This is a genomic window from Paenibacillus koleovorans NBRC 103111 (assembly GCF_004000845.1).
Taxonomy (GTDB): domain Bacteria; phylum Bacillota; class Bacilli; order Paenibacillales; family NBRC-103111; genus Paenibacillus_AA; species Paenibacillus_AA koleovorans.
Genome location: NZ_BIMA01000030.1, coordinates 1 through 57,671, shown reverse-complemented (window position 1 = coordinate 57,671; position 57,671 = coordinate 1). Strand labels below are relative to the sequence as shown.

Annotated in this window: 47 protein-coding genes, 1 tRNA gene and 1 other RNA gene (1 of these 49 running past the window's edge); 43 read left to right on the top strand and 6 right to left on the bottom strand. The window is 55.4% G+C overall.

Annotation, left to right across the window (positions count from 1 at the left end):
- The 13 genes from PKO02S_RS12490 to hisIE all read left to right on the top strand — a co-directional run.
- Positions 1–6,594, top strand: the 3' portion of a protein-coding gene (locus PKO02S_RS12490) for a hemoblobin-interacting domain-containing protein (protein ID WP_127583204.1). Its footprint begins 72 nt before the window's first position; only the last 6,594 of its 6,666 coding nucleotides appear in the window; its start codon lies beyond the left edge, outside the window; its stop codon occupies positions 6,592–6,594.
- 259 nt (positions 6,595–6,853) lie between these two features.
- Complete coding sequence (locus PKO02S_RS12485; protein WP_127583202.1) at positions 6,854–8,935, top strand: dihydroorotate dehydrogenase; 2,082 nt, start codon at positions 6,854–6,856, stop codon at positions 8,933–8,935.
- A 90-nt stretch (positions 8,936–9,025) separates the two neighbouring features.
- On the top strand, positions 9,026–9,967 hold the full coding sequence (hprK, locus tag PKO02S_RS12480) for an HPr(Ser) kinase/phosphatase (RefSeq protein ID WP_127583200.1): 942 nt from the start codon (positions 9,026–9,028) through the stop codon (positions 9,965–9,967).
- 73 nt (positions 9,968–10,040) lie between these two features.
- Positions 10,041–10,991 (top strand): prolipoprotein diacylglyceryl transferase, encoded by a 951-nt coding sequence (lgt, locus tag PKO02S_RS12475; RefSeq protein WP_127583198.1) that lies wholly within the window; start codon positions 10,041–10,043, stop codon positions 10,989–10,991.
- A gap of 18 nt (positions 10,992–11,009) precedes the next feature.
- Positions 11,010–11,663 (top strand): pyrophosphatase PpaX, encoded by a 654-nt coding sequence (gene ppaX, locus PKO02S_RS12470; RefSeq protein WP_127583196.1) that lies wholly within the window; start codon positions 11,010–11,012, stop codon positions 11,661–11,663.
- Complete coding sequence (locus PKO02S_RS12465; protein WP_127583194.1) at positions 11,660–12,151, top strand: acyltransferase; 492 nt, start codon at positions 11,660–11,662, stop codon at positions 12,149–12,151. The genes ppaX and PKO02S_RS12465 overlap by 4 nt, the downstream gene beginning before the upstream one ends.
- 180 nt (positions 12,152–12,331) lie before the next feature.
- Positions 12,332–13,549, top strand: a complete 1,218-nt coding sequence (locus tag PKO02S_RS12460; RefSeq protein ID WP_127583192.1) for an ATP phosphoribosyltransferase regulatory subunit — start codon at positions 12,332–12,334, stop codon at positions 13,547–13,549.
- A 15-nt stretch (positions 13,550–13,564) separates the two neighbouring features.
- Positions 13,565–14,188, top strand: a complete 624-nt coding sequence (gene hisG, locus PKO02S_RS12455) for an ATP phosphoribosyltransferase (RefSeq protein ID WP_127583190.1) — start codon at positions 13,565–13,567, stop codon at positions 14,186–14,188.
- Positions 14,189–14,283: 95 nt separating this feature from the next.
- The gene (gene hisD, locus PKO02S_RS12450; protein WP_127583188.1) at positions 14,284–15,576 is read left to right on the top strand and encodes a histidinol dehydrogenase; all 1,293 of its coding nucleotides are present in this window, start codon (positions 14,284–14,286) and stop codon (positions 15,574–15,576) included.
- Positions 15,573–16,187 (top strand): imidazoleglycerol-phosphate dehydratase HisB, encoded by a 615-nt coding sequence (hisB, locus tag PKO02S_RS12445; protein ID WP_127583186.1) that lies wholly within the window; start codon positions 15,573–15,575, stop codon positions 16,185–16,187. Before hisD ends, hisB begins: the two co-directional genes overlap by 4 nt.
- Positions 16,188–16,189: 2 nt before the next feature.
- Positions 16,190–16,813 carry an imidazole glycerol phosphate synthase subunit HisH gene (gene hisH / locus PKO02S_RS12440; RefSeq protein WP_127583184.1) on the top strand — a complete coding sequence of 208 codons (624 nt, stop codon included), beginning with the start codon at positions 16,190–16,192 and terminating at the stop codon, positions 16,811–16,813.
- Between the two features lie 46 nt (positions 16,814–16,859).
- A complete protein-coding gene (gene hisF / locus PKO02S_RS12435; protein ID WP_127583182.1) occupies positions 16,860–17,618 on the top strand; it encodes an imidazole glycerol phosphate synthase subunit HisF in 759 nt (252 codons plus the stop codon).
- The gene (gene hisIE / locus PKO02S_RS12430) at positions 17,615–18,376 is read left to right on the top strand and encodes a bifunctional phosphoribosyl-AMP cyclohydrolase/phosphoribosyl-ATP diphosphatase HisIE (RefSeq protein WP_127583180.1); all 762 of its coding nucleotides are present in this window, start codon (positions 17,615–17,617) and stop codon (positions 18,374–18,376) included. The genes hisF and hisIE overlap by 4 nt, the downstream gene beginning before the upstream one ends.
- Before the next feature lie 338 nt (positions 18,377–18,714).
- On the opposite strand, the gene PKO02S_RS12425 is transcribed toward hisIE, so the two are convergent.
- Positions 18,715–20,322: a type 2 periplasmic-binding domain-containing protein gene (locus PKO02S_RS12425; protein WP_127583178.1), complete on the bottom strand. Its 1,608-nt coding sequence runs from the start codon at positions 20,320–20,322 to the stop codon at positions 18,715–18,717.
- 199 nt (positions 20,323–20,521) lie between these two features.
- Here PKO02S_RS12425 and PKO02S_RS12420 point away from each other — a divergent pair, with 199 nt between their 5' ends.
- The 11 genes from PKO02S_RS12420 (at position 20,522) to PKO02S_RS12370 (ending at position 34,923) form a co-directional block, all read left to right on the top strand.
- On the top strand, positions 20,522–22,783 hold the full coding sequence (locus tag PKO02S_RS12420) for a helix-turn-helix domain-containing protein (protein WP_127583176.1): 2,262 nt from the start codon (positions 20,522–20,524) through the stop codon (positions 22,781–22,783).
- Between the two features lie 149 nt (positions 22,784–22,932).
- The gene (locus PKO02S_RS12415) at positions 22,933–24,054 is read left to right on the top strand and encodes a Gfo/Idh/MocA family protein (protein WP_164821416.1); all 1,122 of its coding nucleotides are present in this window, start codon (positions 22,933–22,935) and stop codon (positions 24,052–24,054) included.
- 264 nt (positions 24,055–24,318) lie between these two features.
- A complete protein-coding gene (locus PKO02S_RS12410) occupies positions 24,319–25,269 on the top strand; it encodes a ribose-phosphate diphosphokinase (protein WP_127583172.1) in 951 nt (316 codons plus the stop codon).
- Positions 25,270–25,359: 90 nt separating this feature from the next.
- On the top strand, positions 25,360–27,102 hold the full coding sequence (locus PKO02S_RS12405; RefSeq protein WP_373865208.1) for a tetratricopeptide repeat protein: 1,743 nt from the start codon (positions 25,360–25,362) through the stop codon (positions 27,100–27,102).
- 28 nt (positions 27,103–27,130) lie between these two features.
- Entirely contained in the window at positions 27,131–28,096 is a 966-nt protein-coding gene (trxB, locus tag PKO02S_RS12400) for a thioredoxin-disulfide reductase (protein ID WP_127583170.1), read from the top strand.
- A 189-nt stretch (positions 28,097–28,285) separates the two neighbouring features.
- Positions 28,286–29,233: an ROK family glucokinase gene (locus PKO02S_RS12395; RefSeq protein WP_127583168.1), complete on the top strand. Its 948-nt coding sequence runs from the start codon at positions 28,286–28,288 to the stop codon at positions 29,231–29,233.
- A 25-nt stretch (positions 29,234–29,258) separates the two neighbouring features.
- The gene (gene rapZ / locus PKO02S_RS12390; protein ID WP_127583166.1) at positions 29,259–30,170 is read left to right on the top strand and encodes an RNase adapter RapZ; all 912 of its coding nucleotides are present in this window, start codon (positions 29,259–29,261) and stop codon (positions 30,168–30,170) included.
- Entirely contained in the window at positions 30,167–31,150 is a 984-nt protein-coding gene (mgfK, locus tag PKO02S_RS12385; protein WP_127583164.1) for a gluconeogenesis morphogenetic factor MgfK, read from the top strand. The genes rapZ and mgfK overlap by 4 nt, the downstream gene beginning before the upstream one ends.
- A gap of 6 nt (positions 31,151–31,156) precedes the next feature.
- Positions 31,157–32,128 (top strand): DNA-binding protein WhiA, encoded by a 972-nt coding sequence (whiA, locus tag PKO02S_RS12380; RefSeq protein WP_127583162.1) that lies wholly within the window; start codon positions 31,157–31,159, stop codon positions 32,126–32,128.
- A gap of 112 nt (positions 32,129–32,240) precedes the next feature.
- Complete coding sequence (locus PKO02S_RS12375) at positions 32,241–32,510, top strand: HPr family phosphocarrier protein (RefSeq protein ID WP_127583159.1); 270 nt, start codon at positions 32,241–32,243, stop codon at positions 32,508–32,510.
- A gap of 631 nt (positions 32,511–33,141) precedes the next feature.
- The gene (locus PKO02S_RS12370; RefSeq protein ID WP_246066955.1) at positions 33,142–34,923 is read left to right on the top strand and encodes a stalk domain-containing protein; all 1,782 of its coding nucleotides are present in this window, start codon (positions 33,142–33,144) and stop codon (positions 34,921–34,923) included.
- 116 nt (positions 34,924–35,039) lie between these two features.
- Here the strand turns inward: PKO02S_RS12370 and clpP are convergent, their stop codons facing one another.
- Together clpP and PKO02S_RS12360 are read right to left on the bottom strand one after the other, a co-directional pair.
- The gene (clpP, locus tag PKO02S_RS12365; RefSeq protein WP_127583157.1) at positions 35,040–35,621 is read right to left on the bottom strand and encodes an ATP-dependent Clp endopeptidase proteolytic subunit ClpP; all 582 of its coding nucleotides are present in this window, start codon (positions 35,619–35,621) and stop codon (positions 35,040–35,042) included.
- 166 nt (positions 35,622–35,787) lie between these two features.
- Positions 35,788–35,862, bottom strand: a tRNA-Arg gene (locus tag PKO02S_RS12360).
- A gap of 231 nt (positions 35,863–36,093) precedes the next feature.
- On the opposite strand from PKO02S_RS12360, the gene PKO02S_RS12355 reads away from it, so the two are divergent.
- The 15 genes from PKO02S_RS12355 (at position 36,094) to PKO02S_RS12285 (ending at position 52,311) form a co-directional block, all read left to right on the top strand.
- Positions 36,094–37,113 (top strand): sugar-binding transcriptional regulator, encoded by a 1,020-nt coding sequence (locus PKO02S_RS12355; protein WP_127583155.1) that lies wholly within the window; start codon positions 36,094–36,096, stop codon positions 37,111–37,113.
- A 98-nt stretch (positions 37,114–37,211) separates the two neighbouring features.
- Positions 37,212–38,216 carry a type I glyceraldehyde-3-phosphate dehydrogenase gene (gene gap, locus PKO02S_RS12350; protein WP_127583153.1) on the top strand — a complete coding sequence of 335 codons (1,005 nt, stop codon included), beginning with the start codon at positions 37,212–37,214 and terminating at the stop codon, positions 38,214–38,216.
- A gap of 127 nt (positions 38,217–38,343) precedes the next feature.
- The gene (locus tag PKO02S_RS12345) at positions 38,344–39,525 is read left to right on the top strand and encodes a phosphoglycerate kinase (RefSeq protein WP_127583151.1); all 1,182 of its coding nucleotides are present in this window, start codon (positions 38,344–38,346) and stop codon (positions 39,523–39,525) included.
- 38 nt (positions 39,526–39,563) lie between these two features.
- Positions 39,564–40,316 (top strand): triose-phosphate isomerase, encoded by a 753-nt coding sequence (gene tpiA / locus PKO02S_RS12340; RefSeq protein WP_127583148.1) that lies wholly within the window; start codon positions 39,564–39,566, stop codon positions 40,314–40,316.
- A 1-nt stretch (position 40,317) separates the two neighbouring features.
- On the top strand, positions 40,318–41,874 hold the full coding sequence (gene gpmI / locus PKO02S_RS12335; RefSeq protein ID WP_127583146.1) for a 2,3-bisphosphoglycerate-independent phosphoglycerate mutase: 1,557 nt from the start codon (positions 40,318–40,320) through the stop codon (positions 41,872–41,874).
- A gap of 36 nt (positions 41,875–41,910) precedes the next feature.
- Positions 41,911–43,200 carry a phosphopyruvate hydratase gene (gene eno, locus PKO02S_RS12330; RefSeq protein WP_127583143.1) on the top strand — a complete coding sequence of 430 codons (1,290 nt, stop codon included), beginning with the start codon at positions 41,911–41,913 and terminating at the stop codon, positions 43,198–43,200.
- Between the two features lie 51 nt (positions 43,201–43,251).
- Positions 43,252–43,992 (top strand): M50 family metallopeptidase, encoded by a 741-nt coding sequence (locus tag PKO02S_RS12325; protein WP_127583141.1) that lies wholly within the window; start codon positions 43,252–43,254, stop codon positions 43,990–43,992.
- Positions 43,993–44,178: 186 nt separating this feature from the next.
- Complete coding sequence (gene secG / locus PKO02S_RS12320) at positions 44,179–44,415, top strand: preprotein translocase subunit SecG (protein WP_127583139.1); 237 nt, start codon at positions 44,179–44,181, stop codon at positions 44,413–44,415.
- Positions 44,416–44,562: 147 nt separating this feature from the next.
- Complete coding sequence (gene rnr / locus PKO02S_RS12315; RefSeq protein ID WP_174819907.1) at positions 44,563–47,259, top strand: ribonuclease R; 2,697 nt, start codon at positions 44,563–44,565, stop codon at positions 47,257–47,259.
- Between the two features lie 115 nt (positions 47,260–47,374).
- Positions 47,375–47,854 (top strand): SsrA-binding protein SmpB, encoded by a 480-nt coding sequence (smpB, locus tag PKO02S_RS12310; RefSeq protein ID WP_127583135.1) that lies wholly within the window; start codon positions 47,375–47,377, stop codon positions 47,852–47,854.
- Between the two features lie 253 nt (positions 47,855–48,107).
- Positions 48,108–48,472, top strand: a transfer-messenger RNA (tmRNA) gene (gene ssrA, locus PKO02S_RS12305).
- An 80-nt stretch (positions 48,473–48,552) separates the two neighbouring features.
- The gene (locus PKO02S_RS12300) at positions 48,553–48,750 is read left to right on the top strand and encodes a hypothetical protein (protein ID WP_127583133.1); all 198 of its coding nucleotides are present in this window, start codon (positions 48,553–48,555) and stop codon (positions 48,748–48,750) included.
- Positions 48,743–49,318, top strand: a complete 576-nt coding sequence (locus PKO02S_RS12295) for an ATPase (RefSeq protein ID WP_246066953.1) — start codon at positions 48,743–48,745, stop codon at positions 49,316–49,318. Before PKO02S_RS12300 ends, PKO02S_RS12295 begins: the two co-directional genes overlap by 8 nt.
- A 114-nt stretch (positions 49,319–49,432) precedes the next feature.
- On the top strand, positions 49,433–50,335 hold the full coding sequence (locus tag PKO02S_RS12290) for an IS1595 family transposase (protein ID WP_127583131.1): 903 nt from the start codon (positions 49,433–49,435) through the stop codon (positions 50,333–50,335).
- Positions 50,336–50,709: 374 nt separating this feature from the next.
- Positions 50,710–52,311, top strand: coding sequence for a hypothetical protein (locus PKO02S_RS12285; protein WP_127583129.1), 1,602 nt, complete (start codon positions 50,710–50,712; stop codon positions 52,309–52,311).
- 62 nt (positions 52,312–52,373) lie between these two features.
- Here the strand turns inward: PKO02S_RS12285 and PKO02S_RS12280 are convergent, their stop codons facing one another.
- Positions 52,374–52,613 carry a hypothetical protein gene (locus PKO02S_RS12280; protein WP_127583127.1) on the bottom strand — a complete coding sequence of 80 codons (240 nt, stop codon included), beginning with the start codon at positions 52,611–52,613 and terminating at the stop codon, positions 52,374–52,376.
- Between the two features lie 496 nt (positions 52,614–53,109).
- On the opposite strand from PKO02S_RS12280, the gene PKO02S_RS12275 reads away from it, so the two are divergent.
- The 4 genes from PKO02S_RS12275 to PKO02S_RS12260 all read left to right on the top strand — a co-directional run bounded on the left by PKO02S_RS12275 (position 53,110) and on the right by PKO02S_RS12260 (position 55,586).
- The gene (locus PKO02S_RS12275; RefSeq protein ID WP_127583125.1) at positions 53,110–53,517 is read left to right on the top strand and encodes a hypothetical protein; all 408 of its coding nucleotides are present in this window, start codon (positions 53,110–53,112) and stop codon (positions 53,515–53,517) included.
- Positions 53,518–53,884: 367 nt separating this feature from the next.
- Complete coding sequence (locus tag PKO02S_RS12270) at positions 53,885–54,280, top strand: hypothetical protein (protein WP_127583123.1); 396 nt, start codon at positions 53,885–53,887, stop codon at positions 54,278–54,280.
- A 24-nt stretch (positions 54,281–54,304) separates the two neighbouring features.
- Positions 54,305–55,342 carry a ParB/RepB/Spo0J family partition protein gene (locus PKO02S_RS12265; protein WP_127583121.1) on the top strand — a complete coding sequence of 346 codons (1,038 nt, stop codon included), beginning with the start codon at positions 54,305–54,307 and terminating at the stop codon, positions 55,340–55,342.
- A 19-nt stretch (positions 55,343–55,361) separates the two neighbouring features.
- On the top strand, positions 55,362–55,586 hold the full coding sequence (locus PKO02S_RS12260; protein ID WP_127583119.1) for a DUF2188 domain-containing protein: 225 nt from the start codon (positions 55,362–55,364) through the stop codon (positions 55,584–55,586).
- Positions 55,587–55,676: 90 nt separating this feature from the next.
- Here PKO02S_RS12260 and PKO02S_RS33220 read toward each other — a convergent pair whose 3' ends face one another.
- Both PKO02S_RS33220 and PKO02S_RS12255 read right to left on the bottom strand, forming a co-directional pair.
- Complete coding sequence (locus PKO02S_RS33220; RefSeq protein WP_246066951.1) at positions 55,677–56,198, bottom strand: hypothetical protein; 522 nt, start codon at positions 56,196–56,198, stop codon at positions 55,677–55,679.
- Positions 56,153–57,412: a recombinase family protein gene (locus tag PKO02S_RS12255; RefSeq protein ID WP_246066949.1), complete on the bottom strand. Its 1,260-nt coding sequence runs from the start codon at positions 57,410–57,412 to the stop codon at positions 56,153–56,155. Before PKO02S_RS12255 ends, PKO02S_RS33220 begins: the two co-directional genes overlap by 46 nt.
- Between the last annotated feature and the right edge of the window lie 259 nt (positions 57,413–57,671).

Below are 57,671 nucleotides of genomic sequence, written 5' to 3'. Positions count from 1 at the left end.
GCGGGGATTCCGGGACTAATGGCATCCAATGGAGCTAAGGCAAAAGCGGACGATGCGGCTGCGCAGGGTTGGCTGGAAGTAGGCGAGACCGGGTTTTCTGGGGCGGCACGGTTATATGTATACAATGGCACACCGTATGTGGCTTATTCGGACAAGGGGAATGACAACAAGGCCACGGTGAAAAGGCATGACGGCAGTGGCTGGGTGACCGTAGGAAGCGCCGGATTTAGCGCAGGTGCGGCGAGCGGCATTGCACTGCAGGTGTATGGCGGCACCCCCTATGTGGCATTTTCGGATGGCGGGAACGGCTATAAAGCGACCGTGATGAAGTATGACGGAAGCAAGTGGGTGACCGTGGGAAATGCCGGATCTATAGCGGACCAGTCAGCGATCTTTTCATTCAGTGTGTATAACGGTTCTCCTTATGTGGCCTATTCGAGTGACGGAAACGATTGGAAAGCCGTCGTGATGAAGTATGACGGGAGCGATTGGAGCCCTTTGGGCGGCGCCGCATCGGCGAATTCGGTGGATACGGCAACCTTTTTTGTGAATGAAGGCAAACCCTATGTGGCTTATTCGGATAACAACGGTGCGGCCGTGGTCAAAACATTCGACGGCTCCGATTGGGTAACCGTGGGAAGAGATACCAACGTCTCGGATGGTCGCCAGGCGAACGGGATTTCCTTGTATATGTATAAAGGCACTCCTTATGTAGCCTATGGGGATTACGATGATGTGGCGGAGGTCACGAAAGCGGTTGTGAAGAAGTATGACAGCACCAGCGACAGCTGGGTAAGTGTCGGCGATGCTGGAGCCGATTCGTCGTCGGAGATGGGCACCTCCTTGTTTATCTATAATGGAACTCCCTATGTAGCCTATACGGAAGACGGGAGAACAAGAAGAGGGAGGAGCGGCCCGAAAGCCGTTGTGAGGATGTACGACGGCGACGAATGGACGACCTTGAGCAGCAACGGTTTAACAGCGGGGAGGATTTCGTCGTTTTATGTATCGAACGGCACCCCGTATGCAGCAATATGGGATTCGGAGAACGGCGTCGCAACCGTAATGAGCTATGGAAATGTTCTACCCGCGCCAACATTGATTGCCGACGATGCTGCGGACGCCGATTTGACGCACGATATCAAGCTTACATTCGCGGACGACGCAGCGTGGCGCGGCGCAATCAAGACGGTGACAGCTGGAACGGCGAAGCTCAGAGCAGGGACGGATTACACGGTCGGCGCCGGCACGATCACGATAAAAGCAGGCGTGCTGTCCGAGGGCGACAATGATGTCACGGTCAAGGCGGCCGGCTATAGTAACGTTAATCTGGTTCAGCCAGTAAGGGGATTCAGCCAAACGGGCACCGAGCAAGATCCCTTCCTCATCGCAACCGCCGGCCAGCTTCATTCGGTCAGAAACCATCTGGCCTCCGGAACCTATTTCAAGCTCACGGCAGATATCGATTTGGGCTTGTATCAGGCAGGAGGGGGTTGGTTGCCGATCGGGGACAACGATTCGCCGTTTGAAGGCGTTTTTGAAGGAGACGGGCATACCATCACCAATTTGACAATCAGTCGCAACTCAAGCTATGCCGGATTGTTCGGTTCTATTTCCTTGAACGGCACCGTTTCGAATATACACATGGACCATGTAACAATTAGCGGGGAAAGTTATGTAGGCGGGTTGGCCGGGCAAAATGACGGAACGATCGTGGACAGCCATGTTGCGGGGAGTGTAAAAGGAACCTCCGGTTATTTAGGCGGTTTGGTAGGCTATAGCAAGGGACAGCTCAGCGGCAGCTCCGCTACGGGAACGGTAACCGTAACAGCAGGCGGAGGTTATGCAGGCGGCTTGGTTGGCAAGAGCGAAGGATCGATCAGCGGCAGCTACTCCACGGCAACCGTCATCGGGACCGGCTCAATCGGCGGATTGGTCGGAATGAGCCAAGGGCCAATCAGCGGCAGCTACGCAACCGGAGATGTAACGAGCAGCTCTAACGGGGTAGGGGGCTTGGTCGGTTACAGCCAAGGGGCAATCAGCGGCAGCTACGCGACAGGAAGCGTAAGAGGCTACGAAAATGTCGGCGGACTTGTCGGTATTCATGAAAGCAACATTAGCGATAGCTTCTCCACGGGGAGTGTTGCAGGGAGCGACTATGTCGGTGGCTTGGTCGGCTCGGCCGCTAGTTTCCAAATCAATCGCGCTTACGCCACGGGGAGTGTGACAGGAAGCGGCAGTTATATCGGCGGCTTGCTTGGTTCGAAAGGCGGGGGCTGGTCTCTGTATAGCGTCTTCTATGATATAGAAACAACGGGGCAAACGGCATCGGCAGGCAATTATGGTTATGGTCAAGATCAACCTACGGCCAACATGAAAACCTTGCAGCTTTATACTGAAGATGGACATTCATGGGATTTTAACGGGGTATGGGGAATAGACTCCTCCCGGAATAACGGGTATCCGTACCTGCAGGCGCTTGTTCACGACGCGGTCGCCCCGGTCATCGGAACGCAGCCGGAGGGGGGGACTGTGTTTCAGTACTCCGGCGGCCCGACGCTCAACACGCAAGCCAGTGTATCCGATGGCGGGACGCTAAGCTACCAGTGGTTCAGCCATACGAGCGACAGCAATTCGGGAGGTACGCCGATTGATGCAGCAACCGGCGCCTTCTATAGGGTACCCACTGAGACGGCAGGTACAGCTTACTATTATGTGGCTGTGACCAATACGAGCAGCCGCGCAACGGGAAGCCAAACGGCGACAACCAAGAGCAACGCGGTCGCGGTCACGGTGAACGCGTCGGCTTCTTCGCCTACAGTGACGGCCGATTCGACGAATGCCGATTTGTCCCATACAATCGAGCTCACGTTCGCCGACGATGCGGCTTGGCGCGGAGCGATCACATCGATCACAATCGAGACGCCGTCGACGATGACCGGAACGCTAGTGGCAGGGCGAGATTACACGTTCAGCCCCGGCATGCTAACGTTGGCAGCAGGTGTTCTGTCGCAGGGCAACAATACCGTTCGAGTCAAGGCAACCGGTTACGCGGATGCGACGTCGCTTCAGGCAGTAGCGGGCTTTAGCCAGACGGGTACCGAGCAGGATCCGTATCTAATCGCTACGGCAGGCCAGTTGGACTCGATTCGGAATAATTTGAATCCTGGGAAATATTTTAAACTGACGGCCGATATTGATTTGAGTGTCTACGAGAGCGGGAGCGGTTGGATGCCGATTGGGGACGGAATTTTAGAATTTTTTAATGGAACCTTCAAAGGCAACGGCTATAAAATATCGAATCTCAACATAAACAGGCCGTATCTGGAATATGTCGGGCTCCTCGCCTTTAACTCCTGGCAAGGTACGGTTGCGAATGTGGGCCTGGAAAATGTGAATGTAACGGGTAAACAATATGTAGGAGGTTTAGCCGGTCATAATGCAGGTACAGTCGAGACCTCTTACGCCGAAGGAAAAGTATCGGGAACCAGCAACGTAGGGGGCTTGACCGGCAGCAATGGTGGCCAGATCAGAGGAAGCTATGCAGCAGGAGAAGTAGTAGGAACACTCGAATTTGTCGGCGGCTTGGTTGGACGAAATTACAGTACGATCGCTAAAAGCTTTGCGTTAAGCAATGTGACGGGGAATCAATTCGTAGGCGGACTTGCGGGAAGCAGTCATGATATCTTCGATACCTTTGCCAAGGGAAGTGTGAAAGGAACCAGCTATGTAGGCGGGCTTGTTGGATATTTTATGGGTGATATGATGATGAGCTTCAGCGCCAGCAACAGTTATGCGGTTGGGCGTGTAACGGGAACTACCTTCGTAGGAGGGTTGGTCGGTCATCAAGGGTCCGGAAAGGCCTTCCAAAACAGCTTCTATGATACGGAGACGACTGGACAAGCGAGTTCGGCGGGCAGCAACGCGAACGGTCAAGCACCTCAGAAACAAACCAGTACAAGCATGAGGACGTCGGCGCTTTATACGGCTGGTGGGTGGGACTTCGGCAATGTATGGATGATCGATCCTAGGCGCAATAACGGATATCCTTATTTGCCAGCTTGGCAGACGGATACAGCTGCGCCGAGCATCGATACGCAGCCGCAGGATGCGACCGTATTGGTAGGTGCGACTAGTCCGGTCTTGCAAGTAACGGCTAGTGTAAGCGAGGGAGGAGCATTGTCGTATCAGTGGTACAAAAATACGACATCCGGCACGAGCGGGGGCACTCTGATCGAAGATGCCATAAGCTCCGTGTACGAAGCACCGACCACCCACACGGGAACGACTTATTATTATGCGGTTGTAACGAGTACGAACAACCTCGTTACAGGACTCAATCGGGCGACTGCAACGAGCCAAGCGGCAGCGGTAACGGTGAACGCGCTGAGCCATGCCGAAATACCGACGATCCTGGCGCAGCCGGTGAATCGGATCGTGAGCCAGAACAGTCCGAATCCGTCCTTAAGCGTGACGGCGACGGTCTACGACGGGGGAGTGCTGAGCTACCAGTGGTATAGCAACAGCGTAGACAGCGCGAGCGAGGGCACCGCTATCGAAGGGGCTTCCCTGGCAACGTATGAAGCGCCGGCCACCGTAGTTGGAGCGACCTATTATTATGCAGTCGTCACGAATACCAACAACAACGCAACGGGCCTTAAGACGGCGAAGGCAACAAGCAGCGTGGCGTCCGTGGTCGTGAACCCGGCTCCGATAGCGCCTACCGCACCGCAAGCACCTACAGGTCTTGCAGCGTTCCCGGGCGATGGTATAGTTTCCTTAGTGTGGACCGCTGTTTCTGGGACCGTCACTTACAACGTCTATCAGGGGACATCAGCCGGAGCTTATGGATCCAGTCCGGCGGCGACGGTAAGCGGAGCAACCTATTACACGGCAACAGGGCTGACGAACGGAGTGACCTATTACTTCGCCGTTACTGCGAGCGACGCTGGCGGAACGAGCGCCTTCTCCTCAGATGTTAGCGCAACGCCGCAAGCCCCGGCACCTGGAGCGCCGACGCTGTACTCGCCAATAGTCGGGAATGGCACCGCGACTCTGAACTGGAGTGCAGTAAGCGGCGCTTCGGGTTACAAGATTTATAGGAGCACGAGTTCTGGAAGCTATGGAGCGGCAGTGGCGACAGTCAGCGGTTCGGTTTATAGCTACTTAGCGACAGGGCTCACGAACGGTGTCACCTATTATTTGGCGGTAAAAGCGACGAATGACGGGGGTGACAGTCCAGCATCCAATGAAGTCGTTGCTATGCCTATAGCCCCATCTCCACCGATTACGACTCCGACTGATCCGGAGCCGCAGCCGCAGCCACCGCAGCAGACGGACAACAAGAGCAGTGAAATTTATGTCAACGGCAAGCCGGAATCGGCTGGAACGGCAACGACGACTAAAGTGAACGACCAGACCGTAACAACCGTAACGCTGGACCAGAAGAAGCTGCTAGAGAAGCTTGCGGCTGAGAGTGATCGGGCGATCATTACCGTTCCTGTGAATACGAAGTCCGACGTGGTCATCGCGGAATTGAACGGACAAATTGTGAAGAGCTTGGAAGACAAACAGGCGGTGCTGGAAATCAAAACCGAGCAAGCTACTTATACGCTGCCTGCGCTGCAGATCAACATCCAAGCGGTGTCCGAGCAACTCGGCCAAGGCATTGCCTTGCAAGACATCAAGGTGACGATCGAAATCGCGGTCCCGCCTGCGGATACCGTGAAGATCGCGACCAACTCGGCGGAAAAGGGAGGCTTCTCGATTGAGGTCCCGCCGCTCAACTTCTCCGTTAAGGGCACATATGGCGATAAAACAATTGAAATCGCAAAGTTCAACACCTATGTGGAGCGAACCATTGCGATTCCGGACGGTGTAGATCCGAAAAAGATTACGACAGGGATCGTGGTCGAGCCGGATGGAACCGTTCGTCATGTTCCGACCCAAATCGTGGTGATCGACGGCAAGTACTACGCCAAAATCAACAGCTTGACCAACAGCACGTACTCCTTGGTTTCGCACACCCGCACATTCAGCGACGTGAAGAGCCATTGGGCGGAGCGTGCGGTGAACGATATGGGCTCGCGTATGATCATTGAAGGCGTTGGCCCGGATGTATTCAAGCCAGACCAAGACATTACCCGCGCCGAATTCGCGGCTATTGTGGTCAGGGGATTGGGACTCAAGCTGGAGAGCGGAGCGGTTCCGTTCTCGGACGTGAAGGCATCAGACTGGTACAACGGTGCGGTCAGAACCGCTTATGAGTATCGTCTTATCAGCGGGTTTGAGGACGGTACCTTCCGTCCGAACGACAAGATCACGCGCGAGCAAGCGATGGTCGTGATCGCCAGAGCTATGGCGCTCACTAAGCTGAGCGAGAAGCTGCCTTCTGGGACGTTGCTAGAGGTGTTGCGTCCGTTCGCGGATGCGAATCAGGCCTCGAATTGGGCGCAGGCCAGCATCGCCGCTAGCTTGCAAGCGGGCCTCATCTCCGGCCGAAGCGCCACGGAGCTGGCGCCAAAAGCCAACATCACGCGGGCTGAGGTTGCGGCGATCATCCAGCGGCTGTTGCAGAAGTCGAATCTGATTTAGTCATAGGGGTTAGGGAAAGCCAACTACCGGGTTCTCGTAAGAGAATAGGTGGTTGGCTTTTTTTAATATACCGGGTTGGGGCCACTCCGGTGGTGGGAGATGAAGTTGACTTGTTTGCGGAGTGGCCGGTTTGGTGGAAGAGCACTCCGCGCCCGGATAAACTTAGAAAATTATTCATCCAAATCCAAGGTACCCCTCGCTGGCGAAATCCGGTAAAATATGATCAGGATAGAAGCGGAGAAAAGGAGGGGAACGTCCCATGCCGGATTGGTCGTATCAGACATTGTTCAAACCGTTGCTGTTCCGGCTGCCGCCGGAGAAGGCGCGGGATTTGACGTTGGGAGCGATGGGCGCGCTCAGCCGGTTGCCGTTCGGGACGCTCACGATCCGCACGCTGGGGCATATGGAGCTGTCGCCGATTTTGGACGAGACGCGATGGGGGGTCCGCCTGCGGTACCCGGTCGGGCTAAGCGGGGGCCTGGATGTGCACGGTACGGCGCGCAAGGCTTTGTCGCAGTTCGGCTTCGGCTTTATGGAGATCGGACCGATTACGATAGAGCCGATCCGGAGCGCGGGCGGGATTCAGCGGATCGCGGAGGAGGAGGCAATCGTTTATCCGAGTCTCCTAGTGAACGATGGCGTCGATAAGATAGTGGAACAGCTCGAACGCGAACGGGCGGAATCGAAGTCGGAATTGATGTCTGAATCGAAGTCTGAATCGAAGTCTAAGGCAAAAGCAAAGGCGACAACTGGCAGGGATATGCCGCTGTTCCTGCGGCTTCGCCATATGCCGGGAGCCGCGCCGGAGCAGGCGCTCGAGCAGATCCTGAGCATGCTCGGCAAGGTGGCGCCGTATGCGGCGGGGTTCTACATCGATGCGACGGAGACCGCTTGGAGCGAAGAGGAACTGCTCGTTTATGTGGAGCAAGCAGCACAACTGTTGAAGGAACGAGACGAGAGCAAACCTCTCTTCTTATATATACAGCTGGATGAATCTCAGGATCGGTTGATCCAATTGTTGGCTGTTGTGGAAGAGCTGGAACTGGCCGGCGTGGTGCTGGGAGACGCAAACCGGATTTCGGGCGAAGGCGAGGGGTACCTGGTAGGCAAAGCCAGCTTGGCGTGGACGCTCGAGCTAATCCGTTTTATTCGCGGCAGACTCTCGCACGACAAAAGCATTACGGCATCCGGCGGCATCCACGAGCCGGAGGACGCGCTTGAAGCTAGACGCTGCGGCGCCGACTACGTCCAGCTGCATAGCGGATTGGTCTATGCGGGGCCGGGGCTGCCCAAACGCATCAATGAAGGGATGATCCATGAGAAGCTTCAGCATAAGGAGCAGGAGCAGCAGAAGAAGGAGCAGCAGAAAGAGCAGCGAAATGCCGGGATAAAGAAGTCTTCGGCTTCGCTGCAGAGGCCGACATCGTTCTGGCAAGGCTGGGGCTGGATGTGGCTGCTCGGGCTTGGGATGATCATTGGCGGCGTGATCGCTTGGATCATAGCGGCAACCACCGTACTGCTTCCTTACGATGAATCATACTTGGGCATGGACGGAGAAGGGCTGCATCATCACAACGAGCGCATCCTCCCGTTCATGTCGCATGACCGGATCACGCTGGCCGGTACGATGCTGTCGATCGGCATCCTGTACGTGCAGCTCACCTATTATGGCTTGCGGCTAGGCCAGCATTGGGCCAAGACGGCGCTGCTGGCTTCCGCCACCGTCGGCTTCTGCAGCTTCTTCTTATATTTGGGCTACGGCTACTTCGATCCGTTGCATGCCGCGGCTGCGGCGATCCTGCTGCCGATGTTCGTGCTGGGCATGCGGGGAAAGGCGGATGCGCCGTTGCCCTTCCAGCCGAATAGGCGCAACGATCGGCTATGGAGAAGAGCGCTATGGGGACAGCTGATGTTCGTCAGCCTGGGAGCGGCGCTGGCGGTAGGGGGACTGACGATCGCCGGAGTGGGGATTACGCATGTGTTCGTGCCGCAGGATTTGACGTTCATGAGCACCGCGCCTGAGATTCTGAACGAGGCGAACGAGAGGCTGCTTCCGCTGATCGCCCACGACCGGGCCGGCTTCGGCGGCGCGCTGCTGTCCGACGCCATCGCCATTCTCGCCGCCTCCCTGTGGGGCATCCAACAGGGGCAGCGCTGGCTCTGGTGGACACTGCTGATCGGCGGCTTGCCCGGTTTCGTCGCCGGCTTCGGCGTACATGCCGCGATCGGCTACTTGGACTTCATCCACTTGCTTCCCGCGTTTGTGGCGGTGGGGCTCTACATCGTCGGATTGGTGCTTCTGTACCCCTACATGCATGCCAAAAGTAACCAACCGGCCTAACGTTTGGTTGCTTTCACCGTTTATTTTCGTTACGATAATGACATTGAGACGATGTTCTTGAATTTGCCAATGACATAAGGGGACATGGAGATGCGCAAAAAGACGAAGGTGTCCGATCTCGTTCAAGCATTCCAACTGGAAGTGCTGGCGGGAGAAGCGGGAATCGGCCGGCTGATCCACGTAGCCGAACTATACAGGCCCGGGCTTGAGATGGCCGGGTATTTCGCCTACCATCCGAGAGAGCGGGTGCAGATTCTAGGAAAGACGGAGCTGACGTTCTTCGAGACGCTGACGGCGGAGGAGCGGACGGACCGGATGCAGCGGATGTGCTCGGAGGCGGAGACGCCGTGTTTCTGCATCACCCGCGGAATGGCGGCGCCGGCGGAGCTGCTGGAGCAGGGCGAGAAGTACGGCATGCCGGTGCTCCGCACCAACCTGGCGACAACGACCTTGGTGAGCCGCATCACCGGCTTCCTGGAGAACAAGCTCGCGCCGACGACTACGATCCACGGGGTCTTGGTCGATGTGTACGGCATCGGAATGCTGATCACCGGGACAAGCGGCATCGGGAAGAGCGAGACGGCGCTCGAGCTCGTGAAGCGAGGCCATCGCCTTATTGCGGACGACGCGGTGGAGATCAAGCAAGTGGCCGAGAACATCTTAGTCGGCAATGCGCCGGAGCTGATCAAGCATCTCCTCGAAATCCGAGGAGTCGGCATCATCAACGTCATGACTTTGTTCGGGGCGGGCGCGATTCGCAACGTGAAGAAGATTACGCTGGTCATCCGTCTCGAGACTTGGCAGCAGGACAAGGAGTACGACCGCCTAGGGCTCGACGAAGAGACGACGCGCGTGATCGACACCGATCTGCCGCTCGTGACGATTCCGGTTCGTCCCGGACGGAACTTGGCCGTCATTATCGAGGTGGCGGCGATGAACTTCCGCTTGAAGCGGATGGGGTACAACGCGGCGCTGCAGTTCACGAACAAGTTGACCGAGACGCTTGCGGGAGACTTGGACGACGCAGATTGATCGAAGCTAGATCAGATACAGGATGTTCTAAAGGTTACGGCCGCAGATGCCGGACCAAGAAAGGAGCTAGGGCATGCACGCGTTGTTAAACCCCGTCGCTTTCTCGTTAGGGCCGATCGATGTTCATTGGTACGGAATCATTCTGGGCTCCGCCGCCTTGATCGGCTTGCTGCTCGCCGTTCAGGAGGGCAAGCGGTTCGGCATAGCGCCGGAATTTTTCATGGATCTGCTGTTGATCGGTGTGCCGTCGGCCATTATCGGAGCGCGGATTTATTATGTTGCGTTCAAGTGGGATTCGTACAAGGACAATTTATGGGAAATATTCGCCATTTGGCACGGAGGTATTGCGATATACGGTGCCCTCATCGGGGCGATCATCGGAGCGGTCATATTCGTCAGGCGACGGGGCTACAACTTCTGGCGAATCGCCGACATCGCAGCGCCTTCGCTTATCGCGGGGCAGTTGATCGGCCGCTGGGGCAACTTCGTCAATCAGGAAGCTCACGGAGGCCCGGTGGTGCAGTCGTTCCTGACGGACAAGCTGCATTTGCCGAACTTCATTGTGGACCAGATGTACATCTACGGCGAGTTCTATCACCCGACGTTCCTATACGAATCGCTTTGGAACCTGTTGGGGATTATCGTGCTGTTCGTACTGCGGAGACAATCTTTTCTGCGCGCGGGAGAGCTGTTCCTGAGCTACTTCATCTGGTACTCGATCGGCCGGTTCTATATTGAAGCGCTGCGCACGGACAGTCTGGCGATTACCGCTCCTGAGTGGTTGAGAGGGTTGATGGACGCGCTCTGGCTGCCGATGACGGCGGTGTTCGAGCAGGGGGCGATGGATTACGGCAACGTGCGGATTTCGCAGCTGCTGGCTGTGCTTCTCATCTTGACCGCCATCGTCCTGATCATCGTGCGGCGCAAGAAAGGGTTGGCGAACGAGCGGTATTCGGACCCGATCGTGTCGACCAAAAAGCAGGATCCAAAGGCGGACGTGCCGGCCAATACGGTGGAAGAGTAGCTGCGAGGAGAGACAACGATGATTAAGACTATTATTTTCGACCTGGACGGAACGATCGTCGATACGAACGAACTGATCATCCAGTCCTTCATGCATACATTGAACGGAATAACGGAGAAGACGTACGCACGGGAAGACATCATTCCCCATATGGGTTACGCGCTCACCGAGCAGATCAAATTTTTCACAGGGCTTGAGCAGATCGACGACTTGGTGGTGAAATACCGGCAGTTCAATCTGGCCAAACATGACGAGCTGGTTCGAGAGTTTCCGCATGTGCGGGAAGTGCTGGCTGCGCTTCAAGCGGGCGGCATCCGGATGGGTGTTGCGACGAACAAGATGCGGATGACGACGGAGCTGGGGCTGAAGCTGTGCGGACTGGATCCTTTTATCGATGTAATCATGACGGTAGAGGACGTGGCGCAGGGGAAACCGAATCCGGAGATGATTCTGAAGGCATTGGAGCAGCTAGGCGCCAATCCTTCCGAGACGTTGATGGTGGGCGACAGCCAGTACGACATTATAGCCGGACGCGAAGCGGGCGTTGGCACGGTAGGGGTCGCGTGGTCGTTGAAAGGCGAAGTGCATCTGCGGAAGTTTGAGCCGACGTATATGATACACGATATGCGGGAGCTGCTGGACATGGCGGGGATAAAGAGGGAGCGCGCGTGAGAAACACGGAACGGTTTCCGGTGGAGGGACCGAACGCCCTGTGGCAAATGTACAAGACCGTCAGCCGGTTCAAGGCGGTTCGCAATTTTGTGTTCATCCAGATCGCTCGTTACTGCCCGTCCTTGCCTGTGAAAAACTGGATTTACCGCCGCGTCCTCGGGATGAAGGTGGGGAATCACACATCGTTCGCCCTCATGGTGATGGTGGATGTGTTTTTTCCGGAAAAGATTCATGTGGGGGACAACTCCATTATCGGCTACAACGCCACCTTGCTGACGCATGAGTACTTGATCAAGGAGTATCGGCTCGGAGAAATCCGAATCGGTTCGCATGTGATGATCGGGGCGAATGTGACGGTGCTGCCGGGGGTCACGATCGGGGATCACGCGGTAGTGGGGGCGGGGTCAGTCGTACATAAGGATGTTGCGCCGGGCAGCTTCGTAGCGGGCAATCCGCTGCAGGTCATTCGCGAGGGACAATCGGGATAGCTGTGTGGGAACCGTCCGGGTCGGGCGGTTTTTTGCTGTAAGAGGAGACGAGTTGTAAACAGGGATGCATTGACGGTGGGCGGCTCGCATGGTAAGATAACACATATCTTTACTTTGGTAGCATGGTAGCATGTTAGCGCGATAAAGCGTTTGAATAGATTCTAATGAGGTGGAACGGTCATGTCAAAACCGAAAGCGTTCGAGAAGCCGCCGGGCGTAAAAGATTATTTGCCGGAAGCGGTAGCGAAGCTGAGACGCATCGAGTCGCGCGTCCTGGACTGCATGCAGCGATGGGGCTACAGGCAGATCATAACGCCGACGCTGGAATATTACGATACGGTGGGGGCGGCGAGCTCCACATCGGATAAGAAGCTGTTCAAGCTGCTCGACAAACGCGGGACGACGGTCGTCATGCGGTCCGATATGACCGCGCCCATCGCCCGGGTGGCGGCATCGCTGCTCAAGAACCATCCGCTGCCGCTGCGGCTGTCGTACCACTCGAACGTGTTCCGCGCGTTCGAGGACGAGGCCGGTCGGGAGGCGGAGTTTTATCAGACCGGCGTCGAGCTGATCGGCGATCCTTCCGCCGAGGCGGATGCCGAAGTGGTGGCGTTGGCGATCGCCTGCCTGAAGGCGGCCGGCGTGAAGCAGTTCAAGATCGCGCTCGGCCATGTCGGCTTCTTGAACGGCTTGCTGCAAGAAGCGCTCAGCGACCGGACGGAGGAGCAGGAGGCGCTGAAGGAGCGGCTGCTCCAGCGCGATCATGTCGGCTATCGGGCACAGCTTAGGCGGTTGCAGCTGGAGGACGATGTGCGCGCCGAACTAGAGGGTGTGCTGCGGCTGCGCGGAGGGCAAGAGATTTGCGATCAGGCCAACCGGATGACGAACGATCGGACGGCGCAGGACGCCGTCCAACATCTGTGCCAGGTATGGGACGTGCTGAAGGCGTACGGCGTGAGCGAGCATGTGCTGATCGACTTGACGATGATCGGCGATTTCTCTTATTACACGGGGATGACGTTTGAAGGCTACTCCACGGATCTCGGCTTCCCGGTGTGCAACGGCGGTCGCTATGATAACCTGCTGCAGCAGTTCCAGCGACCGGCTCCGGCGACCGGATTCGCACTGAAGACGAACCGGATCATGGAAGTGACCGGCGGCGATCAGGCTGATGCGCCTTATCGGATCCTGATCCGCTATGCGCCGGAGCAGCTGCAGGAGGCGCTCCAGTGCGCGCAGGAGATGCGGGCGCGCGAAGGCGTGATGGTGGAGACGCTGCGGTATGTGACGGCGGCGGATGCAGCTGCGGCGGCGGAAGAGCGCGTGATTGCGGAGGCTGACGGGCGGTACTCGTACCGGGGCATCCGCTATGATGACGTGATCGATTTTATGGAATAGGAGGGGCGGCGCCTCATGGCAGATTTATTGAAGGTGGCGGTCCCCAAGGGACGGATCGTCAAACATATTAGCCGGCTGTTCCATCAAGCGGGCATTCCGATCCCCGAGGATCTGGACGAGACGCGCAAGTTTATTATTCCGGCTCATGACCTGGGCCTGGAATTCATCATAGCGAAGCCGGCCGACGTGCCGACTTATGTGGAATACGGCGTGGCGGACATCGGCGTCGTCGGCAAGGACGTGCTGATGGAGGAGAACCGCAACGTGTATGAGCTCCTGGATCTGGGCATCGCCAAGTGCCGGTTCTCGGTCATCGGGCTGCCGGATTGGGAGCCGGTGCTGAATCCGAGAGTGGCGAGCAAGTTCCCGAACGTGGCTTCGCAATACTTTCGCGAGAACGGGCAGCAGGTGGAAGTGATCAAGCTGAACGGCAACGTCGAGCTGGCGCCGCTCATCGGGCTGGCCGACCGGATCGTCGATCTCGTCGAGACGGGCAATACGATTCGCGAGAACGGGCTGGTCGAGATGGAGAAGATCGCGGACATTACGAGCCGGCTGATCGCCAATCGGGTAAGCTACCGGATGAAGAACGAAGCGATTCAACAGCTGTGCGATCGGTTGCAGCAAGTGCTGGCTTGATCGATGGAGCATAACCGGCTGTGCATAGAGGATAGAGCATAACAGATAGAGCATAACGGATAGAACATAGCGGATAGAGAGACGGAGGGATGGCCATGCGGATCATGGCGGCCAAGGCGTTCGCCTTGGAGCGGAAAGTGGAATATGGCACGCCCGAGCAGAATGAGACGGTGCGCGAGATACTGGCGGCGGTGCAAGCCGAGGGCGATGCTGCCGTCGCCCGGTTCTCGGAGCGGCTTGACCGCGTGCGTGTCGAGCCTTCCGAGCTCCGCGTCACGGAAGCGGAGATTCAGGAAGCATACAGCCGTGTAGACGAGTCGTTCGTCACGGCGCTCCGGCAGGCGGCGGTCAACATCCGCCGCTTCCACGAGAAGCAGGCGCGGCAGTCGTGGATGGACCTCCAACCCGACGGCAGCATGCTCGGGCAGATCATCCGGCCGCTGCAGCGCGTCGGGTTGTACGTGCCGGGCGGCAAGGCGGCGTATCCGTCGACGGTGCTCATGAACGCGATCCCGGCGCAGGTGGCCGGCGTGCCGGAGATCGTCATGGTGACGCCGCCGGCGACGAACGGCCAAGCGGGCATCGACCCGTACATTCTCGTGGCGGCGGCCGAGGCCGGCGTGCGCGAGATTTACCGGGTCGGGGGCGCGCAGGCCGTAGGCGCACTCGCCTACGGCACCGCCAGCATTCGCCCGGTCGACAAGATCGTCGGCCCGGGCAACATCTACGTCGCGTTGGCGAAGCGCGAGGTGTACGGAGTCGTCGCGATCGACTCGATCGCCGGGCCGAGCGAGATCGTCGTGCTCGCGGACGAGAGCGCCGATCCGGCGTACGTCGCCGCCGACCTGCTGTCGCAGGCGGAGCACGACGAGATGGCGTCGGCGATCTGCGTCACGACGTCGGCGGAGGTCGCCGAAGCGGTGCGCGTCGAGACCGAGCGCCAGCTCGCAGCCCTGCCGCGGCGCGACATCGCCGCCGCCTCGATCCGCGACCGCGGGGCGATCCTGCTCGCGGACAGCCTGGACGAGGCGCTCGACACGGTGAACCGGCTGGCGCCGGAGCACCTCGAGCTGCTCGTCGCCGAGCCGTTCGGCCTGCTCGGCCGCATCGAGACCGCGGGCGCCATCTTCCTCGGCGCCTACAGCTCGGAGCCCGTCGGCGACTACTTCGCCGGCCCGAACCACGTGCTGCCGACGAACGGCACCGCCCGGTTCTCGTCGCCGCTCAATGTCGACGACTTCACGAAGAAATCAAGCCTCATCTCATACAGCCGCGAGGCGTTGTTGGCTAATGGCGAGGCGATCATCACCCTCGCCAAACACGAAGGATTTGAAGCCCACGCCCGGGCGATCCAAATTCGCCTGGAAAAGGAAGGGAACCGACCATGAGTGAAACGAATCGCGAATCCCGCGCGCCGCGTCAAGGCGGAATCGACCGCAAGACGAACGAAACGAACATCAAGCTGCAATTCAATGTTGACGGGACGGGCATATCGGAGCTCTCCACAGACGTGCCGTTCCTGAACCATATGCTCGACCTGTTCACGAAGCACGGTCAATTCGACCTGAAGGTCGACGCGGAGGGCGACATCGACATCGACGACCACCACACGACCGAGGACATCGGCATCTGCCTAGGCCACGCGCTTAAGGAAGCGCTCGGTGACAAACGCGGCATCAAGCGCTACGCCAACGTTTTCATACCGATGGACGAAGCGCTGGCTCAAGTGGTGATCGACATCAGCAACCGGCCGCATTTCGAGTGCCGGGCGCAGTTCCCGTCGGCTCAAGTCGGCAGCTTCACGACCGAGCTCGTGCAGGAGTTCCTGTGGAAGTTCGCGCTCGAAGCCCGTATCACCTTGCACGTCATCGTCCATTATGGGCAGAATACGCACCATATGGTGGAAGCGATCTTCAAGGCGCTCGGCCGCGCGCTTGACGAGGCAACCACGATCGACCCTCGCGTCCAAGGGGTGCCTTCCACGAAGGGAGTGCTCTAATCGTGATCGCCATTATCGATTACGGCATGGGCAACCTGCATAGCGTCAGCAAGGCGGTCGAGCGGCTCGGCGTCACGAACGCTATCGTGACGTCCGACGAGAACGAGCTGCTACAGGCGGACGGAGCGATCCTGCCGGGCGTCGGCGCCTTCGGCGATGCGATGCACAATCTGCGGGAGACGGGACTCGGCGACGCCGTCCGCTACTACGCACAGTCCGGCAAGCCGCTGCTCGGCATCTGCCTCGGCATGCAGCTGCTGTTCTCCGAGAGCGAGGAGTATGGCCGCAACGAAGGGCTGAACCTGCTGCCCGGCCGAGTGGAACGGTTCCGCGGCGACTACAAGGTGCCGCATATGGGCTGGAACAAGCTCGAATTCCGCCAACCGAATCATCCGTTGTTCGAAGGGCTGGAAGAGGGCCATGTGTATTTCGTCCACTCGTACCATGCGAAGCCGGAGCAGCCTGCGGATCTGCTGGCCGTGACGGACTATTATCAGCCGGTGACGGCGATCGTCGGGCGCGGCAACGTGTTCGGCATGCAGTTCCATCCGGAGAAAAGCGGTCCGCTCGGCATGCAGCTGCTCAATCAATTTCTTAAGCTGGTGGACAATCGAGTGGCGCTATAAAGACGAACGGTCGGGGAAAACCGGACGGCGATGGGGAGAGATAACTATGTTGGCCAAACGAGTCATACCTTGCTTGGACGTGAAGGACGGCCGGGTGGTGAAAGGCGTCAACTTCGTGAACCTGCGCGATGCGGGCGATCCGGTGGAGCTGGCGGCGACCTATGACGGGGAAGGCGCGGATGAGCTGGTGTTCCTGGACATCTCCGCTTCCTTCGAGGGACGGGCGACGATGGTCGAGGTTGTGAGAAAAACGGCGGGCGAAATTACGATTCCGTTCACAGTCGGCGGCGGGATTGCGAGTGTGGACGATATGAAGCGGCTACTTCGCGCCGGAGCGGATAAGATCGGCATCAATACGGCGGCGGTTAAGAACCCTCGGCTCGTAGCGGATGGCGCATCGAAGTTCGGCTCGCAGTGCATTGTCGTCGCGATCGACGCTAGATTCAACCCATCGTGGGGCGAATGGGAAGTGTACACGCACGGGGGCCGCAACGCTACGGGCATCAAGGCGCTGGATTGGGTGAGCGAGGTCGAGCGGCTCGGCGCAGGGGAGCTGCTGCTCACCAGCATGGACGCCGACGGGACGAAGGACGGTTTCGACCTGCCGCTAACGCGTGCGGTGTCGGAGCGGGTTCGTATTCCGGTTATCGCCTCGGGCGGCGCCGGCAAAGTGTCCGACTTCTATGACGTCTTCGCCGAAGGCAAGGCGGATGCGGGGCTGGCGGCTACGATTTTCCACTACAAAGAAATGACGATAGACGATGTGAAAGCCGATTTGAGACGGAAAGGGGTTGAGGTTCGATGATAGCGGAAAGAGATACGAACTGGCGTTCCGCCATTAAATGGGACGGGAACGGCCTCGTACCGACCGTGGTACAGGATGCGGTCAGCAAGGAAGTGCTGATGCTCGCGTATATGAACGAAGATTCGCTTGGACGGACGATCGAGACGGGGCAAACCTGGTTCTGGAGCCGCTCGCGGGGTGAGCTGTGGAACAAAGGAGCAACCTCGGGCCATATCCAGAAGGTGAAGTCGGTCCGTTACGATTGCGACGGCGATACTCTGCTCGTACTGGTTGATCAAGTGGGACCGGCTTGCCATACGGGCAAATACAGCTGCTTCTCGGCGGAAATCGCCGGTACCGGCCAAGCTGTTGCGGTATCCGCCTCACCTGCAGAAGCATCGGCCGCTGCGCCAACCGGCTTCATTACCCTCGGTTCGCCTGACGTAGACGTATGCGCGGTTCCGGGCCAACCGGGTCGCTTCGACATCCTGTCCAAGCTGGAGTCCGTCATTGCCCAGCGCGATGCGGAACGTCCGGAAGGCGCGTACACGACGTACCTGTTCGAGAAAGGTGTCGACAAAATTTTGAAGAAGGTCGGCGAAGAAGCCGCGGAAGTGATCATCGCCGCCAAAAACCGCGACAACGATGAACTGCGTTACGAAGCGAGCGACCTCATCTTCCACCTGCTCGTGTTGCTGCGCGAGCAGCGGCTATCGCTAGACGACATTATGGCCGAGCTGGACCGTCGTCATGTGAGCAAGAGCAAGTCGAAAGAGTAATAGCTTCCTAAATAGTGACCCACGAAAAACCACCCCAAACCCTAATCAGGGCTTGGGGTGGTTTTCTATCGCATCTGCACCGACAAACCTCTGCCATAGTTCAAGCTCTGGTCTGTCGATAGGAAACGGTCAATGCCCGGGTCCTGGGCCGCAACTAGCTAAAGGAGCAGTCCGACGGTAAGCAGCAGGCAGAGAACGAACACTGTGAAGCGCTTGCATTTCATTACATCGAGCCTCCTACGGATTGGTGTAAATGGGATATGTATATGAAAAGCACCCTTGACCTTCTTCATCAAGATGGAGGAGTCAAGGGTGCTTATTGGTGCTGCTATGAGATGTTATTTCGCCAATCCTGCCGCTTTGATCTGCTCCGCATACGCGTCGAAGAGCGCTTTCCCGTTGTACTTGGTTATGAGCTCTTCGCGGTAGGCCGGCCAGTTTTTGCCCGATTTATCCTCGAAGATCGCTTTCGCTTGCAGCTCGCGCTGACGCTTGCGGAAGGTGGCCAAGTCGAACCCGGTCGGAGCAATCAAGCTCGTGCCCAGGTAAGGGGCGGACGGAATGCTGTTGATCGTCTTCTCGATCGAGCGGTCCCGGTCGGTCTGCTTCGGATCGACGATCGTGAGTCCGAATACGTTAGGCGTAGCCGGGGTGAAGAAGTCCCAGATGGACAGCCAGTCGCCCTTGCTCGTGATGTCGGCGGTGATGGCTTCCGGCTTGAGCGTCAGCGTAGACCCGCTGCGCGTATAATGTTTGTTTTCCTGCCCATAGTGCGTCAGGATGTAGCCTTCTTCACTCGAGAGCCAGTCCAGAATTTCCACCGACCGCGCCACTTTCTCAGGCGATTTCTCCGCTACCGTCTTGTAGAACAAGAACGGAGAGCCCGGGGCGATGCCCGATTGGATCGGGTGGCTGCCGAATGGAGTGAATGGAACCCAGTTCGCATTCGGGAACAACGCTTTGGTTTTCGTCTGGATGCTCTGCGGATTGGAGTCGTAAGCGAAATCTTTTGTCGCGCCTTGCACGACCCCGACCTTGCCTTGAGCGGCCTTGTCGGTATGCTGAGGGGCTTTGTTCAGGAACCAGTCCGGATCGACGACGCCTTCCGCGATAACCTTGGCTATATCGGTCAACACTTGCTCCACTCGAGCATCGGTCTGCATGTCGATAAATTTCCCGTTTTCCAGGAAGGTTGCGAAAATCAACCCGTTTTTCCAATATTCCGGCCATTCAAGCCCGATCCCGTCGCCGCCGGCCGCCGTCGTGAAGCCGTATGTGTCTTTTTTACCGTTGCCGTCAGGGTCGTTGTTCGTAAAGGCGCGCAAAACGTTCAAATACTCGTCATATGTTTTCGGAACGGACAGTCCAAGCTTGTCGAGCCAGTCCTTGCGGATGTACCAGGCGCGATACAGTTCTTTGCTGTAAGGGATCGGGGCGCGAACCGTCTTGCCTTGAATTTGATAACCGGCGAATGTCTTCTCATCGACCCAATATTTGAAATAGTTCGGCATCGTCTGAGGCGTTACGAATTTACTAATGTCGGCCAAGACGCCGTCAAGCGCATACTTTTGCCCGCCATCCCCGTTCGCGTCTCTCCACATATCCGGCGGATCGTTCGCGGTGAGCTGGGCGTTCACTTTGTTGATGTAGTCTTGCCCGAGCACCATGTAGTCGACGGTCAGCTTCACATTGAACTTCTCTTCGATTGTTTTCTTCACAAAATCGTCCTGTGCGCCAGGCAACTGCGAGCTCGCCGGTCCGTCGATAAACCATTTCAACTCCAGCTTCTCTTTCTGCGCCGGCTTGGCGGATGCCCCTGCTGACGGAGAGACGCTTGGACTGGCACTGCCGGATCCTTCGTTTGACCCGCATGCGCTGAGGACCGTTACGGCTAATGCCAGCGAAGTCCATACTTTCCATTTCGAGCGATTCGTCGTTGGATACATTCTTGATTCCCCCTGTATAAAGTTTGAAGTGCTCAGTGGCCATCTGGCTGTGTGCTTATCGTAAGGGAGGAGGAAGAGAGTTGCCTATAGCTCGTTTTTGCGGGATTCCGTATTTTTGAAAGCGCTATATTGGTCTTGACGCAACCTGGCGGACGCTTGATAATAAGTTCAAGTCTGATTGAGGAGGGACGAAGACGACATGAGAAGGAACTGGTTCTACCGAATGCTGTTTTCTTACATGCCTGTTTTTCTGGCCGTCTGTCTGACTTTGCTATTCATCCTGTTTCTTACTGTTCGACAGCTGTCCGAACGATCCTCCCTGCAATCGGGAGAGACGGTGGCCCAGAATGCCGCACGAAACCTGGATCAATCCCTCCTTGACATCGAGAACGGCATGTTCCAGCTCATTCAGAGCGATGCTCGCATAGCCGGTTATTATAATGGGCCTGATGATTTTTTCCAAGCAAGCGCTTACCAGGCGGCCACTGCGCTGACCGGCTTGCAAACCCGATTTCCGCTGATCCACTCGCTCTATCTGGTTAAGCCCGGGGAGAGGAAGGTGCTTGAGGCAACCTCGATTGTGGAGCTGGACCGCTATAAAGACCTGGCTTATATTGAAGCGAAAAGAAAAGAAGAGAAACGGTTCGTCTGGGGCGATCGCCGTACGATTGCAGCACCGGGCGCGTCCGAATCCGAGACGATCGATGTGATCTCGCTGGCCCGCTTGTCCGACCTGCGGACATCCGGCTTGCTTGTCGTTCAAGTGAGTACCGCTTCCTTGCAGAGGATGCTGGGTCAGACGGTGAATCCGAGCTCCGGTTATTTGAGGGTAGTGGATGCACAGGGAATTGAGATCAGCTCCACGCTTCTCCCGGGAATGTATGGCAAGGAGACGAAGAAGCTGGCTGCCGTGCCGATGAGCTACACAGAGTGGACCATAGAAAGCGGTGTGCTGCAGCCAGGATTGCTGAGCTGGGCGGAACCGGTGCTGTATTTGGCGATCTCGATCGGCGGCGGGTGCATCCTGCTCGGACTGGTATGGATGGTGTTCGCGACCCGCAGGCACTACCGGCCCGTGCAGCGGCTCGTTCAGCAGATCGGGTCGCTGGCTTTGAAGAAGTCCGGCGGCGACGATGCTCCCACCGGCGACGACGCTCCCGCCGGCGGCAAGCGCGATGAATTCCATGCGATCGGCAAGGCGCTGGATCAGCTGTGGAGCCATTCCCACCAATTGGAGCAAGAAAACGAGCGCAATCTGAAGTTCAAGCGGGAGCATCATTTCCGCCGGCTGGCGGAAGGGCGCTTCGAGCGGTCCTCTTTCTATGGTGTCCTGGAAGAGGAGCTGTTCGAGCTGCGGCTCGATAGCGGACGTCCGACGGCCGTGCTGGTTGAATTGGATCAGTACGAAGCCCGCTGGGTCGGCGGTTATAGCGACGCTGACCTCCAGGCAATGAAGGAGCGACTGCAGGCGGAATGGGACCGGTGTATGCTTGATCATGGTTTGTCGGCTTCGTCCGAATGGTTGTCCGACAGCTGGCTTGGCGCTATTGTCATTCAGCAGGATGGCCGCGACGGGGAAGAGCAGCTTATGCTCGTGATGGAGCAAGCGCGTCGCCGCTTGGCAGGCGAGCTGCCGTTGACTGTCACCATAGCTGTAGGTACGGCAGTCGAACGGATCGAGGCGATCTCGGTTTCGTTCCAGACCGCGCGTCAGGCGCTTTCCTATAAAGTGTCTCTTGGATTGAACCGAATTATTACGGAGCGGGACCTCCCGGTTATCGAGCAGCCGAATACGGTAAGGGAGCTGCAGCGGATTGAGGAGATCAGCCGATCTTTGCGGCTCGGTGAGATTTGGGAGGACGATCTCGGCCGTTTGTTTGCCGCGCTGCAGGCCGGCTCGTTCAACGGCGAGCAGGTGCGCAGCCTGCTGTCCGTCCTGCTGTTCCACATCCAGCACAAGATGGCTGATCTGCCGCAGGAGCTGGAGCCGGTTTGGCTCAGCGAGAGCGTTCGGTTGGAGCAGGCTCTGAATCAAGGGGAGACGTTGACCGACATCGGCGAAAGGCTCTGCGAGTCGCTGCAGGTCGTGTCGGAGCGCATTCGCGGGTGGAGAGAATCGAAGTCCAACCGCGCCATCCTGCAGGATGTGAAGAAGTTTATAGACGAGCATTTCGCGAATCCGAATTTGTCCCAGGCTCTGTTAGCCGATGCGTTCCGACTTCACCCGAGCTCGATCAGCCGGTTGTTCAAGGAAGAATATGGAATTAAGTTCGTCGACTATGTCAACGGCGTACGCGTCGAGCAGGCTTCGAGGCTGATGAAGGAAACCGGTGCGACGGTGCAGGATGTGGCCGAGCGGGTAGGGTTTATGCAGAGCAAAACATTTATCAGCGCGTTCAAGAAAGTGACGGGCTATACGCCGGGCAATTACCAGAAAGGCCGGACGGGGACGGAAGAGTAGGAAGCAAGCAAGGGATGGCGAGTACTGGAAGGAGAACGGAAGAATAGAGGCATGCGGGAGAAAGGGTACAGGTGCGCGTGCGGGTACTGCGGGTAAGACGGGTACGGAGGATGCGGATATCAGAGTGGCGAGGAAAGGCTGCGATCAGGATGAGCGGTACGGATAGGATGAACGGTGGGAGCGGCGAGAAACGGGCGGTTTCCGTAGGGATAGTCGGCTGCGGCGTGATGGGGCGGGTTTACTTGAAAGCGGCGGCTTCACTGAAAGAGGACTTGGTCGTGCACGCGGTGGCCGACTTGAATCGGGAGGCGGCACAGGCAGCGGTCGAACAGTTTGGGGTACCCGCAAGCTACGGCTCCGCAGAGGAGATGGTGGCGGACGAGAACGTGGATGCGGTAGTGTTCGCGGTGCCGCCGTCTGCTTTTAAGACTGAGCTGGCGCTTCGGGCGATGGCGCTGGGCAAACATGTGCTGCTCGAGAAGCCGGTTGCGCTGACGCTGGCGGAAGCGGAGAAGCTGGTTGGCGCTGCGCACGCTTCCGGGGTTGTGGCGGCCGGCTGCTCGTCGCGCTTGCGGTTTATGGAGTCTGCCGCGGCTGTGAAGCGCGTGCTGGACGCCGGCACGCTGGGGCGGCTGCGCTCCGTCTCGGTTCGCTGGCTGTTGCCGGCCAAACCGAAGCCCGAACCCGGCAAGCTGCCGCCGCCTTGGCGGTTGAACCCCGCGCTGAACGGCGGCGGGAGTTTGACGAACCTGGGCACGTATATATTGGACTACGGGTTCGGGATGATGGACGGCTGGGGGCTGCGTCCCCGGTCGATTGCCGGCCACGCTTGGGGACTCAGCGGGCTGTTCGCCGATCATGTGGTGTCTGGTTCCGTCGGGGAGACCTACAGCACGGCCCATATACGATTCCGCGAGGCGGATGCGCCGGTGTTCCTGCTCGAGCAGGGCGAATATCTGGTAGGTCCGCAAGAGGCGGCTTGGCGGTTCATCGGGGAGCACGGCGGGTTGGTCGCCCCGATCGTGCCGGGTCCGCAAAATTCAGTCATCCTGTACCAGTATGGGGATGAAGGTGGCGTAGAGCCATCCGTCCTGTGGTCCGGCGCCGAGACGTTCGAGCAGCTGCAGGTGCGGCTGCTGGCAGACTTCGCCGGCGCGATCCGCGAGAGGCGGGCGCCGCGCACGACGCTGCAGCAGGCGCTTGAGCTGCAGCGGCTGATCGACGCGGTGTACCGCTCTTCGGCTAGCGGCGAACCGGTCGCGCTCGGCTAGTGTTGGCCGGCGTCGCCTCCATAACAAGCCCCGACTATGTCGTACGATTGCGACGGTCGAGGGCTTTTTTCATTGGTTTGCCGGCTGACTGGGCAATATTATGGAAGTGTGCCGTATAACCTTCGTTGAATGTTACAAAAATTCGACATCGTGATCGTTTCCTTTTGAAAATGATTGTCGAACCGTTATAATGAAACTGAACATTCAAGAAGCTGCAATTCATTGGCGGGGCCGGCGTTTCCCGCACAACTCTAGGGGGTTACCATGTACACGGACAATTGTAAAATTTTTAGCGGATCGTCCAATCCGAAACTTGCGGAGGCCATCTGTACCGAGCTGGGCGTACCTCTCGGCAAGATCAAGCTGTCGCGCTTCAAGAGCGGGGAAATTTACTGCCACTATGAAGAAACGATCCGCAATTGCGACGTGTTCCTGGTGCAGACATTCAACCATCCGGTCAATGACCACATGATGGAGCTGCTGATTATGATGGACGCCGCCCGGCGGGCATCGGCACGGACGATCAACTTGGTCGTGCCTTATTACGGTTACTCCCGACAAGAACGCAAAGCCGCTCCGCGAGAGCCGATCTCGGCCAAGCTGGTGGCGGACCTCCTCACAACCGCAGGGGCGACCCGCATCTTGACCGTGGACCTGCACGCGCCGGCCATCCAGGGCTTCTTCAACATACCGATGGACCATCTCACTGCAACGGATATGATCAGCGACTACATCCGCAGCAAGAACATCCCGAATTTGGTCGTCGTATCGCCGGATGCAGGGCGCGCTACGACAGCGGAGAATCTCGCCAACATCCTGAACGCGCCGTTCGCGATCATGATCAAGAAGCGTTACGCGCACAACGAAGCGACGATCACCCACGTCATCGGCGACGTCGAAGGCCGCACCCCGGTCATCATCGAGGACTTGATCGACACCGGCGGCACAATCGTCAAGGTTGTCGAAGGATTAAAGGAACGCGGAGCGGGAGATGCTTATGTAGCGGCGACCCACCCGGTCTTCACGGATCCGGCCATCAAGCGGCTCGACCACCCGAACATCCGCGAGGTCATCATCACCGATTCGATCGCGCTGCCGGATCACGCTCCGTCGCGGTTCAAGGTGCTGTCGCTCGCCCATCTGTTCTCCGATGCGATCCGCATCATCATACAAGGCGGCTCGATCAGCACGTTGTTCAAGTACGGCGGCGTCTAGGAGGCTGTCATAGGGTGCTTTCCCAGTAGGTTCTCGCAGGCAACTGTGGTATACTGAAGGGAAGTATGTCACTGGAGGTGTCACTAACCCTTGGCTAAGAAAAAGCTTGTGGCCGATAGAAAGCCGCGCAACGTCGTATCGATCCGGATGGACGCCACTTTCTTTTTCGAGAGAGCGGTACAGTCCTTGGATCGGCACCACTATGACAAAGCCTTGAAGTATTTTCGCAAGGCCGTGGACTACGAGCCCGACAATCCCGTCAATCACTGCAATTTAGCCGGCGTGCTCTCGGAGACTGGTAACTTCGAGGAGTCGAACCGGATTTTATCCCATATAGTGGAACAGATCGATCCGACCATGACGGAGTGTTATTTCTATTTGGCGAACAATTTCGCGAATATGGAAGACTACGAGCAGGCGGAGGAAATGTTGATCCGTTACTTGGAGCAGGACCCGAACGGCCATTACTTGGAGGAAGCCGAGGAGATGATGGAGCTGCTCAGCTATGAGCTGGGCCGTTCTACTCGGCTGACGTCGATCAAGAGCCGCGAGGGCATGATCGAGCACGATCGGGCGCGGGCGCTGCTCGAGGAGGGCAAGTTTTCCGAAGCCGTCCGACTGCTGGAGAAAATCGTGAAGCACGCCCCGGACTTCCTGGCGGCTCGCAACAACTTGGCGCTGGCGTATTACTACATGGGCTTGTTCGACAAGTCGATGGAGACGATCCGGCAAGTGTTGGAGCACGATCCGGGCAATTTGCATGCGCTGTGCAACGTCGCGATCTTCCATCAGCACAACGGGGAGAAGGAAGAGCTCCAGCGGTTGCTCGTGCAGCTGCGCAAGACATTCCCGATCCACCATGATCATGTGTTCAAGCTCGCTACGACGATGGGCATCTTGTCCGAGCATGAGACGGCCTATCGGCTGTTCCGCCGGCTGCTGAAGAGCAGCGAATCCGGGCTCGACCCGTGCTTATACCATTACACGGCGGTGGCCGCCTATCATATCGGCCGCAGCGGGGAAGCCGCGAAGCTGTGGCGGACGGTCGAGAAGCTCGATCCCGGCACGGACGTGGCGCCTTATTACCTCAACCAGCTGAAGGAAACGAAGCCGGGCGAGACGATGGCGGTCAGCTACCACTACCATCTGCCGTTCGAGGAGCAATTCCGCGTGCTGGAATCGTCGCAGGACGGCATTCCCGAACATCTGCGCCGCGATCCGCTCGTACGGTCCTCGTTCTTCTGGGCGCTTCGCCATGGCGATGCGGACACCAAACTGCAGGTCATCCAAGCGTTCGGCGTCATCGCCGACAGCGAAGTCGAGGATGCGCTGCGGGAGTTCGTGCTTGATCCGAAGGAAGACGAATATTTGAAGAAAGTAGCTGTGTTCGTGCTCCGCAGTATGCGAGCGGAAGAACCGATTCAAGTGCAGATGCAAGGCAAACGCACCGTGCTAGAATCGACCCCATGGTCGCCTAATCTTCCGGATTGGAAGGATCAATGGCAGGCGGTTATGGAGCGTGCGCTCCAGATGATGGAGAAGCGCTACGATATGATTCAGCAGCATGATCTCGAGACGCTGTGGGTGGAATTCCTCACCCGGATGTACCCGAGCGTGCCGAAGATTACGAAGATCGACGGCTGGGCGGCGGCGCTAGAATATTTGACCGCCAAGATGCATCGCCGTCAAATCTCATATCATGAGGTGGCGGCTCGCTATGGCATCTCGACGGCGACCGTGAGCAAACATGTGAAGACGATCGACGACGCTTGCGGCCTGAAGGCCAAGATGGATGAAATTTTGCCGAAGCTGAACCGTTCGGAATTGAGATAGATTTTCTATAGAAGGAGCCGTGAATCGCATGAGCAGCACCACCTACCATAGCATTGTAGTCGGTACCGGACCGGCCGGGCTTACCGCCGCCATCTACTTGGCGCGCGCGAACCTGAAGCCGCTCGTCATCGAAGGCCCGGAGCCGGGCGGTCAATTGACGACGACGACCGAGGTTGAGAATTTCCCGGGATTCCCGGAAGGGATCATGGGTCCTGAGTTGATGGACAACATGCGCAAGCAAGCGGAGCGCTTCGGCGCCGAATTCCGCACCGGCTGGATCAACGAAGTCGATCTGTCGCGGCGTCCGTTCACCCTGAAGCTCGAGGGCGGCCATGAGCTGAAGGCCGAGACGCTGATCATCTCGACCGGCGCCTCCGCCAAGCTGCTCGGCATCGAGGGCGAGCGCGTGAACATCGGCCGGGGCGTCAGCACCTGCGCGACATGCGACGGCTTCTTCTTCCGCGGGAAGAAGATCATCGTCGTAGGCGGCGGCGACTCCGCCATGGAGGAAGCGAACTTCCTGACGCGGTTCGCTTCGGAAGTGCGTCTCGTTCATCGTCGCGATGAGCTTCGCGCCTCGAAGATCATGCAAGACCGCGCGCGCGGCAACGCGAAGGTGGCGTGGAGCCTGAACCGGACGCCGCTGGAAGTCGTAGCGGGCGAGAAGGGCGTCACGGCGTTGAAGGTGCGCAACAACGCGACCGGCGAGGAAGAGCTGCTCGAGACCGACGGCATCTTCGTCGCGATCGGCCACACGCCGAACACGGCGTTCCTGGGCGGCCAGCTCGAGACGGACGAGAACGGCTACCTGGTCGTCAAGCCGGGTACGTGCGAGACGAACATTCCAGGCGTATTCGCCTGCGGCGACGTGCAGGATCACCGGTACCGCCAGGCGGTTACGGCGGCGGGAAGCGGCTGTATGGCGGCGCTCGATTGCGAGAAGTTTCTGGAAGGCCAAGCGGTTCACGATTGGAGCCAATCGCTGAACAAGTAAGACGTCGATCCCCGTACCAGCGGGGCTTGGGTCCGTCTTGCGGAGCAGATAGAATCCCCTTCGGCGCCATGCTGATGGGGATTCCTCTGCTTCTCCGGCGGCTCCGCTCGGCTTGACCTTCCGATAGGGTTGGCTTATAGTTGGAACAGAAGCATTGCATCCTATTATTATTTTAGAGGTGACAAGGGAATGTCGGGAAAGATTTATGTCGGCGTAGACTTGGGTGGAACGAGTATCAAGGTCGGTCTGTGCGATGAGCAGGGAACGCTGCTGCATACTTACGAGGGACCGACGGGAACGGAAGAGGGCCCTCAAGTTGTGCTCGATCGAATCGCGCAATATGTGAAGCAGATTGTGTCCGACTCCTCCTATACATGGGAACAAGTAGCCGGAGTTGGGGCCGGAATCGCCGGGTTCATCGACTTGGAGAGCGGCATCGTCATCCGTTCTGCGAATCTCGATTGGGATAACGTAGAGGTCAAGCGAGAGCTGGAAGAGCGCCTGGGCTGCCCGGTGCGGATCAACAACGACGCGAACGTGGCGGCACTCGGCGAAGCCTGGAGCGGCGCGGGCCGCGGCGTGGCGCATGTCGTCTGTCTGACGCTGGGGACCGGCGTTGGCGGCGGGGTTATTATCAACGGGAAAATAGTAGAAGGCTTCCGCGGCATGGCGGCGGAGCTCGGTCATATTAAAGTAGTGCCGGATCTGGAAGCGATTCAATGCGGCTGCGGGCAGATCGGTTGCGTGGAGACGGTGTCTTCCGCCACCGGCATTATCCGCATGGCCAAGGACGCCGTAGGACGCGGGGAAGCGACCTCGCTGTCCGAGCTGTCCACCCTCATGGCGAAGGATGTATTCGACGCCGCGAAGGAAGGCGACGAAGTGGCGCTTCGGATCGTCAAACGCGCCGCCCATTACTTGGCCAAGGCGATGGCGGCCGTAGCGGTCGTGCTGAACCCGCAGCGGTTCATCATCGGCGGAGGCGTCTCGCGGGCCGGCGACATCCTGTTCGACGAGATTCGCAAGGTATACAAGTTGAATGTGCCGCCCGCCTTCGCGGAAGGCGTCGATATCGTACCGGCTCAGCTCGGCAACGATGCCGGCATCGTCGGTGCGGCCGGCCTGAATCTCAACTAACCTCTTGGGAGAGGGGAGCTTAAGGATGATGCATGCTGAAGATATAAGCTCAGCGGCTAAGCTGGTCATTATTACCGGCATGTCGGGGGCGGGTAAGACGATTGCCGTACAGAGTCTCGAGGATTTGGGGTTTTTCTGCGTCGACAATTTGCCGCCTGTTCTCATTCCGAAGTTCGCCGAATTGATCGACCAGTCGCAGGGGCGCATCGGCAAGGTGGCGCTCGTGATCGACTTGCGCGGCCGCGAGTTTTTCACGGCTCTGTCCGAATCGCTCCGCACGATCCAAGAGAACTACACGATTACGTACGAAATCTTGTTCCTGGACGCGACCGATGCGCTGCTCGTCCAGCGGTACAAGGAGAGCCGCCGGCGCCACCCTCTGGCACCCGAAGGGCTTCCGCTCGACGGCATTCAGCTCGAGCGCAAGCTACTCGAGGAGCTGAAAGGGTTAGCGACGCAGGTCATCGACACGAGCAACCTGAAGCCAAGCGAGCTGAAAGAGCGGATTATCGATCGATTCACGAATATCGGTCGGTCGGGCATCTCCGTGAACGTCATTTCCTTCGGCTTCAAGTACGGCGTCCCGATTGACGCCGATCTGATCTTCGACGTTCGATTTCTGCCGAATCCGCACTATGTGGAGCATCTGCGCCCGAACACGGGTATGGATCCCGACGTGTACGATTATGTGATGAAATGGTCGGAGACGCAGCAGTTTCTCGTGAAGCTCGTCGACATGCTGCAGTTCCTCATTCCGCAGTATGCGAAGGAAGGCAAAAGTCAGGTCGTTGTCGGCATCGGCTGCACGGGAGGCAAACACCGCTCCGTGGCGATCGCCGAGTACTTGGGCAAACGTCTCGGCACCAGCGAGACGGAAGTCGTGCGGGTCAGCCATCGCGACGCCGAACGGGATCGCCGTCCGGAGGTGGGCCGATGACCCTCGAGCGTCACGAAGAGCTGCCCAAGATCGTCGTGATCGGCGGCGGGACCGGCCTCTCGGTGATGCTCCGCGGCTTGAAGGAGAAGCCGCTCGCCATTACGGCCATCGTCACGGTGGCTGACGATGGGGGCAGCTCCGGCATTCTGCGCACGGAGCTGCAGATGCCGCCTCCGGGCGATATTCGCAACGTGCTTATCTCCCTCGCCGATGTGGAGCCTCTGCTCGCGCAGATGCTCCAGCACCGCTTCAGCGCGGGCTCCGCGCTGGCCGGGCACAGCCTCGGCAATTTGATCCTCGCCGCGATGAAGGAGATCACCGGTGATTTCGTCACCGGGGTGAAGGAGATGAGCCGCGTCTTCGCCGTCCGCGGCCGTGTGCTGCCGGCGAGCGACCAGGAGATCGTGCTGAAGGCGGAGATGGCCGACGGCACGATCGTGGAGGGCGAGTCGAGCATCCCGAAGGCCGGCGGCAAGATCAAGCGCGTGTTCATTGAGCCGCCGGATGTGTCTCCGCTGGCGGAAGCGGTGGAGGCGATTCGCGAGGCCGATGCGATCCTGATCGGCCCGGGCAGCCTGTTCACGAGCATCCTGCCGAACCTGCTCGTCAAGGAGCTGGCCGATGCGATTATGGCCGCCGAAGCGGTCAAGATTTTCGTCTGCAACGTCATGACGCAGCCGGGGGAGACGGACGATTATTCCGTCGGGGATCATTTGCGAGCGATCTATGAGCATGTAGGGCATCATTTATTCGATTATGTCATAGTCAATAATGGGGAGATTCCTCCTCAGGTTCAGCATAAATACGCGGAGAAAGGCGCGAAGGCCGTCCATGTCGACATGGAGGAGCTGACTCGCCGCGGGTACAAGGTCGTTGCTGATCGACTTGTGCTGTTCCGCACTTATTTGCGGCATGACGCCGAACGACTCAGCCATCATATTTATCAACTGGTGGAAAGCTGGATGGTTAGAAAGAGGTGAATTCCGTTGTCCTTTGCAGCGCAAACGAAGAAAGAGCTGACTATGATCGAAGCTGAGCCGTGCTGCGAGCGGGCCGAGCTGGCGGCACTGATCCGTATGAACGGCACCGTGCAGCTGACCAATCAGCGTATCGTTCTCGACATCTCGACTGAGAATGCGGCGATCGCCCGACGGATTTACTCCTTGCTCAAGAAGATGTATGCGATCCACACCGAGCTGTTCGTCCGCAAGAAGATGCGTCTGAAGAAAAACAACGTGTACATCGTGCGGCTTCCCGGACAGGTGCAAGAAATTTTGTCCGATCTGTACATCGTGTCCGAAGGGTTTCAGTTTACGCCGGGCATCGACAAGCGGATCGTACGAGGCAGCTGTTGCCGCAAGGCTTACTTGCGCGGAGCTTTTATGGCCGGCGGGTCGGTCAACAATCCCGAAGGTACTTCGTACCATCTGGAGATCGCTTCGATGTATGAGGAGCATTGCCAGGCGCTGTGCCGGCTTGCGAACCGGTTCGACCTGAACGCTCGCTGCATCGAGCGCAAGAAAGGCTTTGTCCTTTATATGAAGGAAGGGGAGCGGATCATTCAGTTCCTCAACCTGATCGGGGCGCATCAGGCGCTGCTGCGGTTCGAGGACGTCCGGATCATGAAGGACATGCGCAACTCCGTCAATCGGATCGTCAACTGCGAGACGGCGAACCTGAACAAGACGATCGGGGCCGCCGTGCGCCAGATCGACAACATCCGGCTGCTGCAGAAGACGGTCGGGCTGGAGAGCTTGCCGGACAAATTGCGCGAGGTGGCCGAGATTCGGCTGCAGCATTCGGACATGAATCTGAAGGAAGTCGGCGAGATGCTCAAAGGCGGCGTCAGCAAATCCGGGGTCAACCATCGGTTGCGGAAGCTCGACGAATTGGCCGAGAAAGTAAGAAATTCTCAAGGCGATGCGAAATTGCCAACGTTTTCTTTTACAGATTCATGAAAAATGGTATAATAACATAATAAGAAACGTGAACCGTCACACGATGCGACTAGACACAGATTCCGACAGGGTACATTGAAACAAGTGATAGATGTAGGGGGTATAGGCGTCAATGACTAGACGACCAGCAGTCGTTAAGCTCAGAACGGGGCTCCACGCCAGACCGGCAGCTTTATTCGTACAAGAGGCGAACAAGTTCTCATCGGAAATTTTCGTGGAGAAGGACGACAAGAAGGTGAATGCCAAGAGCATCATGGGCATCATGAGCTTGGCGATCAGCTCCGGCACGGAAGTCCACATTAGTGCAGAGGGCTCGGATTCCGAGCAGGCTGTAACCGCTTTAGTCGCACTCGTCGGCAAGGAAGAACTCGAAAACCAATAAGAGCCGCGCTTCCTTGAGGGGAGCGCTGTTTTTGTTTGCTCCTGCGCGGGCGCGGGCGGGTTGGGACAATCCGATTCCTTGATGGTGTTGAGCCCGGTCCCGGTGTGGGACCGGGTTTTTGAATTGCGCGGGAGGCAAGGGCCATAGTAGGGCCTGCTGCTGCGGCTGAGGGTGATGCCAGCACCGGTCGGTCACTCGCCACGCACCCTCCACCACCGCCAATGCCCAACCAACTACCGCCGCCAACCATTCGCTGCTAATCCTCCACCACCGCCAATGCCCAGCCAACCACTCGCCGCTCGCTCTCCAGCACCAATAATGCCCAACCAACCACCGCCGCACAATGTTCGCAAACTATTCGCCGCCACCTGCCACCCGCCTCTCGCCGCTAACCTATCGCCACTCGCCTCCCGCCATCCGCCTCTCGCTGCTAACCTATCGCCACTCGCCTCCCGCCCAAGAGAGTAACCTAGCGCATTCGGGGCATACTACGCCTTTGGGCCGTGTAGACAATGCTGATGAAAAGCGGAGTTGTCGGGTTGGGGCAGATCGTGTCGAAGATGCAACCTTTTCCAATCTGGCGCGTCTAATAATTGGGACTATCTACATAGGAGAGAGTGGAGAGAAGACGGTGAACAAGCGGAAATGGATGAGAGTGGCGCCATGGCTGCTCGTAGCGGTATTGCTGCTGGGCTATGTGGCGGAACCGAGGGCGAATGCAGGCGTGTCGTCGACAACGATGTCGATCGTACTGAAGGAGAACGAGCAGGTCGCGACGGTCGATGGGCAAAAGTACAACCTGAACACGCCGGGTGCCATGAAGGATGGCAGCGACTGGTATGTGCCGGTGAAGTTTTTGGCCGATCATATGGGCTTCGAGTTCAAGACGAACGACAAGACGAAGAAGCTCGAGATCGGGACGGCGACAACGAAGATCGAGATCGACACAGTAGGCAAGACCGTACTGGTGAACGGCAAGGCGATTTTGTATGCATCAGCGGTCCGGTTGTACAAAGACAATTTGATGATGAACTACATGTGGCTGAACGACTACCTGGGCGCCAAATACTCGTATAACACGGCCAACAAGCAGATCGAAGTTACATATGTGAAACGACCGCAGACACTGACGAACGACCCGGGGAGCAACTCCAAGCCGGTGGCACGCTTTACGTTCGGCAAGGAAGTGTATCGCATCGGGGAAGAGATCAAGTATATCGACTTAAGCTACGATCCTGACGCCGAAGGCTTGAATCACATTTGGACAGGCAAGGCAGAGGCGTTTTATAAACCTGGCAAATATTTAGTCAGTCTGAAAGTAACGGACGGCTCCGGCAAAATGAGCGATACGTATTCGCGCTATGTCGAGGTGGAGAACCGCACGTTGTTCGCGACCGATCTGCAGCGCAAGCTGTATACCGCCCCGCTCAATTCGTTCATTCGCGCCGACTGGCCGACACTGTACGCGCATTTCCTCGAGCTGCCCGAGTTGACTAAGAAGGTGACGGAAGACAAGTCGCGCACAATGCTGGTGAGCAATAGCCCGGAGACGATTACCGAGAAGGGCATCCTGTATCAGGACAAGATCAACGGCAAGGGCAGACTGTACGCGGCGCATATGAATGGCATGAAGGAGAAAATGCAGTTCGTCATTATGGCGACGAATCCGGGCAAGACGCCGGTGACAATCCGCACGACGAACAAAGGCGAAGTGTATCCTTCCATCTATGCGCATCTGATCGGGCATGAAGCTTCGGTGGAGTTTCTGCTGAAGGACAAGTACGACGAGAAGCTGACGATTCCTCCGGGAGCTACACGCACATACGTACAGATGCCGGACTTCTGGCCCGGCCAAGGCGTGAACGTGATCTATGATGTGGAGACGGACGGGGAGATCCAGTTCTCGTTTATGGCGATGGACTCGGTCATCGAGACGCCGACCTCGCTGTATCCAACGCTGTACTACCCGTTGCCTTCGGACGGTCACGTGCGCGGGACGTTCCCTATGTCCGAGAAACGGTGGGATGTGGATGGCAGTCATTTCAGCAAGCCGTCGCGCCTCGTGTTCGGGGACAACATCAGCGATCCGTTCCAACCGGGGTATGACGTATTCCTGAAGAAAAACGTACAGGAAGACGGCAACTACGGGGTGAACTACCACATCCGCATCGAGAAGCCGCGCAAGATGGTGGTGCTGCTGATTGCGCGCGGTGGAGCGTTCAAAGGACCGTTCAAGTTCAACGGCGAGTTCGTGATGGCGCCGCCGTCCGGTGTCGTGGTTGCGTTCGAGCAGATCCAGATTATGCACCGCACGACGGGCGAGGAGCCGTATCTCGACATCGAGTTCACCCCGCCGGCCGGCTCGGCGTTCCCGATGGATTTGATCTTCTATCCGCTGGACGATATCAAGTAGCAAACGATCAAAGCTCCTTCTTGGGTCAGATGCTGCTCCCTATGCCCATAGACAACTAAACCCCCGACCTGAAGTTGAAGGTCGGGGGTTTCTTGTCGTCACACGCGCACTGCTGATTAGATCGAGGACACGACCTTGTCGATCAAGCCGTAGGCCTGTGCTTCGTCGGCGCTCATGAAGTAGTCGCGGTCGGTATCCTTGTCGATCCGAGCCAGCGGTTGACCCGAGCGTTCGGCGAGAATGCCGTTCAGCTTGTCGCGCAGCTTGATGATCCGCTTGGCGCGAATCTCGATGTCGCTCGCTTGGCCTTCGGCGCCGCCAAGCGGCTGGTGGATCATCACTTCGCTGTTCGGCAACGCGTAACGTTTGCCCTTGGCGCCTGCGGCGAGCAGGAATGCGCCCATGGAAGCCGCCATCCCTACGCAGATCGTGGAGACGTCGGGCTTGATGAACTGCATCGTATCGAAGATGGCCATGCCTGCCGTGATCGATCCGCCCGGGCTGTTGATGTACAGGTGGATATCTTTATCAGCATCCTGAGCGGCCAAGAACAGCAGCTGCGCGATAATGGCATTCGCCACAGCGTCGTTCACCGGCGTTCCCAGAAAAATAATGCGGTCCTTCAGCAAACGGGAATAGATGTCGTATCCGCGTTCCCCCCGTGCATCCTGCTCGACAACCATTGGAATGAAACTCATGGCCATGCCTCCTTTATGGAACAAGTATGCTCCAATTCGAATTGGAATTAAACTCATCATAACGAAAAAAACGCCAAAGGTCAAGAAAGGTCAAACGAGAGAAAAATAAAAACGCGTGTAACCGTTCGTGCGGCTCCAGGCGTTAGTTCGTCGTTGTGAATAAGGATGGCGCGCTCGCGAGGAATTGAACCTCGATCTCAGGCTCCGGAGGCCTACGTCATATCCATTGGACCACGAGCGCATTTTATAAGGGTGCATGTCGCCGCCCGATATTTTTCGGCAGCAAAAATTATTATAGAGCATGGTTTACAAAAAATCAAGCTCTTACCCGACTTGCATTTCATACAACGGAGGAATATAATTAAAAATGCAAGCGGGACGCAAAAAGATTATGCGGGACATTAAATGTCCCGAACCCTGATCCACAGCAAACAATCATGCTGCCAAGTCGAGAGCAGGAGTGACGGCGCCCATGAGGCAAATTCTTGATATACAGAAGCTGCTGCTGCCGGACTTGACCGAGGTGCTGAAGAAGCGGTACACCATTCTCCATCATATTCAGTTCTCCGGGATTATCGGCAGGCGGGCATTAGCCGCCAACTTGGACTTGACGGAACGAGTGCTGCGGGCCGAGGTCGATTTTCTCAAGGAACAAGGGTTGCTGGAGTCGGAGTCTACAGGCATGATGCTCACCGAGAGCGGGAAACGCCTGCTGGCCGATATGGAGCCGTTGATCAAGGATCTGCTGGGCTTGTCCGATCTGGAGGAGCAGCTCAAGGAGCGGTACGACCTCGATCAGGTTGTCGTCGTTCCGGGCGATTGGGACCATTCCTCCGTCACGAAGAAGGAGCTTGGCCGAGCCGGAGCCGCTGCATTGCGCAAGTTCGCGACCAAGGACGGCGTCATTGCCGTAACCGGAGGATCGACGCTGGCGGAGATTGCGGAGTTCATGACGGTCTCTTCGGCGCTGAAGGGGAGCCTATTCGTCCCGGCGCGAGGCGGACTCGGAGAGAGCGTGGAGCTTCAAGCCAACACGATCGCTTCGACGATGGCCAAGAAGACGGGCGGCCAATACCGGCTGCTGCACGTACCGGACCATCTCGGCGAGGAAGCTTATCAGACTCTGATGCAGGACTCGACTATTCGCGAGCTCGTGGACATCATCCGCCACGCCCGCATCGTCGTACACGGCATCGGGGACGCTATGGTGATGGCCCGCCGGCGCAAGGTCGATCCGCAGACGATCGAAGGGCTGCAGCAGGAAGGCGCGCTTGCGGAAGCGTTCGGCTACTATTTTGACCGGCAAGGGAAAGTCGTTCATAGAATGCCCACGGTCGGACTTAGAATCGAAGACATCCAGAACTCGCAGGTCGTCATCGCGGTAGCGGGTGGACGCAGCAAGGGCGAAGCGATCGCATCGGTCATGCGGTACGGCCACAACGACGTGCTCGTCACGGACGAGGCGGCGGCGCAAGAAATTTTGAAATATTGAAAATGCTCGAGATCGGCTCCAACCCATGTTGTCTTGACGCCTTTTTATGGGCAGTCTTGAAAATATATATCAACTTATTTTCCTAGGAGGAAGAACCCATGGTAAAAGTAGGTATTAACGGATTTGGCCGCATCGGCCGCAACGTATTCCGCGCAGCTCTGAACAACCCGAACGTCGAGATCGTAGCGATCAACGACCTGACCGACGTGAACATGCTCGCTCACTTGCTCAAGTACGACACGACGCATGGCCGTCTGGACGCAACTGTAGAAGCCGGTCAAGGCTCCCTCGTAGTCAACGGCCGCGAAGTGAAAGTATTCGCAGAGCGCGATCCCGGCAACCTGCCTTGGGCTCAATACGGCGTCGAGATCGTTGTAGAATCCACAGGGATTTTCACAGCGAAAGAGAAAGCCGAAGCTCACTTGAAGGGCGGCGCGAAGAAGGTTATCATCTCCGCTCCTGCCACTAACGAAGACATTACGATCGTAATCGGCGTTAACGAAGACAAATACGATCCGGCCGCTCACACGATCATCTCCAACGCTTCTTGTACAACCAACTGTCTGGCGCCTTTCGCCAAAGTATTGAACGACAAGTTCGGTATCGTGAAGGGCATGATGACGACGGTTCACTCCTACACGAACGACCAAAGCGTACTCGACCTGCCGCACAAAGACGCTCGCCGCGCCCGCGCAGCAGCCGAAAACATCATTCCTTCGTCTACAGGCGCAGCCAAAGCGGTATCCCTGGTACTGCCCGAGCTGAAAGGCAAGCTGAACGGCATGGCGTTCCGCGTACCGACTCCTAACGTATCCGTAACGGATCTGGTAGCCGAGCTGAAAGTGAACGTATCCGTAGAAGACGTGAACGCGGCACTCCGCGAAGCGGCTAACGGCGCGCTGAAGGGCATCATGAACTACAGCGACGAGCCTCTCGTATCGAGCGACTACAACGGCGACCCTGCTTCCTCCACGATCGACGCCCTGTCGACTATGGTAGTAGGCGACAATATGGTGAAGGTCGTTTCCTGGTACGACAACGAGTGGGGCTACTCGAACCGCGTAGTCGACCTCGCCGCTTTCATCGCATCCAAAGGGCTGTAAGAGCCTCTCATATTTAGTGGGTCAAGAGGAGAAGCGATTCTCCTCTTTGCCTGTTGACATGCACGCCTTCGTTTTACCTTCGGTTCGTTTCATTTCGCCCAATTCCGTATCAGGAGGATCCCCACCCATGAACAAGAAAAGTGTCCGCGACGCCGACGTAGCCGGCAAAAAAGTGTTCGTCCGCGTTGACTTCAACGTACCGCTCGAGAACGGCGCCATTACCGACGATACCCGCATCCGGGAAACGCTGCCTACGATTCAATATTTGATCGGCAAAGGCGCGAAGGTCATCCTGGCCAGCCATCTGGGCCGTCCGAAAGGACAAGTGGTCGAGGAGCTGCGGTTGACACCGGTCGCGGCCCGTTTGTCTGAGTTGCTTGGTAAGCCGGTCGTTAGCGCGAAGGAAGCTGTCGGCGACGCCGTGAAGGCGCAAATCGCCGAGCTCGCCGACGGCGGCGTGCTGCTGCTCGAGAATGTCCGCTTCTACCCGGGCGAAGAGAAGAATGATCCGGAGCTGGCGGCCGCTTTCGCCGAGCTGGCAGACCTGTATGTGAACGACGCGTTCGGCGCCGCTCACCGGGCTCATGCTTCGACGGAAGGCATCGCGCACAAGCTGCCTGCGGTGTCCGGCCTCTTGATGGAGAAGGAGCTCGACGTGCTGGGCAAAGCGCTCAGCAATCCGGAGCGTCCATTTACTGCTATCGTCGGCGGGTCCAAGGTGAAGGACAAAATCGGCGTCATCGAGAACTTGATGAAGATATCCGACACGATCCTCATCGGCGGCGGCCTGTCCTACACGTTCCTGAAGGCGCAAGGCTACGAGATCGGCAAGTCGCTCTGCGACAACGAGAAGCTCGATCTGGCTCTGGACTTCCTGAACAAAGCCAAGGAGCGCGGCGTGAACTTCCTGTTGCCGGTTGACGTCGTCATCGGAGACGCCTTCAGCGCGAGCGCGAACACCCGCATCGTGCCGATCAACGAGATTCCGGCGGACTGGGAAGGCTTCGACATCGGGCCTAAAACTCGCGAAATTTACAGCAAGGTGATCGCTGAGTCCAAGCTGGTTGTATGGAACGGCCCTGTCGGCGTGTTCGAGCTGGAGCCATACGCGAACGGTACGCGTGCGATTGCAGAAGCTTGTGCGGCAACTTCGGCTTACACCGTCATCGGTGGCGGCGATTCCGCTGCAGCGGCTGAGAAGTTCCACCTGGCCGACAAGATGGACCACATCTCCACGGGCGGTGGCGCTTCGCTGGAGTTCATGGAAGGCAAGGCATTGCCGGGCGTCGTAGCCCTGAACGATAAATAGGAGCCGCATCGCGCGGTCTTGAGGAGGTTCGATCGATCATGAGAAAACCGATTATTGCAGGCAACTGGAAAATGTTCAAAACGGTATCGGAGGCGTTGGCGTTCGTAGAAGCGGCTAAAGGCGCGGCGGAAGTGGACGGCGTGGAAAGCGTCATCTGCGCGCCATATATCGCGCTGCCGGCGCTTGTACAAGCCGTCCAAGGCACGACGCTGAAGATCGGCGCGCAGAATATGCACTTCGAAGACAGCGGCGCGTTCACGGGCGAGATCAGCGGCGGGATGCTGAAGGACCTCGGCGTCGACTACGTCATCATCGGCCACTCGGAGCGCCGCGCTTACTTCGCGGAAACCGACGAGACAGTGAACCGTAAGGTTGTTGCGGCGTTCAAGCACGGCTTGACACCGATCGTCTGCGTCGGCGAGAGTCTCGAAGAGCGCGAAGCCGGCAAGACGAAGGATGTGTGCCGCGTGCAGACGGAAGCGGCGCTGCAAGGGTTGACCGCTGCGCAGGCAGCGGAGGTTGTTGTCGCGTACGAGCCTATCTGGGCGATTGGTACGGGCAAGACTTCGACTGCGGATGACGCGAACGAAGTGATCGGCTACATCCGCGAGCGCATTGCCGCGCAGCATGGTGCAGCCGCGGCCGAAGCCGTACGCATCCAGTACGGCGGCAGCGTGAAGCCGAACAACGTGCGCGAGTTCATGGCGCAGTCGGACATCGACGGCGCATTGGTAGGCGGTGCCAGCTTGGAGCCGGCTTCGTACATCCAGCTCGTCGAGGGGGCGCGCTAAGATGGCAGCAGCGAATCGGCCGAAACCGGTCGCCCTCATCATCTTGGACGGCTTCGGCTTGCGCAGTGCGACGCACGGCAACGCCGTGGCGCAAGCGAACAAGCCGAACTACGACCGATACTTGGCAACTTACCCGCACACGACGCTGATAGCCTGCGGCGAAGCTGTAGGGCTGCCGGAAGGGCAGATGGGCAACTCCGAGGTCGGACACTTGAACATCGGCGCCGGCCGTATCGTGTACCAAGACTTGACCCGCATCACGAAGTCGATCCGGGACAAGGATTTTTACGACAATGAGACGCTGATCGGTGCGGTGCGGCATGCCAAGGATAACGGTAAGAAGCTGCACCTGTACGGCTTGCTGTCGGACGGCGGCGTACACAGCCATATCGACCACCTGCTTGCTTTGCTTGACTTGGCTAAGGCGCATGGTTTAACCGAGGTCTACATCCATGCTTTTCTGGACGGCCGCGACGTTTCGCCGGACAGCGCCATCGGTTACATCGAGAAGGTGCAGAAGCATATCGATGAGATCGGCGTTGGCCGTTTCGCGACGGTGCAAGGCCGCTACTACGCGATGGACCGCGACAAACGCTGGGAGCGGACGGAGAAGTCTTACCGCGCCATGGTGTACGGAGACGGACCTCGTTATACCGATCCCATCCAAGCCGTGAAAGAGTCCTACGAAAAGTCGGTGTTCGACGAGTTCGTCATGCCGACCGTTATCGTAGGCGCCGACGGGGAGCCGGTCGGCTTGGTGGAATCGGGCGACGCTGTCGTCTTCTTCAACTTCCGTCCGGACCGCGCGATCCAGCTGTCGCAAGTATTCACGAACGAAGATTTCCGCGGCTTCGACCGGGGCGACCGTTGCCCTGCCGGGCTGTACTTCGTCTGCTTGACGCTGTTCAGCGAAACCGTAGCCGGCTTCGTCGCGTATAAACCGAAGAACCTCGATAACACGCTCGGCGAAGTGCTAGTGCAGAACGGCTTGAAGCAGCTGCGAATCGCCGAGACGGAGAAATACCCGCACGTGACGTTTTTCTTCAGCGGCGGACGGGATGTGGAGCTGCCGGGCGAGACGCGCATCTTGATCAACTCGCCGAAGGTCGCCACTTACGACCTTAAGCCCGAGATGAGCGCCTATGAGGTGGCGGAAGCCGCTGTAACGGAGATCGAATCCGGCCGCCAGGACGTCATCATCCTGAACTTCGCCAACCCCGACATGGTCGGCCACTCCGGTATGCTGGAGCCGACGATCAAGGCTGTCGAAGCGACGGACGAATGTCTGGGCCGCGTTGTAGAAGCGGTACTCGCCGCCGGCGGGGTGGCGCTGATCACAGCCGACCACGGCAACGCCGATCTCGTGGTGGACGACAACGGCCGCCCGTTCACGGCGCATACGACGAACCCGGTGCCTTTCATTGTCACCTCGACTTCTGTTACACTAAGGGATGGCGGCATCTTGGCCGATATCGCGCCTACGATGCTCCAACTGCTAGGTGTGCAGCAGCCTGCCGAGATGACGGGCCACACGATCCTCGCTGAGGTAAAAGCTTAACCCTATACATTACTTTTAAAGGAGCTGTTCTGAATCATGACGATTATCTCTGACGTTTACGCACGCCAAGTACTGGACTCCCGCGGCAACCCTACAGTTGAAGTAGAAGTATACCTCGAGTCCGGCGGCAAAGGCCGCGCGATCGTGCCATCCGGCGCATCGACGGGCGCATACGAAGCGGTAGAGCTTCGCGACGGCGACAAGAGCAAGTACTTGGGCAAAGGGGTATTGAAAGCCGTTCAGAACGTGAACGAGATCATCGCTCCTGAAGTGATCGGTCTGGACGCCTTGGACCAAGTCGGCATCGACAACAAAATGATCCAGCTCGACGGCACGCCGAACAAAGCGAAGCTGGGCGCCAACGCCATCCTCGCGGTATCGATGGCTGTAGCTCGCGCAGCGGCCGACGCCCTCGACCTCCCGCTCTATACTTACCTCGGCGGCTTCAACGCCAAGCAATTGCCGGTGCCGATGATGAACATCATTAACGGCGGCGCGCATGCCGACAACAACGTAGACGTGCAAGAGTTCATGGTTCTGCCTGTAGGCGCAGAAGACTTCGCGGAAGCGCTCCGCATCGGCGCTGAGATTTTCCACAACCTGAAGGCGGTTCTGAAGGACAAGGGCCTGAACACGGCAGTAGGCGACGAAGGCGGCTTCGCTCCGAACCTGAGCTCCAACGAAGAAGCGATCACGACGATTATCTCTGCGATCGAGCGCGCAGGCTACAAGCCGGGCGTAGACGTGTTCCTGGGTATGGACGTAGCTTCCACCGAGTTCTTCAAGGACGGCAAGTACCACTTGGAGGGCGAAGGCAAGTCGCTGACGCCGGAAGAGTTCGTTGGTTTCCTGGCGGATTGGGTAGATAAATATCCGATCATCTCGATCGAAGACGGCTGCGCCGAGGACGACTGGGCGGGCTGGAAGCTGCTGACCGAGAAGCTGGGTAGCAAAGTGCAGCTCGTAGGCGACGACTTGTTCGTAACGAACACCGAGCGTCTGGGCGAAGGCATCGTGAAGGGCATCGGCAACTCGATCCTCGTGAAAGTGAACCAAATCGGTACGCTGACCGAGACTTTCGACGCTATCGAGATGGCTAAGCGCGCAGGTTACACCGCTGTAATCTCGCACCGTTCCGGTGAAAGCGAAGACAGCACGATCGCCGACATCGCGGTTGCTACAAACGCCGGCCAGATCAAGACGGGTGCACCTTCCCGTACAGACCGCGTTGCGAAATACAACCAATTGCTGCGCATCGAAGACGAGCTGTCCAGCTCCGCTCAATACGCCGGCAAGAAGGCTTTCTATAACCTGAAGAACCTGTAAGGTCTGTGAAACTGAAGCTGACCATTTCTCAATGAAGGGGATGGGGTCCAAATGAGTCGATGGATGATTACGGTAGCGATGCTGATCGGGTCCGCCATTTTGAGCCATTGGATCCCGTTCTCTTCTTTTTTCCGCAATCTCGATACGATGGTTCATGAGCTTGGACATGCGGCGACGACGCTGCTGCTCTCCGGCAAAGTGCTGTATATTCAGCTGTTCGCCGACCATAGCGGGGTCACTTATTCGTACATCAGCGCAGGGTGGCGGTTGATTCCGGTGTCGATGTCGGGTTATGTGACGGCTTCGTTGTTCTCGGTGTACTTGTTCTACTGCTATAGCCGCGGGCGGATCGGGCAAGGGCTGTTCGTCTGTACGCTGCTTGCCGGTATCGCCTTGGCTTTGTTCGTACGCAATGGGTTCGGAGTCGCTTGGCTCGCGGGCTACATGGTCGTGAATGCGGTTGTGATGCTCGTCCCAATTCGCTGGCTGCAGCATGGTTACTTCTTGTTGATCGCTTTTGTTTCGCTGGAAGAGTCGGTCGTCGGTCCTCTGGGTTTGCTGCTGATGAGCGTGAACAGACCCGGTGCCGCGGGAGATGCGACGGGGTTAGCCTCGGTGACGGGGGTGCCGGCTCCTGTGTGGGCTATCGTGTTTCTGATCGTGTCCTTGTTGTGCGCGCGGTCGGCGATCGGCTATTTTCTCGGGCGGGGTCGGTCGGGAGGACGTAGAGGCAGTGGCAGCGGTGATGGTAGCGGGCGTGTAGGCAGGCTGGGAACGGGGATGCGGGGTTGAATCGTTTTTCGACGGGAGGATGAGTGGCTGGTGACGGTCGTTGTTCGGTCGTTGTATGATCAGTTGTCTCGTCCGTCCGTTTATGCTATAATAAGTTTTGCTGTGAAATGGGCTTTATAGGCATATGCGGTCCTCGCGAGTGCGGACGAAGTGCGTTTCTTGCATTACGCTTTAGGAGGTGGGATTGTGGAAACTTTATTTAAGATTTTGCTGATCATTTCATCTCTCGGCTTGATCGCAGTCGTTTTGCTGCAGAAGGGCAAGAGTGCGGGTCTTTCGGGAGCCATCTCCGGCGGTGCGGAACACCTTTTCGGCAAGCAGAAGGCGCGCGGATTGGACTTGCTCCTGTCCCGAGTGACGATCGGTTTCGCTGTGTCTTTCTTTATCTTATCTTTGGTTGTGGCTTACGTTGTGGGCAACTAAATTTAATGACGATGCAAAAAAACACGCAGCAGGGGCGATCTCCTGCTGTTTTTTTTGTGGGTAAAACGGTGAATACTATAGTATATATGCGAGAAGGCCGTCTTTTGCAGAGTTGAAGAGGAGAGGCCATGGGGAAAGGTGATGACATTGATAACAAGCGATCAGCTGCTGCAGTTCGTTCGGGAAAAAGCTTACAAGCCGATGACGTACCAAGAGCTGGCCAAGCATTTCGAGGTGGAGGACGCGGAGGCGTTCAAGCAGTTTCTGAAAATGCTCAATCAGCTGGAGGAGGAAGGGGCGCTGGTGCGGACCCGGACGGAGCGTTACGGCGTGCCGGAGCGGATGAATTTGCTGCGGGGTAAGCTGCAGGCGCATGCTAAAGGGTTCGGGTTCCTGCTGCCCGAGGATAAGGAGCATCCGGACGTCTACATACATGCTAACGATTTGCACGGCGCGATGAATGGGGACATCCTTCTGGTTCGCATCACGTCGAAAAGTGCGGGCGGTGGCCGGTTGGAAGGGGAAGTGGCGCGGATCGTCACGCGGGCCAACACTCGCATCGTGGGGACTCTGCATGGCTTTGAGACGTACGCTTTCGTCATTCCGGACGATAAGCGGATCGTGAAGGATATTTTCGTGCCTCAGCCATCGTTCAACGGAGCGGTGGACGGACAGAAGGTCGTCATCGAGATCGTGCAATACCCTTCGGGGCGTGCGGCGGCGGAAGGCAAAGTCATTGAGATTCTGGGGCACAAGGACGATCCGGGCGTCGATATTTTGTCGATCATCCGCAAATACCAGCTGCCGGAGGCGTTCTCGGAGGACGTGCTGGCGGAAGCCGATGCGGTGCCGGAGACGATTCGGGAGTCGGATTTGGTTAGGCGGCGTGATCTGAGGGATCGTGTCATTGTGACCATCGACGGCGAGGATGCCAAGGATCTGGACGACGCGGTGAACGTGGAGCGGCTGCCGAACGGGAATTATTTGCTGGGCGTGCATATTGCAGACGTGAGCTATTATGTGCGGGAAAGCTCGGAGCTGGACAAGGAAGCTTACAATCGCGCGTGCAGCGTGTACTTGGTCGATCGCGTTATTCCGATGCTGCCTCACAGGCTGTCGAACGGAATTTGCAGCTTGAACCCGCAGGTGGACCGACTGACGATGTCGTGCGAAATGGAGTTAGATGCGAACGCGAACGTGGTGCGGCACGATATTTTCACCAGCGTGATCAAGACGAAGGAACGGATGACGTACACGAATGTGCGGAAGATTTTAGTGGATCGCGAGCCCGAGCTGCTGGAGCGGTATGCGGATTTGGTCGGCACGTTCGAGCTGATGGAAGAGCTGGCGACAAAGCTGCGGGGCCGTCGGATGAAGCGCGGGGCGATCGATTTTGACTTCCAGGAGTCGAAAGTGATTGTCGATGAGAACGGTAAACCGGTGGACATTATTAAGCGCGAGCGGTCGGTGGCGGAGCAGATTATCGAGGAGTTCATGCTGGCGGCGAACGAGACGGTGGCGGAGCATTTTTACTTCTTGAAGGTGCCGTTCCTGTATCGGATTCATGAGGACCCGGACGGCGAGAAGCTGCTGCATTTTATGGAGTTCATTACGAATTTCGGCTACGTGGTCAAAGGAAAGGGCAATTCCGTTCATCCGCGTGCCTTGCAGGATTTGCTGGAGCAGATTAAGGGGACGAAGGAGCAAACGGTTATCAGCACGGTGATGCTGCGGTCGATGAAGCAGGCGCGTTACGATGCTAACAGCTTGGGGCATTTCGGGCTGGCGGCAGAGTTCTACTCGCACTTTACGTCGCCGATTCGGCGGTACCCGGACTTGATCATTCATCGCGTTATCCGCGAGGTGTTGGAGAATGGCGGATCGCTGCCGGCGCAGCGGTACGAGTACCTGGCGAGTCGGATGGACGACTATGCGCAGCAATCGTCGGATCGCGAGCGGGTGGCGGTCGATGCGGAGCGGGATACGGATGCGCTGAAAAAAGCGGAGTTCATGCTGGATAAAGTCGGCGAGGAGTTCGAGGGCATCATCAGCAGCGTGACGAGCTTCGGGATGTTCATCGAGCTGGACAATACCGTCGAAGGTTTGATTCGGCTCAGCGATCTGACCGACGACTACTACCATCACCATGAGATGCAGCATGCTTTGATCGGCGAGCGGACGTCGAAAATTTATCGCATCGGCGATGAAGTGAAGGTTCGCGTGGCTCGCGTGAACATGGCGGAGCACACCATCGACTTCGAGATGGTGGATATGAAGCCGCGCCAGCAGAAGGTCAGCTTCGTCGGCGCGGGTGGCGGTGGTCGCCGCGGGCGCGGGGAGCGCGGCGATGGGGGTGGCCGCGACGGCGGCGAGCGCGGCAGTGGTGGCGCCGGCGCTAGCGCTGGCGGGCGGCGCGGCAGCGGTTTTGGCGCCGCAGGCGGTGGAGCCGGCGGCGGGCGCGGGGAGCGCAGCGGCGGCTTTGGCGGCGGCGGCCGTGGTGGGCGCCGCAAAGGCGGACGCGACCGCGTGGGCGGCGGCGGTGCAGGCGGCGGTGGTGCGCGTGGCACCGGCGCGGGTGCCGGTGGCAGTGGGGGTGCTGGTGGCCAGCGGGGCATTGCTTTCGGCGGGGGAAGCGGAGCGAATAGCAGCGGCGCTGGCGGCAGCGGAGACGCGGCAGGTTCCGGCGGTGGAGGTGGCCGTAGCGGCGGCTCGCGTGGTGGCAAGCGCCGCGGCAGTGGTGGTGGTTCCGGCGGTACAGGCGGCGGCTTCGGTGGCAATGGGGGCGGCGACGCTGGCAAGTCGATGCGCAGCTTCGCCCGCAAGGCGAGCAAGCGGAAAAAATAGTTATACCGCAGGGCTCGCATTGATTTCTTCCATTGAAGTTGATACAATTAACTCCTAAGTCGAACACATTGCACACGCTTAATGGTACATGTTCATGGATGAAGGAGGGATCGCCTTGACCAAGAAAAGCGACGGCAAAGTGCTTGCGCAGAATAAGAAGGCTTCCCACGATTACTTCATCGAAGACACGTACGAAGCCGGCATGGTGCTGAGCGGGACCGAGATCAAGTCCATTCGGCTGGGCAAGGCGAACATCTCCGACTGCTTCTGTACTATTCGGAACGGCGAAGCGTTCGCTCACAACATGCACATCAGTCCGTTTGAGCAGGGCAACCGGAGCAATCCGTTGGATCCGACTCGAGCGCGCAAGCTGCTTTTGAAGAAGGAACAGATTCACAAGCTGCTGGGCGTTACCAAACAGCAAGGCTTTACAATCGTTCCCTTGAAAATTTATATCCGTAACGGGTTCGCCAAGCTCTTGATCGGCGTCGGCCGAGGCAAGAAGCAGTACGACAAGCGCGATACCGAAGCGAAACGCGATGCACAGCGCGACATTCAGCGTGCGTTGCGGGAGAAGCAGAAGGTAGCAAGGTAACGGTTGGACAGGTGGCTTTTGGCAACGTTGACAGTGACGACCGGATCTGACAGCAACCTTTTTACCCGAGTGCAGTCCAATGTGATATACTAAGACTGTAGCGGGGAAACTTGCTGCATAATCTTTTTTTCTTCTTCTCCGTCACATGGCGGCAGTTCGATCTTGTGGAAGGGATCCGGACTGGTGCGTGTGAATGATGTGAGATATTCGTTTCTTTCCCGGCTTCGGTCGGGGAAGGAACATTTTCTAACTTGGGGGCGTTATTGGATTCGACGGGGGTAGTTCGAGCTCCGGTCGCGGGTAGTGGGGACGCGTCCACTTCATCAACGCTAAAGCCAATTAAATGGCAACCGTACAACTTCTTACGCAGTAGCAGCTTAATAACCTGCTCTCGTGCTTCTACCTCGCATCGCCCATGTGCTAGGATAGGGGCTCAACTCTAGTGGGATCCGCCGCTCGGTCTCCGCCTGGGGTCGGACGGAATAAGACAATCAGGCTGACCCAACGCGTAGTCGGTTACGAGACGACGCTCGGGTGACATCAATATCGTGACTACACCCGTAGACACCGGTGTGGCGTTGCCTTCGGACAGGGGTTCAAATCCCCTCGCCTCCACCATCAGAAACCCGACCGCATGAGGTCGGGTTTTTGTTAAACTAATAGAGAACCCAATTTTTGAGGATGCTGAGGTGTGCGCGATGACTGTCAAGAAGGGTCAAGAGCTTCAGGAGGTTCTAAAGGCAGCAAGCAAGTCCGTACGTGAAAAGGCGCGACTGGCAGGCGCTCCGCTATTTTATATGCAGAACGGGAACCGGGTACGCGAAGATGCAGACGGACGGAAATACGCTCTTGTCGTAGATGGCGACGGAAAATCGCTGGAGTTTCCAATTGAATAAGAAGATGTTGGAGCCGGAGCTTTACGTTTTTGCCGGATGCAATGGAGCGGGAAAATCGACTCTTATCGAGCACTACGGGCAAGCATTCGATGTCATCATAAACCCGGATTTGATTGCCAAACAATTGAATCCATCCAACCCACGAAGTGCAGACTTGTCCGCCGGAAAAGAAGCGATTCGCAGAATTAGGGACTGTCTGGCTCGACGTAATTCCTTCGCCATGGAAACCACACTCTCAGGCCAATACGTCATTAAACAGATGGCAGCAGCCGGAATGGCCGGATATAAAGTATACTTTTATTATATCGGACTGCAAAATATCCAAATGCACATTGACCGAGTCAGAACGCGAGTGCTAGAGGGCGGTCATTACATCGCGCCGGCAGATATTGTTCGCCGCTACGGGGTGTCGCTCTGCAATCTGAAGGATGCTCTGAGTCAAGCGGATGTTGCCGTAGTTCTGGACAATTCTCGTGATGAGTACGAGGTTTTGGTTGAATTTGAGCAGAGCAAACCGACCTACCGGGCTAGCTTGTTGCCGAGTTGGCTGGATGGGTTAAATTTGTAGGAGCAACTAAATGATAAATGATATTAATGAATATCAAGTTGCCTCAGCAAAGCCTTCCGGTGCGAACATTTGTTTGGTATACTGAATACAAACAAATGTTCGGGAGTGATCGGTATGGCGCAACAAGAATTGATGACTTTGAAGAGATTCCAAGAAAAGTTTCATTCAGATGATGCATGTCGTGAGCATCTATTCCAGATCCGCTGGACTAATGGATTCTGCTGCCCCAAATGCAAGCACCATGCATTCTACTTTTTGGAAACGCGCAAGCTGTATCAATGCACGAGCTGCAAACATCAAGCGTCTGTTACCGCCGGCACAATTATGCAAAAATCCCGCACACCACTGTTGACCTGGTTTTGGGCGATTTTCCTTGTGGCGCACGATAAACGCGGTATATCCGCTGTTTTTCTTTCTCGCGAACTAGAAATCTCCTACCCGACCGCCTGGTTATTGCTTCACAAAATTCGCAAAGCCATGGGAGATCGCGATGCCCACTACCAACTGGCTGGTTTGGTCGAGTTGGATGACGCGTTCTTCGGAGCGCCAACCGAAGGTGGCAAACGCGGTCGGGGCACGGACCAAACGCCTGTGCTTGTTGGGGTATCGCTTAACAAGCAAGGAGCACCGCAATACGTCAAGATGCAGGTGATCCCGAATGTCAAAGGGAAGACACTCGTCGAGTTTGCTAAACAGCACATCGAACCAGGCTCGACAATCAGTAGTGACGCGTATCGTTCGTACAACGCTCTCGCTGAGGAATATCACCACCAACCGATCAAGTTCAATGTAAAGGACAATCCGGATCACCTGAAATGGCTGCACACGATGATTTCCAACGCAAAAGCCTTTATTGGCGGTACGTTTCACGGATTAGATGCTAAGCATTTGCAATCCTATCTGAACGAATTCTGCTTTCGTACCAATCGTCGGCAGTTTGAAGGTCAGATGTTTAATCGCCTGCTTGCCGCTTGTGTAGCTACGGATACTGTCACCTACTTTGAACTGACCGCATAAGCCATGCGGAGCTAACTTGATATTCATAATGATATTTAAGGCTGACCCAACGCATAGTCAGTTACGAGACGACGCTCGGGTGACATCAATATCATGACTACATCCATGGCGAAGCCCCGTCGGAGTGTGGCGTTGCCTTCGGACAGGGGTTCAAATCCCCTCGCCTCCACCATGCAAATCCACAACCGCACGAGGTTGTGGATTTTTGCTTTTGGGGAAATGCTTTAGTGTGACAGAGAATCGTTAGTTTTTTAATGATGCTTGAGTATGAAAGCATTGGTATAACAACAAAAATTCAATTTGCGGAGGAGCGCGTAAATGTCTTAATATAATTTTATAAGAGCAGTGTGACATTTAAAGAGGTGTGGCGGATAATGGATTACTTATCGTTTATCCAGAATGAGATTGAAAGACAAGGATATTTAACAGCCCAAGAATTAAATCAAAAATTATCTGAGCGATTTCATATTACTTCAGTTAATTCAAGAAAGATTGTCCAGCGTCTGACTGCTAGTGGTAAGATTAACTCAACCTCGCCAATTACTTTTGGTAATAATCAATTTGTGTATTTTACTCGCTCATTGAACAAGTCCATGATTAAGCATATTACGAAAAAACATCGTCCTTCCTTGTACAGACTTATTGTTACATTAGAGAATTCAGGGGGCGTCCTCTCTTATTATGAAGCACTAAAGGTAACCTCAAGTCCTTTAGATAGAGAAAAAACCAAGATGGATTATTTAGACCGTATTATTCAAGACTTGCTTCATTTAGACTTTATTATGGAATTACAGACCTACAACAATGTGACCTACATTGTTGATAAAAAACATGGAGTCAATTGGTTATCAATTGTAACGAGTCATGAAGGTAAGATGAAATTAGATTGCATGTTTTTAAGAGATGTACTCATTTGGTTACAAAAACATAATTTAATTAATAGTGAAGAAGTAGTTTATCGAAGCAAAGATGAACTTTCAAAAGGTGCTCAACACAATAATTTCGTATGGGATGCCTTTTCTTATTCATCTGCCACAGGGATAACAAATGACCGCGAAGACAAAAAGAATACCCTAATTGTTTTGGATGTCCAACTAAGTCGTTCGTACTCACAGCAGGATTTAGATGGTTTTTATAATCGAGTTCAAGGTGTGATTTGTAGTTCTTTAAGCAGGAAAAGAAAAGTACTGCCAATCATAATTTTAAATGAAACAACGGATACGAGTGTGCAAAATAGAATTAGAAAACTTGGATTTTTATCATTTCATCTTGGAACGATTTATGGAGAACGTATATATGAGGTTCTCAAAAGTCTCAATAATATTAATGATTTTTTTAGATTCCAATCATATCCTTCGGATGTCATTTCTGAAATTAGAAGTGTGCTGGAAAAACTGAGGGAATCTGGCCAGGAAACAAATTTACAGAATTTAAAGGGAGACCTCTTTGAAATATTGATGTATTCGGTTCTTCGCAGAATTGTCGGGGAAGGGTACATTGAACAAAGCGTCGTTTTGAAAGATAAGGATTCCAGTGGCAAAGTAGAATATTATGAGTACGATTTGGTTTTCCACGGTCCTAGAGAACAAATTGTTTTTGAATTAAAGGGATACAGGGGTAATAGCGAAATAAAGCTTGGTGATCAGGATTCGAAAAATACTATCAGGTGGTTTTTCAGAAGAACTTTTCCGTTCGCACAGAGATATTACAGTAATTCGAGTAAATACAATCAACATATTTTGAAAGCGTGTTTCATTTCAACGGCCCGATTTTCAGAAGAGGCAACAGAGACTCTATCCAAATTAAACGAAAGTAATTTAAAACCGTCAATGCTTGATGTTTTTTATGATGGTCAGAAGCTGAAAAATCTTATGAAAGAAAGAGAGTACAGCAAAGAACTAGATGTATTGGAGAAGTACTATCTGGAACAAAATCTTTCTATTGGTGAGAGGTACAATGGTGAGTATCCGTTCTAAAAACTAGAGCCAGGCCGCTTAATGAGACGGCCTGGCTCGCTTTAGTCAGACGGCATCTTGCTTCATCCCGAATAGCTCTTTTTTTGCGACAGTAGCGGCAAAGCGTCAATTTCGGTGCCGTCGTGCTTGAAGATGACCTCGACATGTTCGATGAAACTGTCTACGTAGCTGCCGATGAATTTCTTGATCTCTGGCACGTCCAGCGTGACGACGAACCTTTTGAACTCAGCGAAAAGCTGAAAAAGCACATTTTCGATGATGGAGAGTTTCAATTCGTCAAGCTTTCGCTTGGCGATTTTCACTTCAAGCCGTGCCTCTTCGATCTCAGGGTCAGTCGGTCATTTTGTCGGCAAATGATGCATAAGTCATGCCCTGCGAAACCGTGCCGACAATATTATTTAATCTAGCGGTCGACTTCTGCCAGCCTTGTGCGTAGGGCAGTTACCTCTTCTAATCGCGTTGCAGCCACTTACGGCTACGTAGTCTAAATAATAATTATTTAACGAGGCGTTTGGGATTTTCAATAAAGAGAATCTCGTATTGACGATGAAATTCCTGTAACATTTTTGAAATAATTCGGAGAATGTAGAGGGTGGTAATAGGGGTGTGGAAAGTGAACTGAGTGCAACATAATTGCAAACTAGATACCGAATGAAAAGAAGGGTGAAGGATTTATTGTGGTATTGGAGATGAGAAAGCGACGGAGATTCGACAGAAAAGAAAAAACTATGTAGTCAAGCGGTAAATTGTGCTATAATTTATTTGCGAGAAAAATATTTGAGAATTGCGGTGGAGAGAATGGAATTCAACTTTAGATGGTACAAGCCAAGCATCGGAACGCCGATTGTATCCATAGCAGAATATGGTATAACCTTCAACAGAGCGGCGGCAGAAGAAATGGGAAACCCGCTACGGATTCAAATAGGGTTTGATGAAAATTTAAAAATAATTGGTGTAAAACCGCTTCACGGAGAAGACGAAGAAGATAAAGATTCTCTGCCGTTTGCTGGAAAGGAACGCAATGGCTTTACTCGTGTTAATAATAAGGATTTTATTCGTTTTATTGCACGTTATTGTCCAGACTTAAAATTTGATCGTGCGGTTCGGTGTTTGTCAAAATGGGATGAAAATGCGGGTTTGCTTCTTGTAGACCTTAATAATCCTATTGAAGGACAGGCTACTGATGGGGAACAGGAATCGGAATAGAGGTAGGCTACTGTGAGAGGAGGTGGTAAATATGGCTAAGACTCAAAAAGGCAATAAAATTGTTCCTGTAAAGCCACACAAGAGAAGTGCCCCAGGAGGAGTAAGAAAAACGATTTCTGTCAGACCCCATAGGCGTTCGACACCAAACTAAACCCCTTTAGCATTCTGCTAAAGGGGTGGGGTGGAATTTGACACACAGAAATAATATCTCTCAACCCTTCGCCAAAAGTACGTTGATAGATACGAGAATCTGCGGCAACTTCCTACTATGTACATAACATCTATATTCTCTTCTTGTGTGGCAAATTCCTTCTCCTAACGTAATAAGTTCACAACTTGTTCAATTATTATTAGGGAGGACACAGGGATGTCATTTAATTGGAATTTTGATTTAAATACGAGATTCGAGCATTTTTTGCTCGGCACTGTTGAAACCGGTCCGCGGCATCTGAAAGAGTTTGCCTCAGAGCTTGGTATAGAATTGAAAAGCACTAGTGATAAGAATAGTCTCAAGTATCGTATGAGGAAAATAGTTGACAAAAATGAGGACCTTCAATACTTTGGGTATACTAGTGATGGTTATATGATTCCAGTGTATATTGATCAATTTGAAAGAATAAGCAAGCCTCTTAGAAGACGAGGCGAAGGTATGATCGGAAAATCGGAAAAACTTGACAATGGTGCCCGTCAGATTGGAAAACGACGTGAGAACCAGCCTGAGCAGCTTGATCTGTTTGACAAATTATCTGAAGAGGGTAGCTGATTGACGGATAAGTAGGAGGTCATCATGAGGGTAATAAATGTAGCTTTGAATTCAATAGATGAAGATAAAGAGCAGCCGCGATATAACTTTAATGAAGAATCCTTAAATGAATTAGCGGAAAGTATTAAAGAAGTAGGGTTGTTAAATCCTATTAAGGTGAGGCTAATTGATAACGGTCGATATAAGATAATTTTTGGAAATCGTCGGTTTAAAGCATGTCAACTTCTCAACTTGGAACAAATACCAGCCATTATATCTGACAGTGAATCAGAACTTGATATTTATTTGGAGCAGTTAACTGAAAATATTCAAAGAGAAGGGTTTACACCGATTGAAGAGGCTGAGGCATTTAATAGACTCTTAAATGATTTGAAATTTAGAATTTCTAAAAAGCTACTATCCAGTAGGTTGGGTAAGAGTGAAAGATACATTAGCCAAAAGCTGGACCTCCTTGTATTCGGCAAGGAAGTCCAGCAATTGATTCACAATGGTAAGGATATTTTGCCCAATAAGCTCTCTGAGGAACAAGTATTACCTTTGAAAAATGTAGCCCTTGAATACCGAGACAAGCTCGCTTCAAAAATAGCCGCTGAACAAGCTCCAGTCAAAGACGTTAAACGTATATCAGAGTTGTTTTTAGCAAAAGATATTAGTTCTGAAAGTAAGGAAATATTATTGCATAGGCCAGTACATCAACTTATCAATGATTGGTCTGAGTACGAAAAAGATAAAAAAGAGCGTTCTGCCAAGCCTGAATTGAAGGCAATAGATACATGTGCCAATAATGGTGATTTCCTTAATAATGGTTTTATTAATTCTGGTTATGGTCAACTTGCTATTGTGAAAAAGCTTCATGCAGTGCTAAATAGTGTACCGAGCCAACATGAGATTTCAGAAGACGTTTTGTCTAGTATCGAAGAAATCAAAATCGCCAACAAAGAAGAATTTCTTACGACGGTAGATGCTCTAATCGATTGCTTGATGGGTCATGTACAGGAATGGAAGAAAGCTAAGGCTAAAGCCAGCGTCACGAAGCTAGGCGTTGTGAAAAAGATAAAATAAACTTGGAGGAAAAGCGATTATGAAAAAGAACCAGCATGTAACTCCGCATCCTGATGGAGGTTGGCAGGTGAAAGGAGCAGGCAATGAAAGAGCGACAGTAAGGACGGATACACAAGCGCAGGCGATTGATCGTGCAACAGGGATTGCTCGTAATCAGCGATCGGAAGTAGTGATTCATCGGCAGAACGGGCAGATTAGGGATAAGAACAGTTTTGGAGATGATCCGTATCCGCCTAGAGGCTAATTCGGAGTTATTGGTTTCGCTTTTCAGTGGAATATAAGTGGAAAATAAATGAGCCAAGCCATTTGGGGACAATGGCCGGGCTCATTATTTTTATACAGCATCTTGCTTCATCCCAAACAAATCTTTTTTAGCTACAGTAGCGGCAAAAGCGTCAATCTCGGTGCCATCGAGCGAAATTCCCGCCGCGTCGAGCTTGAAAATGACTTCGACATGCTCGTCGTAGATGATGACCTTGTCGACATAACTGCCGATGAACTTCTTGATCTCGGGCACGTTCCGCGTGGCGACGAACTCTTTGAACTCGGCGAAAAGTTGGCGAAGTACATCCTCGGTGATGGTCGGCTTGGATTCATCCAGCCTTCGTTCGGCAATTCTCACTTCGAGACGCGCCTTATCGGCCTCCAACTCGGTCAACTTGTCCAGGAACGAAGCTTGCGTGAAGCCTTGCGAAACAGCGCCTACAATATTGTTGATTTGGCGATCAGTATCGGCGAGTCTTACGCTAAGAGCTTTAATTTCTTCATTTCGCGCTGCACTTATCGATTGCTGATATTCATTCAGTTGTTTCACAAGGTAAGGTATGGCGGCATCGTTGAAGACGCGGCGTTCCATTCGTGCAGAACGTAGCTCTCGATGTATTCGCGTCGCAGTTCTTTGTTTTTGCATTCTTTTGTTCGGTCGCGATTGCCGCATCGATAGGTGACGTACTTAAGCTTGTTTCGTCCGCAATATTTGACATTTCCCATCATTGAAAATTCTTGCCCGAGTTTCTTTAGGCAACCCCCGCAGATGGTCAGGCCGCTGAGCAGGTACATTTCCTTCGCCTTGTAGGCTCCGGGCGCTCGTTTGTTGAAATTGATCTTTTCCTGCGCCTTCTGGAAGTCCTCTTTGGAAATAATCGCGGGCATGCCATCTTCAATTCGAATGATATCTTCGTCGGATTTTTTTCGGTTGCTGTTCCGCTGTCCGAAAGCATCCTTGCCATCGGTTAAGTTGAACACGTAAACACCGGTATACTTCTCGTTTTTCAGAATTTCCAGCAATGTATTCTTGCCGATCGGTCTGCCGGTCCTTGCCCTGTATCCCTTATCGTTCAGTTCAGCAAGAATCTGGTTATAGCCATAGCCGTCCAGGTACATGGAAAATACTGTCTCGACAATGGGTTTCTCCATTGCATTGATGATGTACTTTTTTGTGGCAGGGTCTACGGAATAACCGATCGGCGGACGTCCTCCGGTGTGTTTACATTGGTAGGCGGTTTCTTTCATGCCCTTCATGACTTCGCGGGCAAGGTTTTTACTATAGTATGCCGCCATACCTTCGATGACTGACTCGAGAATCAGGCTTTCAGGCGAATCGTCCAGTTTTTCGGTGATGCTGATGAGCTGCACACGATTTTTTTTCAGGATTCGCTTGTAGTAGGCGTTATCATATTTGTCTCTGGAAAATCTGTCCAGCTTATGAACGATAACGATATCAAAAATCTTTTTTTCGATATCCGTGTCCACCCAGCATTCCGGAACAAGGTATTGTACGAGCAGATCGTTATCGATTAGGCAGCCTATACGATATAAAATGAAACCGGAGATGTCCGCTTTCTCGATGTATTCCGGCCCATATTGCTGGACTTCCAGCAGAGGGAGCAGTTGGTCGCCTGGTTCAAGGAGAATGACCGGGCTGAGAAGGAAAATATGACAGGCGTCCGATGAATAGGGATCGATTTCGTTGCTCCTGCACAAACCTTCTAAAAGGCAAGAGACATATCGGATAACCGGTTCAGGCAGAGCAGCTGCTGTAAGACTTTGAAAATTGCTAATGCTGCGCATATGCATTCCTCCTAATATTTCATATATTACAAAATCATAATATATGTTTAGAGGGCGGAGGCCTTACGGACATTTGAGTTCGCACATTTTGAGAGTATGCGCCCCTTCGTCCCTAGGCCCCCCGACAATGATTTGTCAGAATAGTGCAGCAAGATTATAGACTATCTTTTTTATTTCGGGGATTTCGGGGAAACGTTTAGAGATTAGTGAACTGTTCATGGAGTTTCTCCTGCCCCGACCTCATCATTTTCGGGGGGGG

Coding starts and splice junctions, on each gene's coding strand:
- PKO02S_RS12485 (WP_127583202.1), top strand. CDS start 6,854: ATGCCGGATTGGTCGTATCAGACATTGTTCAAACCGTTGCTGTTCCGG.
- hprK (WP_127583200.1), top strand. CDS start 9,026: ATGCGCAAAAAGACGAAGGTGTCCGATCTCGTTCAAGCATTCCAACTG.
- lgt (WP_127583198.1), top strand. CDS start 10,041: ATGCACGCGTTGTTAAACCCCGTCGCTTTCTCGTTAGGGCCGATCGAT.
- ppaX (WP_127583196.1), top strand. CDS start 11,010: ATGATTAAGACTATTATTTTCGACCTGGACGGAACGATCGTCGATACG.
- PKO02S_RS12460 (WP_127583192.1), top strand. CDS start 12,332: ATGTCAAAACCGAAAGCGTTCGAGAAGCCGCCGGGCGTAAAAGATTAT.
- hisG (WP_127583190.1), top strand. CDS start 13,565: ATGGCAGATTTATTGAAGGTGGCGGTCCCCAAGGGACGGATCGTCAAA.
- hisD (WP_127583188.1), top strand. CDS start 14,284: ATGCGGATCATGGCGGCCAAGGCGTTCGCCTTGGAGCGGAAAGTGGAA.
- hisB (WP_127583186.1), top strand. CDS start 15,573: ATGAGTGAAACGAATCGCGAATCCCGCGCGCCGCGTCAAGGCGGAATC.
- hisF (WP_127583182.1), top strand. CDS start 16,860: ATGTTGGCCAAACGAGTCATACCTTGCTTGGACGTGAAGGACGGCCGG.
- hisIE (WP_127583180.1), top strand. CDS start 17,615: ATGATAGCGGAAAGAGATACGAACTGGCGTTCCGCCATTAAATGGGAC.
- PKO02S_RS12425 (WP_127583178.1), bottom strand. CDS start 20,322: ATGTATCCAACGACGAATCGCTCGAAATGGAAAGTATGGACTTCGCTG.
- PKO02S_RS12420 (WP_127583176.1), top strand. CDS start 20,522: ATGAGAAGGAACTGGTTCTACCGAATGCTGTTTTCTTACATGCCTGTT.
- PKO02S_RS12415 (WP_164821416.1), top strand. CDS start 22,933: ATGAGCGGTACGGATAGGATGAACGGTGGGAGCGGCGAGAAACGGGCG.
- PKO02S_RS12410 (WP_127583172.1), top strand. CDS start 24,319: ATGTACACGGACAATTGTAAAATTTTTAGCGGATCGTCCAATCCGAAA.
- trxB (WP_127583170.1), top strand. CDS start 27,131: ATGAGCAGCACCACCTACCATAGCATTGTAGTCGGTACCGGACCGGCC.
- PKO02S_RS12395 (WP_127583168.1), top strand. CDS start 28,286: ATGTCGGGAAAGATTTATGTCGGCGTAGACTTGGGTGGAACGAGTATC.
- rapZ (WP_127583166.1), top strand. CDS start 29,259: ATGATGCATGCTGAAGATATAAGCTCAGCGGCTAAGCTGGTCATTATT.
- mgfK (WP_127583164.1), top strand. CDS start 30,167: ATGACCCTCGAGCGTCACGAAGAGCTGCCCAAGATCGTCGTGATCGGC.
- PKO02S_RS12375 (WP_127583159.1), top strand. CDS start 32,241: ATGACTAGACGACCAGCAGTCGTTAAGCTCAGAACGGGGCTCCACGCC.
- clpP (WP_127583157.1), bottom strand. CDS start 35,621: ATGAGTTTCATTCCAATGGTTGTCGAGCAGGATGCACGGGGGGAACGC.
- PKO02S_RS12355 (WP_127583155.1), top strand. CDS start 36,094: ATGAGGCAAATTCTTGATATACAGAAGCTGCTGCTGCCGGACTTGACC.
- gap (WP_127583153.1), top strand. CDS start 37,212: ATGGTAAAAGTAGGTATTAACGGATTTGGCCGCATCGGCCGCAACGTA.
- PKO02S_RS12345 (WP_127583151.1), top strand. CDS start 38,344: ATGAACAAGAAAAGTGTCCGCGACGCCGACGTAGCCGGCAAAAAAGTG.
- tpiA (WP_127583148.1), top strand. CDS start 39,564: ATGAGAAAACCGATTATTGCAGGCAACTGGAAAATGTTCAAAACGGTA.
- gpmI (WP_127583146.1), top strand. CDS start 40,318: ATGGCAGCAGCGAATCGGCCGAAACCGGTCGCCCTCATCATCTTGGAC.
- eno (WP_127583143.1), top strand. CDS start 41,911: ATGACGATTATCTCTGACGTTTACGCACGCCAAGTACTGGACTCCCGC.
- PKO02S_RS12325 (WP_127583141.1), top strand. CDS start 43,252: ATGAGTCGATGGATGATTACGGTAGCGATGCTGATCGGGTCCGCCATT.
- PKO02S_RS12300 (WP_127583133.1), top strand. CDS start 48,553: ATGACTGTCAAGAAGGGTCAAGAGCTTCAGGAGGTTCTAAAGGCAGCA.
- PKO02S_RS12290 (WP_127583131.1), top strand. CDS start 49,433: ATGGCGCAACAAGAATTGATGACTTTGAAGAGATTCCAAGAAAAGTTT.
- PKO02S_RS12285 (WP_127583129.1), top strand. CDS start 50,710: ATGGATTACTTATCGTTTATCCAGAATGAGATTGAAAGACAAGGATAT.
- PKO02S_RS12275 (WP_127583125.1), top strand. CDS start 53,110: ATGGAATTCAACTTTAGATGGTACAAGCCAAGCATCGGAACGCCGATT.
- PKO02S_RS12270 (WP_127583123.1), top strand. CDS start 53,885: ATGTCATTTAATTGGAATTTTGATTTAAATACGAGATTCGAGCATTTT.
- PKO02S_RS12265 (WP_127583121.1), top strand. CDS start 54,305: ATGAGGGTAATAAATGTAGCTTTGAATTCAATAGATGAAGATAAAGAG.
- PKO02S_RS12260 (WP_127583119.1), top strand. CDS start 55,362: ATGAAAAAGAACCAGCATGTAACTCCGCATCCTGATGGAGGTTGGCAG.
- PKO02S_RS33220 (WP_246066951.1), bottom strand. CDS start 56,198: ATGGAACGCCGCGTCTTCAACGATGCCGCCATACCTTACCTTGTGAAA.
- PKO02S_RS12255 (WP_246066949.1), bottom strand. CDS start 57,412: ATGCGCAGCATTAGCAATTTTCAAAGTCTTACAGCAGCTGCTCTGCCT.